The sequence below is a fragment of the Streptomyces sp. NPDC054834 genome, from assembly GCF_053611185.1.
In genome coordinates this window covers 1-56577 of sequence record NZ_JBSGZV010000029.1, presented here as the reverse complement: position 1 = coordinate 56577, position 56577 = coordinate 1, and the positions used below count along the sequence as shown (strand labels likewise).

51 protein-coding genes and 2 pseudogenes (1 of these 53 only partly in view) are annotated in these 56577 nt (G+C 71.3%); 32 read left to right on the top strand and 21 right to left on the bottom strand.

All coding sequences use genetic code 11. The features are described 5' to 3' along the window. Positions 1 to 363, top strand: partial view of a hypothetical protein gene (locus ACWGJM_RS31685; protein ID WP_453415169.1) — the 3' portion only. Its footprint begins 39 nt before the window's first position; 363 of the gene's 402 nt are visible here — the last part of the coding sequence; its start codon lies off the left edge, out of view; the stop codon is at positions 361 to 363. A gap of 42 nt (positions 364 to 405) precedes the next feature. Here the strand turns inward: ACWGJM_RS31685 and ACWGJM_RS31680 are convergent, their stop codons facing one another. The 4 genes from ACWGJM_RS31680 to ctaC form a co-directional block, all read right to left on the bottom strand. Further along, positions 406 to 1665: an Ig-like domain-containing protein gene (locus ACWGJM_RS31680; RefSeq protein ID WP_453415168.1), complete on the bottom strand. Its 1260-nt coding sequence runs from the start codon at positions 1663 to 1665 to the stop codon at positions 406 to 408. Positions 1666 to 1811: 146 nt separating this feature from the next. After that, on the bottom strand, positions 1812 to 2210 hold the full coding sequence (locus ACWGJM_RS31675) for a cytochrome c oxidase subunit 4 (protein ID WP_361816501.1): 399 nt from the start codon (positions 2208 to 2210) through the stop codon (positions 1812 to 1814). Then, positions 2207 to 3943 carry an aa3-type cytochrome oxidase subunit I gene (gene ctaD, locus ACWGJM_RS31670; protein WP_453415167.1) on the bottom strand — a complete coding sequence of 579 codons (1737 nt, stop codon included), beginning with the start codon at positions 3941 to 3943 and terminating at the stop codon, positions 2207 to 2209. Before ctaD ends, ACWGJM_RS31675 begins: the two co-directional genes overlap by 4 nt. Beyond that, on the bottom strand, positions 3940 to 4899 hold the full coding sequence (gene ctaC, locus ACWGJM_RS31665; RefSeq protein ID WP_453415166.1) for an aa3-type cytochrome oxidase subunit II: 960 nt from the start codon (positions 4897 to 4899) through the stop codon (positions 3940 to 3942). Before ctaC ends, ctaD begins: the two co-directional genes overlap by 4 nt. A 336-nt stretch (positions 4900 to 5235) precedes the next feature. Between ctaC and ACWGJM_RS31660 the strand changes: the two genes are divergently transcribed. Further along, entirely contained in the window at positions 5236 to 6615 is a 1380-nt protein-coding gene (locus ACWGJM_RS31660) for an aminotransferase class V-fold PLP-dependent enzyme (protein WP_453415165.1), read from the top strand. On the opposite strand, the gene ACWGJM_RS31655 is transcribed toward ACWGJM_RS31660, so the two are convergent. After that, on the bottom strand, positions 6616 to 7590 hold the full coding sequence (locus ACWGJM_RS31655) for a carbohydrate kinase family protein (RefSeq protein ID WP_453415164.1): 975 nt from the start codon (positions 7588 to 7590) through the stop codon (positions 6616 to 6618). A 149-nt stretch (positions 7591 to 7739) separates the two neighbouring features. Between ACWGJM_RS31655 and ACWGJM_RS31650 the strand changes: the two genes are divergently transcribed. Together ACWGJM_RS31650 and ACWGJM_RS31645 are read left to right on the top strand one after the other, a co-directional pair. After that, positions 7740 to 7949, top strand: coding sequence for a hypothetical protein (locus ACWGJM_RS31650; RefSeq protein ID WP_390735093.1), 210 nt, complete (start codon positions 7740 to 7742; stop codon positions 7947 to 7949). A 101-nt stretch (positions 7950 to 8050) separates the two neighbouring features. Next, a complete protein-coding gene (locus tag ACWGJM_RS31645; protein WP_453415163.1) occupies positions 8051 to 9883 on the top strand; it encodes a hypothetical protein in 1833 nt (610 codons plus the stop codon). A gap of 79 nt (positions 9884 to 9962) precedes the next feature. Here the strand turns inward: ACWGJM_RS31645 and ACWGJM_RS31640 are convergent, their stop codons facing one another. Continuing rightward, on the bottom strand, positions 9963 to 10319 hold the full coding sequence (locus tag ACWGJM_RS31640; protein WP_076089244.1) for an iron-sulfur cluster assembly accessory protein: 357 nt from the start codon (positions 10317 to 10319) through the stop codon (positions 9963 to 9965). 264 nt (positions 10320 to 10583) lie between these two features. Here ACWGJM_RS31640 and nadA point away from each other — a divergent pair, with 264 nt between their 5' ends. The 4 genes and pseudogenes from nadA to ACWGJM_RS31620 form a co-directional block, all read left to right on the top strand. Next, positions 10584 to 11768, top strand: a complete 1185-nt coding sequence (gene nadA, locus ACWGJM_RS31635) for a quinolinate synthase NadA (protein WP_453415162.1) — start codon at positions 10584 to 10586, stop codon at positions 11766 to 11768. A 262-nt stretch (positions 11769 to 12030) separates the two neighbouring features. Beyond that, positions 12031 to 12348: a hypothetical protein gene (locus ACWGJM_RS31630; protein ID WP_453415161.1), complete on the top strand. Its 318-nt coding sequence runs from the start codon at positions 12031 to 12033 to the stop codon at positions 12346 to 12348. Beyond that, positions 12326 to 12400, top strand: a pseudogene (locus tag ACWGJM_RS31625) (hypothetical protein); the annotation flags it as partial. The gene ACWGJM_RS31630 and the pseudogene ACWGJM_RS31625, both read left to right, overlap by 23 nt. Positions 12401 to 12482: 82 nt before the next feature. After that, positions 12483 to 12608: pseudogene (locus tag ACWGJM_RS31620) on the top strand (DUF397 domain-containing protein); the annotation flags it as partial. 3 nt (positions 12609 to 12611) lie between these two features. Here the strand turns inward: ACWGJM_RS31620 and ACWGJM_RS31615 are convergent. Genes ACWGJM_RS31615 through ACWGJM_RS31600 form a run of 4 tightly spaced genes read right to left on the bottom strand, consistent with a single transcriptional unit; the run spans position 12612 to position 15654 of the window. After that, the gene (locus tag ACWGJM_RS31615; protein WP_453415160.1) at positions 12612 to 13295 is read right to left on the bottom strand and encodes a response regulator; all 684 of its coding nucleotides are present in this window, start codon (positions 13293 to 13295) and stop codon (positions 12612 to 12614) included. Further along, positions 13292 to 14515, bottom strand: coding sequence for a sensor histidine kinase (locus ACWGJM_RS31610; protein WP_453415159.1), 1224 nt, complete (start codon positions 14513 to 14515; stop codon positions 13292 to 13294). Before ACWGJM_RS31610 ends, ACWGJM_RS31615 begins: the two co-directional genes overlap by 4 nt. A gap of 25 nt (positions 14516 to 14540) precedes the next feature. Beyond that, positions 14541 to 14819 carry a PspA-associated protein PspAA gene (gene pspAA / locus ACWGJM_RS31605; protein ID WP_453415225.1) on the bottom strand — a complete coding sequence of 93 codons (279 nt, stop codon included), beginning with the start codon at positions 14817 to 14819 and terminating at the stop codon, positions 14541 to 14543. Positions 14820 to 14862: 43 nt separating this feature from the next. Then, a complete protein-coding gene (locus tag ACWGJM_RS31600; protein WP_453415158.1) occupies positions 14863 to 15654 on the bottom strand; it encodes a PspA/IM30 family protein in 792 nt (263 codons plus the stop codon). A gap of 257 nt (positions 15655 to 15911) precedes the next feature. Here ACWGJM_RS31600 and ACWGJM_RS31595 point away from each other — a divergent pair, with 257 nt between their 5' ends. Together ACWGJM_RS31595 and ACWGJM_RS31590 are read left to right on the top strand one after the other, a co-directional pair. Further along, entirely contained in the window at positions 15912 to 16538 is a 627-nt protein-coding gene (locus ACWGJM_RS31595; protein WP_453415157.1) for a DUF3043 domain-containing protein, read from the top strand. Between the two features lie 83 nt (positions 16539 to 16621). Then, positions 16622 to 17323 (top strand): class I SAM-dependent methyltransferase, encoded by a 702-nt coding sequence (locus tag ACWGJM_RS31590; protein WP_453415224.1) that lies wholly within the window; start codon positions 16622 to 16624, stop codon positions 17321 to 17323. Between the two features lie 198 nt (positions 17324 to 17521). On the opposite strand, the gene ACWGJM_RS31585 is transcribed toward ACWGJM_RS31590, so the two are convergent. Beyond that, a complete protein-coding gene (locus ACWGJM_RS31585; RefSeq protein ID WP_390735102.1) occupies positions 17522 to 17734 on the bottom strand; it encodes a hypothetical protein in 213 nt (70 codons plus the stop codon). A gap of 296 nt (positions 17735 to 18030) precedes the next feature. Here ACWGJM_RS31585 and ACWGJM_RS31580 point away from each other — a divergent pair, with 296 nt between their 5' ends. Further along, on the top strand, positions 18031 to 19239 hold the full coding sequence (locus ACWGJM_RS31580; RefSeq protein WP_453415156.1) for a bifunctional adenosylcobinamide kinase/adenosylcobinamide-phosphate guanylyltransferase: 1209 nt from the start codon (positions 18031 to 18033) through the stop codon (positions 19237 to 19239). 21 nt (positions 19240 to 19260) lie between these two features. Here ACWGJM_RS31580 and ACWGJM_RS31575 read toward each other — a convergent pair whose 3' ends face one another. Continuing rightward, the gene (locus ACWGJM_RS31575; protein WP_453415155.1) at positions 19261 to 20343 is read right to left on the bottom strand and encodes a class I SAM-dependent methyltransferase; all 1083 of its coding nucleotides are present in this window, start codon (positions 20341 to 20343) and stop codon (positions 19261 to 19263) included. Positions 20344 to 20476: 133 nt separating this feature from the next. Here ACWGJM_RS31575 and cobT point away from each other — a divergent pair, with 133 nt between their 5' ends. From cobT to ACWGJM_RS31560, 3 genes are all read left to right on the top strand, one after another. After that, on the top strand, positions 20477 to 21598 hold the full coding sequence (gene cobT, locus ACWGJM_RS31570; protein ID WP_453415154.1) for a nicotinate-nucleotide--dimethylbenzimidazole phosphoribosyltransferase: 1122 nt from the start codon (positions 20477 to 20479) through the stop codon (positions 21596 to 21598). A gap of 258 nt (positions 21599 to 21856) precedes the next feature. Continuing rightward, entirely contained in the window at positions 21857 to 23866 is a 2010-nt protein-coding gene (locus ACWGJM_RS31565; RefSeq protein WP_453415153.1) for a phosphatidylglycerol lysyltransferase domain-containing protein, read from the top strand. Positions 23867 to 24154: 288 nt separating this feature from the next. Then, positions 24155 to 24859 carry a hypothetical protein gene (locus ACWGJM_RS31560; RefSeq protein ID WP_453415152.1) on the top strand — a complete coding sequence of 235 codons (705 nt, stop codon included), beginning with the start codon at positions 24155 to 24157 and terminating at the stop codon, positions 24857 to 24859. On the opposite strand, the gene ACWGJM_RS31555 is transcribed toward ACWGJM_RS31560, so the two are convergent. After that, on the bottom strand, positions 24799 to 25566 hold the full coding sequence (locus ACWGJM_RS31555; protein ID WP_453415151.1) for a hypothetical protein: 768 nt from the start codon (positions 25564 to 25566) through the stop codon (positions 24799 to 24801). The genes ACWGJM_RS31560 and ACWGJM_RS31555 overlap by 61 nt on opposite strands. Positions 25567 to 25626: 60 nt before the next feature. On the opposite strand from ACWGJM_RS31555, the gene ACWGJM_RS31550 reads away from it, so the two are divergent. The 10 genes from ACWGJM_RS31550 (at position 25627) to ACWGJM_RS31505 (ending at position 39464) form a co-directional block, all read left to right on the top strand. Further along, complete coding sequence (locus ACWGJM_RS31550; RefSeq protein WP_453415150.1) at positions 25627 to 26433, top strand: adenosylcobinamide-GDP ribazoletransferase; 807 nt, start codon at positions 25627 to 25629, stop codon at positions 26431 to 26433. Between the two features lie 349 nt (positions 26434 to 26782). Continuing rightward, the gene (locus ACWGJM_RS31545) at positions 26783 to 28318 is read left to right on the top strand and encodes a leucyl aminopeptidase (protein ID WP_453415149.1); all 1536 of its coding nucleotides are present in this window, start codon (positions 26783 to 26785) and stop codon (positions 28316 to 28318) included. 269 nt (positions 28319 to 28587) lie between these two features. After that, positions 28588 to 29976, top strand: a complete 1389-nt coding sequence (lpdA, locus tag ACWGJM_RS31540; protein WP_453415148.1) for a dihydrolipoyl dehydrogenase — start codon at positions 28588 to 28590, stop codon at positions 29974 to 29976. Positions 29977 to 30036: 60 nt separating this feature from the next. Then, positions 30037 to 31878 carry a 2-oxoglutarate dehydrogenase, E2 component, dihydrolipoamide succinyltransferase gene (gene sucB, locus ACWGJM_RS31535; protein WP_453415147.1) on the top strand — a complete coding sequence of 614 codons (1842 nt, stop codon included), beginning with the start codon at positions 30037 to 30039 and terminating at the stop codon, positions 31876 to 31878. Between the two features lie 202 nt (positions 31879 to 32080). Then, on the top strand, positions 32081 to 32704 hold the full coding sequence (locus ACWGJM_RS31530; RefSeq protein WP_361810200.1) for a GntR family transcriptional regulator: 624 nt from the start codon (positions 32081 to 32083) through the stop codon (positions 32702 to 32704). A 497-nt stretch (positions 32705 to 33201) separates the two neighbouring features. Continuing rightward, on the top strand, positions 33202 to 35904 hold the full coding sequence (gene aceE, locus ACWGJM_RS31525; RefSeq protein WP_453415146.1) for a pyruvate dehydrogenase (acetyl-transferring), homodimeric type: 2703 nt from the start codon (positions 33202 to 33204) through the stop codon (positions 35902 to 35904). Positions 35905 to 35992: 88 nt separating this feature from the next. Further along, a complete protein-coding gene (locus ACWGJM_RS31520) occupies positions 35993 to 37039 on the top strand; it encodes a helix-turn-helix transcriptional regulator (protein WP_453415145.1) in 1047 nt (348 codons plus the stop codon). A gap of 64 nt (positions 37040 to 37103) precedes the next feature. Then, complete coding sequence (locus ACWGJM_RS31515; RefSeq protein ID WP_453415223.1) at positions 37104 to 37622, top strand: DUF4240 domain-containing protein; 519 nt, start codon at positions 37104 to 37106, stop codon at positions 37620 to 37622. Positions 37623 to 37865: 243 nt separating this feature from the next. Further along, complete coding sequence (locus tag ACWGJM_RS31510; RefSeq protein ID WP_453415144.1) at positions 37866 to 38717, top strand: helix-turn-helix domain-containing protein; 852 nt, start codon at positions 37866 to 37868, stop codon at positions 38715 to 38717. 156 nt (positions 38718 to 38873) lie between these two features. Beyond that, positions 38874 to 39464 (top strand): hypothetical protein, encoded by a 591-nt coding sequence (locus tag ACWGJM_RS31505; protein WP_453415143.1) that lies wholly within the window; start codon positions 38874 to 38876, stop codon positions 39462 to 39464. Between the two features lie 362 nt (positions 39465 to 39826). Here ACWGJM_RS31505 and ACWGJM_RS31500 read toward each other — a convergent pair whose 3' ends face one another. The 5 genes from ACWGJM_RS31500 to ACWGJM_RS31480 form a co-directional block, all read right to left on the bottom strand. Continuing rightward, positions 39827 to 40033, bottom strand: coding sequence for a DUF397 domain-containing protein (locus ACWGJM_RS31500; RefSeq protein ID WP_453415142.1), 207 nt, complete (start codon positions 40031 to 40033; stop codon positions 39827 to 39829). Between the two features lie 271 nt (positions 40034 to 40304). After that, the gene (locus tag ACWGJM_RS31495; RefSeq protein WP_453415141.1) at positions 40305 to 40499 is read right to left on the bottom strand and encodes a hypothetical protein; all 195 of its coding nucleotides are present in this window, start codon (positions 40497 to 40499) and stop codon (positions 40305 to 40307) included. 205 nt (positions 40500 to 40704) lie between these two features. Further along, a complete protein-coding gene (locus ACWGJM_RS31490; RefSeq protein ID WP_453415140.1) occupies positions 40705 to 41724 on the bottom strand; it encodes an aldo/keto reductase in 1020 nt (339 codons plus the stop codon). Positions 41725 to 41819: 95 nt separating this feature from the next. Continuing rightward, positions 41820 to 43919 carry a hypothetical protein gene (locus ACWGJM_RS31485; protein WP_453415139.1) on the bottom strand — a complete coding sequence of 700 codons (2100 nt, stop codon included), beginning with the start codon at positions 43917 to 43919 and terminating at the stop codon, positions 41820 to 41822. Between the two features lie 133 nt (positions 43920 to 44052). After that, complete coding sequence (locus ACWGJM_RS31480) at positions 44053 to 44847, bottom strand: peptidoglycan recognition protein family protein (protein WP_453415138.1); 795 nt, start codon at positions 44845 to 44847, stop codon at positions 44053 to 44055. 188 nt (positions 44848 to 45035) lie between these two features. On the opposite strand from ACWGJM_RS31480, the gene ACWGJM_RS31475 reads away from it, so the two are divergent. Next, positions 45036 to 46220 (top strand): MarP family serine protease, encoded by a 1185-nt coding sequence (locus ACWGJM_RS31475; protein ID WP_453415137.1) that lies wholly within the window; start codon positions 45036 to 45038, stop codon positions 46218 to 46220. Positions 46221 to 46232: 12 nt separating this feature from the next. On the opposite strand, the gene ACWGJM_RS31470 is transcribed toward ACWGJM_RS31475, so the two are convergent. Continuing rightward, the gene (locus tag ACWGJM_RS31470) at positions 46233 to 46721 is read right to left on the bottom strand and encodes an N-acetyltransferase family protein (protein WP_453415136.1); all 489 of its coding nucleotides are present in this window, start codon (positions 46719 to 46721) and stop codon (positions 46233 to 46235) included. A 141-nt stretch (positions 46722 to 46862) separates the two neighbouring features. Here ACWGJM_RS31470 and ACWGJM_RS31465 point away from each other — a divergent pair, with 141 nt between their 5' ends. Both ACWGJM_RS31465 and ACWGJM_RS31460 read left to right on the top strand, forming a co-directional pair. Beyond that, the gene (locus ACWGJM_RS31465) at positions 46863 to 47756 is read left to right on the top strand and encodes a TIGR01777 family oxidoreductase (RefSeq protein ID WP_453415135.1); all 894 of its coding nucleotides are present in this window, start codon (positions 46863 to 46865) and stop codon (positions 47754 to 47756) included. 163 nt (positions 47757 to 47919) lie between these two features. Further along, a complete protein-coding gene (locus ACWGJM_RS31460) occupies positions 47920 to 49401 on the top strand; it encodes an NAD(P)/FAD-dependent oxidoreductase (RefSeq protein ID WP_453415134.1) in 1482 nt (493 codons plus the stop codon). Between the two features lie 29 nt (positions 49402 to 49430). Here the strand turns inward: ACWGJM_RS31460 and ACWGJM_RS31455 are convergent, their stop codons facing one another. Continuing rightward, positions 49431 to 50867, bottom strand: coding sequence for a regulator (locus ACWGJM_RS31455; RefSeq protein WP_453415133.1), 1437 nt, complete (start codon positions 50865 to 50867; stop codon positions 49431 to 49433). Positions 50868 to 51068: 201 nt separating this feature from the next. On the opposite strand from ACWGJM_RS31455, the gene lipB reads away from it, so the two are divergent. The 4 genes from lipB to ACWGJM_RS31435 all read left to right on the top strand — a co-directional run bounded on the left by lipB (position 51069) and on the right by ACWGJM_RS31435 (position 54312). Continuing rightward, the gene (gene lipB / locus ACWGJM_RS31450) at positions 51069 to 51914 is read left to right on the top strand and encodes a lipoyl(octanoyl) transferase LipB (protein WP_453415132.1); all 846 of its coding nucleotides are present in this window, start codon (positions 51069 to 51071) and stop codon (positions 51912 to 51914) included. Between the two features lie 183 nt (positions 51915 to 52097). Next, positions 52098 to 53063 carry a lipoyl synthase gene (lipA, locus tag ACWGJM_RS31445; RefSeq protein ID WP_453415131.1) on the top strand — a complete coding sequence of 322 codons (966 nt, stop codon included), beginning with the start codon at positions 52098 to 52100 and terminating at the stop codon, positions 53061 to 53063. 274 nt (positions 53064 to 53337) lie between these two features. Continuing rightward, a complete protein-coding gene (locus tag ACWGJM_RS31440; protein WP_453415130.1) occupies positions 53338 to 53538 on the top strand; it encodes an SCO2195 family GlnR-regulated protein in 201 nt (66 codons plus the stop codon). A gap of 72 nt (positions 53539 to 53610) precedes the next feature. Next, positions 53611 to 54312 carry a DUF4191 domain-containing protein gene (locus ACWGJM_RS31435; protein ID WP_453415129.1) on the top strand — a complete coding sequence of 234 codons (702 nt, stop codon included), beginning with the start codon at positions 53611 to 53613 and terminating at the stop codon, positions 54310 to 54312. Positions 54313 to 54407: 95 nt separating this feature from the next. Here the strand turns inward: ACWGJM_RS31435 and ACWGJM_RS31430 are convergent, their stop codons facing one another. Then, positions 54408 to 54875, bottom strand: a complete 468-nt coding sequence (locus tag ACWGJM_RS31430; protein ID WP_361437652.1) for an RDD family protein — start codon at positions 54873 to 54875, stop codon at positions 54408 to 54410. Positions 54876 to 55098: 223 nt separating this feature from the next. Between ACWGJM_RS31430 and glnA the strand changes: the two genes are divergently transcribed. Next, positions 55099 to 56508: a type I glutamate--ammonia ligase gene (gene glnA, locus ACWGJM_RS31425; protein ID WP_390735133.1), complete on the top strand. Its 1410-nt coding sequence runs from the start codon at positions 55099 to 55101 to the stop codon at positions 56506 to 56508. Positions 56509 to 56577 lie beyond the last annotated feature (69 nt).

The window sequence follows — 56577 nt, the reverse complement described above, 5'->3', positions numbered from 1 at the left end:
TCCAACACCCGAGAGCAGGTCCGGCTCGCCACCGGACGCCGGCCGGCTCCGGACGCACCCGTGGTGGAGTTCGTGGAATGCGCGACGCCTGCGGCGGTGATCGCGGAGCTGGACAAGGGCGGCATCGACGTCTGCGTCCTGGACGGTGAGGCCGTGCCCATGGGGGGCATGGGGGTATGCCGGCAGATCAAGGACGAGATCTTCAACTGCCCGCCGGTGCTGCTGTTGATGGGGCGGCCGCAGGACGCCTGGCTGGCGACATGGAGCCGGGCCGACGCGGCGGTGACCCTGCCTGTCGACCCGGTGGAGTTCGCCGCGGCGCTGGCCTCCCTGCTGCGGAAGAGGAAGCTGCTGAGCGCCTGACGGCTCGGGGCGCGGCCGAGCCGCGCCCCTGCGCTGTGACCCTCACACCGCCGTCGGCCGGAGTCTCAGCGCGTCCTGCGGGGCCGGGCCGTCGGGCTTGCCGTTGGTCAGGGCGCTGCCGGTGCGCCACTTGTTCCAGCCGACGTTCCAGTCGCCGAAGCCGTTGTCGAAGGGCTCCATCGTGTGGCCGGCCGAGTTGACGACCTTGACGATGTCGCCCGGGTGGATGGTGTCGAAGAACCACTCCGCGTTGGGCGTGCTCATGCCCGTGCAGCCGTGGCTGACGTTCGCGTAGCCCTGCGAGCCGACGGACCAGGGGGCGGCGTGCACGTACTCGCCGGACCAGGTGACACGGGTGGCGTAGTAGACCGGCAGGTCGTAGGAGTCGGAGGTGCCCTCGGCGATGCCGACGGTGCTGCCGCGCATGCGTACGAACTGCTGCTTCTCCAGTACGACCTTGACGCCGTTGCGGGTCTCGAAGCCGGGCTTTCCGGTGGTGACGGGGATCTCGTTGATCACCGCGCCGTTCTTGTAGACCGTCATCTCGTGGGACGACGCGTCCGTGACGGCCTCGATCCGGTCGCCGATGGTCAACGTCAGGGGCTTGGCGGTGCCGCCCCAGAGGCGGTCGCTGATCCTCACGCCTTCCAGGTTGCTGTGCACCTGGACGGTGGCGTGCGCGGGCCAGTACTCCTTGGGACGGTAGTGGAGTTCCTTGGCGTTCACCCAGTACCAGGAGCCGGCCACGGCCGGGATGGAGTCGACCCTGAGGGCGCGCTCCACGATGGCCCGCTGCGCCTTGTCCTTGACCTCTTGGTTCAGCTTCGCCGTGACGGGCTGGCCGACGCCGTACGCGCCCGCGCCGGGCCCGAAGGTGACGTCCAGGCGCTTGGTGGTCCTGGGCAGGCTGGTGTCGAAGGTGAAGGTCCGGCGGCCGGGCGCCCCGTCCTCGTCCTCCGTGCTGATCCGCACCGTGTAGTGGGCGTTCGCGGCCAGTGGGGCGGTGCTGTGCCAGCGGCTGCCGTCGGCGGCGAGTTCGCCCGCCACATAGCGTCCCGTGGCGTCCACGGCGGTGACGTCGGTGATGCGCCCGTCGTCCTCTGCGGTGACCTCGATGGGCTTGTCCGGGTCGGCCTTCTTCCCGTCGCCGGTGAGGCCGCTGAAGGAGATCTGGTCCGCCGCGTCGTACGGCTTGTCCGCCAGGGGGCTGCCGTCCGATCCGCAGGCGGTGACGCCCGCGCCGAGGGCGGCCATCAGCAGGGCGCAGCTGACGACGGTGCGGGTGCGCGGAGAGATGCTCATGAGCTCACGCTAAGGAGCCTCGCCGACCCGGGCGCGCTGGGTGTAGCGGACGGGGGAAGGGCCCTGCGGGAACGACGGAAGCCCGGACCTCCTGGCGGAGTGTCCGGGCTTCCGGTGCGCTCGGCGGGCGCTACGGCGTGTGCGTACTACTGGGTGCGGTTCTCACCGTGGTAGTACTCGAAGACCCAGCCGAACAGGCCGATCATGATGATCGGTGCCGCGAAGTAGATCAGCCACCAGCCGACCGCGATGCTGAGGAAGGCGATCGCACCGCCGGTGCCGAGCATGAGCGGCTGCCAGCTGTGCGGGCTGAAGAAGCCCAGCTCGCCCGCGTCGTCCGCGACATCGGCCTCCTTGTTGTCCTGGGCACCCGCGTCGACCCGCCGGGCGGTGAAGCCCAGGTAGAAGCCGATCATGATGCACAGGCCGAAGGCCAGGAAGAGCGCCGTGGTACCGGCCGGCTCCTTCGACCACACGCCGTACACGACGGCCATGATCAGGACGAAGAAGCTCAGCCAGATGAACATCCGGCCCTGGATCTTCACTTGCCGGCCTCCTTGCTGCCCGCGATGGCGCTGCTGCTGCCGTGGCCGGCGTGCTCGAGCTGCTCAAGAGCGGCGATCTCGGGGTGGTGCAGGTCGAACGCCGGGGATTCGCTGCGGATCCGCGGCAGGGTGAGGAAGTTGTGGCGCGGCGGCGGGCAGGAGGTCGCCCACTCGAGCGAACGGCCGTAGCCCCACGGGTCGTCGACGCCGACCGGCTTGCCGTACTTGGCCGTCTTCCACACGTTGTAGAGGAACGGCAGGATCGACAGGCCGAGCACGAACGAGCTGATGGTCGAGACCGTGTTCAGGGCGGTGAAGCCGTCGGCAGCCAGGTAGTCCGCGTACCGGCGCGGCATGCCCTCGGCGCCCAGCCAGTGCTGGACCAGGAAGGTGCCGTGGAAGCCGATGAACAGCGTCCAGAAGGTGATCTTGCCGAGGCGCTCGTCCAGCATCTTGCCGGTGAACTTCGGCCACCAGAAGTGGAATCCGGAGAACATCGCGAAGACGACGGTGCCGAAGACGACGTAGTGGAAGTGCGCCACCACGAAGTACGAGTCCGAGACGTGGAAGTCCATCGGCGGCGAGGCCAGGATGACACCGGTCAGACCACCGAACGTGAAGGTGATCAGGAAGCCGGTCGCCCACAGCATCGGGGTCTCGAAGCTCAGCGAGCCCTTCCACATGGTGCCGATCCAGTTGAAGAACTTCACACCGGTCGGGACCGCGATCAGGAAGGTCATGAAGGAGAAGAACGGCAGGAGCACGCCACCGGTGACGTACATGTGGTGCGCCCACACCGTCACGGACAGACCGGCGATCGAGATGGTCGCGGCGATCAGGCCCATGTAGCCGAACATCGGCTTGCGGCTGAAGACCGGGATGACCTCGGAAATGATGCCGAAGAACGGTAGCGCGATGATGTACACCTCTGGATGGCCGAAGAACCAGAAGAGGTGTTGCCACAGTAGTGATCCGCCGTTGGCGGCGTCGAAGACGTGGGCACCGAACTTGCGGTCCGCCTCCAGGGCGAACAGCGCGGCGGCCAGGACCGGGAAGGCCAGCAGGACCAGGACACCGGTCAGCAGCACGTTCCAGGTGAAGATCGGCATGCGGAACATGGTCATGCCGGGCGCGCGCATGCAGATGATCGTGGTGATGAAGTTGACCGAGCCGAGGATCGTGCCGAAGCCGGAGAAGGCCAGACCCATGATCCACATGTCGGCGCCGACACCGGGGCTGCGGATGGCGTCCGACAGCGGGGCGTAGGCGAACCAGCCGAAGTCGGCCGCACCCTGCGGGGTGAGGAAGCCGGCCACCGCGATCAGCGAGCCGAACAGGTACAGCCAGTAGGCGAACATGTTCAGCCGCGGGAACGCCACGTCGGGCGCGCCGATCTGGAGCGGCATGATCCAGTTCGTGAAACCGGCGAACAGCGGCGTCGCGAACATCAGCAGCATGATCGTGCCGTGCATCGTGAACGCCTGGTTGAACTGCTCGTTCGACATGAACTGAAGGCCCGGCCGGGCCAGCTCGGCGCGCATGAGCAGCGCCATGACGCCGCCGATGAGGAAGAACGCGAACGAGGTGACGAGGTAGAGCGTGCCGATCGTCTTGTGGTCGGTGGTCGTCAGCCACTTCACCATGACGTTGCCGGGTTGCTTGCGCCTTACCGGCAGCTCGTTCTCGTAAGAGTCAGCCGCCGCGGCACCCTGGGGTTCGTTGAGGATGCTCACAGGTTGTTCGTCTCCCGGTTCTTCTCGTGGCTCGTCTGCGCGATGCCGGCGGGAATGTAACCGGTCTGCCCCTTCTTGACGAGGTCCTTGAGGTGCTTCTCGTAGGCCGCCGGGGAGACGACCTTCACGTTGAACAGCATCCGGGAGTGGTCGACGCCGCAGAGCTCGGCGCACTTGCCCCTGAAGGTGCCGTACGCGTTGGGAGTCACCTGGAAGGCGTTGGTGTGGCCCGGGATGACGTCCTGCTTCATCAGGAACGGCAGCACCCAGAAGGAGTGGATGACGTCACGCGAGGTGAGGACGAAGCGGACCGTCTTGCCCTTGGGCAGCCACAGCGTCGGCCCCGGGTTGCCGGTCTCCGGGTTCCGCGTGCCGGGCGTGCCGACGTCGTAGACACCGCCGGCGTTCGCCGGGAAGTCGGTCTTGAACCGGTCCGGGATCGCGTTCAGCTGCGGGTCGGTCTTGGCGTTGCCGGTGGAACCGGGCACGTTCTCGACGTAGTTGAAGCCCCAGCTCCACTGGAAGCCGACGACGTTGATGGTGACGTCGGGCTTCTTGGAGAGGTCGAGGAGCTTCGACTCGTCCCGGGCCGTGAAGTAGAAGAGCACCGAGATGATGATGATCGGTACCACCGTGTACAGCGCCTCGATCGGCATGTTGTACCGGGTCTGCGGAGGTACCTCGACCTTGGTGCGGCTGCGCCGGTGGAACATGGCGCTCCACAGGATCAGGCCCCACACCAGCACGCCGACGGCGAGCGCGGCAGCCCAGGAGCCCTGCCACAGGGAGAGGATCCGCGGAGCCTCTTCCGTGGTCGGGGTGGGCATGCCAAGGCGGGGGAAGTCCTTGTATGTGCAACCGGTTGCGGTCGCCAGGACCAGGCCCGCGGTCATTGCCTGCAGCAGCTTCCGCCGCATCGGGCGCCGCGGCGAGCGGTCGGAGCCGTTGGGACTCACGTAGCGCCTTCCCGAGAGTCTCGCCCGCGCTGGTTGGCTGCGGCCTTCTCGCTGGTCGGTCGCCGCCCTGCGTCGGGCAGGGGTTTGATGTTTATGCGGACCAAACCCTACTGGACGCCTTCCGGCGGGTCGCGGGGAGGGGGGCATACGCGCCGCGGGTCGGCCCGAAGGGGTGGATCAGCTGGGCTTCGGGCGCCGAACAGCTCGGGTTTCCTGGGGTTTCGTTCGCGAGTGCGGGTGCCTTGTGGTTGCTCGCGCCCACGCGGCGGAGCCGCATGTCGACACAGCCCCGCGCCCCTTGGGCGCGCTGCTCTGCACGGCGTTTAACGTTGGCGTGTGGCCTACTTCGATGCTGCTTCTGGTGCTCCTCTTCATTCCGTTGCCCGGCAGGCCCTGGTGGCTTCGCTCGATGAAGGGTGGGCCGATCCCGCGCGGTTGTACCGGGAGGGGCGGCGGGCGCGGATGTTGCTCGACGTGGCTCGGGAGGCGGCTGCCGAGGCTGTCGGGTGCCGGGTGGACGAACTGACGTTCACCTCTTCCGGGACCCGGGCCGTGCACAGCGGGATCGCGGGGGCGCTGGCGGGGCGACGGCGGGTCGGACGTCACCTGATCGTGTCATCCGTCGAGCACTCCTCGGTTCTCCATTCGGCGGACACGCACGAAGCGGACGGCGGCACGGTCACGCAGGTCGCCGTGAGCCGTAATGGCGCGGTGACCGCCGACTCGTACGGGGCCGCCCTCCGGCCCGACACCGCGCTCGCCTGTCTCCAGTCGGCGAACCACGAGGTGGGGACCGTGCAGCCGGTGGCGGAGGTGGCCGAGGTGTGCCGGGCGGCCGGGGTGCCGCTGCTGGTGGACGCGGCGCAGTCGCTGGGGTGGGGGCGGGTCGAGGGGGACTGGTCGCTGCTGACGGCGAGTGCGCACAAGTGGGGCGGGCCGTCGGGGGTCGGGCTGCTGGTGGTCCGCAAGGGGGTGCGGTTCGCGCCGCAAGGGCCGGTGGACGAGCGGGAGTCGGGGCGGGCGTCCGGCTTCGAGAACCTCCCGGCGATCGTGGCCGCGGTGGCCTCGCTGCGGGCGGTGCGGGCGGAGGCCGCCGAGGAGGCGGCACGGCTGCGGGAGCTGACGCGGCGGATCCGCGCGGGGGTGCGGGAGTCGGTGCCGGACGTGGAGGTGGTGGGCGATCCGGAGCGGCGGCTGCCCGGGATCGTCACCTTCTCCTGTCTCTACGTCGACGGGGAGACCCTGCTGCACGAGTTGGACCGGGCCGGCTTCTCCGTCTCGTCCGGTTCGTCCTGTACGAGCAGCACGCTGACGCCCAGCCATGTGCTCAAGGCGATGGGGGTGCTGAGCGAGGGCAACGTCCGGGTGTCGCTGCCGCCGGGCACCGCGCAGGACGACGTCGAGCGGTTCCTGTCGGTGCTGCCGGGCGTGGTGGCGGGGGTGCGGGAGAAGCTCGGCGCGCCGGTGCCCGCCGCGGCGGCCGTACGGCCGGACGAGGTGGTCGTCGACTCGCTCGGCAAGCGCTGCCCGATCCCGGTCATCGAGCTGGCGAAGGTCATCGGGGACGTGCCGGTGGGCGGCACGGTCCGGGTCCTGTCCGACGACGAGGCGGCCCGGCTGGACATCCCGGCGTGGTGCGAGATGCGCGGGCAGGAGTACGCCGGCGAGGAGCCGGCGGACCACGGTTCGGCGTACGTGGTCCGCCGCATCGCCTGACTACGCGAGGTGCTGCTGGACCTCGGCGGCGGCCTCGTGGCCGTAGGCCTTGGTGAAGCGGTCCATGAAGTGGGCGCGGCGCAGCTGGTACTCCTGGGTGCCGACCGTCTCGATGACGAGGGTCGCCAGCATGCAGCCGACCTGGGCGGCGCGCTCGTGGGAGACGCCCCAGGCGAGGCCGGAGAGGAAGCCGGCGCGGAAGGCGTCGCCGACGCCGGTGGGGTCGGCCTTGCGCTCCTCCTCCGGGCAGCCGACCTCGACCGGGTCCTCACCGGCCCGTTCGATGCGGACGCCCTGCGAGCCGAGCGTGGTGACCCGGTGGCCGACCTTGGCGAGGATCTCCTCGTCGGTCCAGCCCGTCTTGGACTCGATGAGGCCCTTCTCGTACTCGTTGGAGAACAGGTACGTCGCCCCGTCCAGCAGTATCCGGATCTCCTCGCCGTCCATGCGGGCGATCTGCTGGGAGAAGTCGGCGGCGAACGGGATGTTCCGCGAGCGGCACTCCTCGGTGTGGCGGAGCATCGCCTCGGGGTCGTCTGCGCCGATCAGGACCAGGTCCAGGCCGTCGACGCGGTCGGCGACGGTCTTGAGCTCGATCAGCCGGGCCTCGCTCATGGCGCCGGTGTAGAAGGAACCGATCTGGTTGTGGTCGGTGTCGGTGGTGCACACGAAGCGGGCGGTGTGCAGGGTCTCGGAGATGCGCACCGACTCGGTGTCCACGCCGTGCCGCTCCAGCCAGGCGCGGTACTCGTCGAAGTCGAAGCCGGCGGCGCCGACCAGGACGGGCCGGGTGCCGAGCTGTCCCATGCCGAAGGCGATGTTCGCGCCGACGCCGCCACGGCGGACGTCGAGGTTGTCGACCAGGAAGGAGAGGGAGACCGTGTGCAGCTGGTCCGCGACCAGCTGGTCGGCGAAGCGGCCGGGGAAGGTCATGAGGTGGTCGGTGGCGATGGAGCCGGTGACTGCGATGCGCACGGCGAGGATTCTCCTGAGGGAGGCGGTTTGACAGTTCACGCTACCCGGTCCGGTCGTTCACGCCACCTGTTCCGGCCGAGGTGCGGGAGCGGGAAAACTACCGGATAGTAGATCTTTATCCGCTGACCTCACATGCTTACGGTGCCGCTATGACGAACCTCAAGGTCCACGCCCCCGTTCCGGCCGACCTCGACGGCGACCTGGCGTCGCTGCGCGGTGACTGCGCCAGGATGGCTCCGCACTGGGCGGTGGCGGACCGGGACTCCTCCGTTCCCGTGCCCCCGTCGCTGATCCACGGCGTGACCGTCCCCGTTGCCTCCGCGCGGCTGCTCGACGCCATGTCGGACTACGGCGACTGATTCATCCGGTCCGTTCGAGGGAACCGCTCGCTCACCCGCCGCGTCCCATCGCCGTCCCCCGTGGAGGGGATGCGGGATACGACCCAGCAAGGAGCGATGCGGTGAACACCGAGCGACCCGACAACGACGACGCGGCCGCGGGCACCGGCGGGGGAGCCTCGGCGGAGAACCGGATTCCGGAGCCTGGGGGCCCGGCCGGGCATGAGGCCGAGGAGGAGGCCGCGCCCGAGGCGGCAGCCGCAGCGGAGCCGGAAGCCTCGCCCGAGCCGGAGGCCGCACCCGAGCAGGCGGAAGCCGTGTCCGAGCAGCCGGAGGCCGTGTCCGAAGCGGTGGCGGAGCCGGAGCCCGATTCCGTGCCCGAGCCGGAAGCCGCGCCCCAGCTGGAGTCCTCCCCCGAGCCGGAAGCCGCGGCCGAGCCTGCGGTCGAGCCCGCGGTCGTGGCCGAGCTGTCCGACGACGAGGTTCCCCGGGACCACGGCGAGGCCGATGACGAACGGCCCGCCCGCCGCCGCTCCCCCGCTGTCATCGCCTCCGTCGCCGCGGCCGTGCTGCTGGTCGGTGGCGGTGGGGCGTACCTCGCCGCGACCGCGAACGGCGCCTCGGGCGGCGGTACGGGGTCCGCGGCCTCCGGCGGCACTCCCCCGCCCCTCACCCTGGACGGCTCCTCGGAGGGCATCGCGCCAGGTGAGCCCAACCCGTACGGCGTCACGTACAAGGCCGCCGGCACCCTGCCCGACGGCCCCGCCTCGGCGCCGGTGTACCGGGCCGGCGGCGAGGTCACCAAGGACGAGGTGGCCCGGCTGGCGAAGGCGCTGGACGTCGACGGCACTCCGGTGGCCGAGGGGCAGACCTGGCGGGTCGGCGCCGGGAAGGACGGGTCCGGGCCGAGTCTTCAGGTCAACAAGGAGGCGCCGGGCACCTGGACGTTCAGCCGGTACGCGCCCGGCACCGACAACTGCAAGAAGATCACCGTCTGCACGCAGGACCCCGCCAATCCGGCCACCGACGGGGTGAGCGAGTCGGCCGCGAAGAAGGCGGCGGCGCCGGTGCTGAAGGCGGTCGGCCAGGACGACGCCAAGGTGGACGCGAGCCAGGTCATGGGCGCCCAGCGGGTGGTGAACGCCGACCCTGTGGTGGGCGGGCTGCCCACCTACGGCTGGACGACCGGCCTGACCGTCGACAAGCAGGGCCAGGTGATCGGCGGCCACGGTGAGCTGAAGGCTCCGGTGAAGGGGGACACGTATCCCGTCCTGGGCGCCGAGAAGGCGCTGAGCTTGCTGAACGCGGCGCCCGGGACCGACCACCGGATGGGCATCGGCGGTTGCGCCGCTCCCGTACCGCAGAAGGACCGGCTGGAGCAGCCGTGCGGGTCGGTGTCGGGGTCGGCCGTGCCGACGCCGACGCGGGAGACGGTCACCGTGCGGAAGGCGGTGTTCGGGCTGGCCGCGCACTCCGTCGACGGCCGGCAGGCACTGGTTCCGTCCTGGCTCTTCCAGACGCGGGGGACGGGGAACGCCCTCACGGTGACGTACCCGGCCGTCGACCCGAAGTACCTGGCGTCGCCGGATACCACGCAGTCGGGCACGCAGTCGGGCGCGCCGTCGGGCACGTCGTCGGCGTCACCGGCCGAGAAGCCCGTGACGGTGACCGGCTACAGCGTCGCGGGCGACGACCTGACCGTGGCGTTCGAGGGCGGGGTGTGCGCCGACTACAAGGCGTCGGCCGCCGAGGACTCCGGCAAGGTGACCGTCACGGTGACCGAGAAGCCCTGGCCGAACAAGATCTGCGTGCTGATCGCGAAGGTCTACCACCGGACCGTGCACCTGGACCAGCCGCTCGGCGACCGGAAGGTGGTCGGCTCGGACGGCCAGGAGATCCCGAAGGAGCGGCCGGGCGCACGCCTGCCGAAGTCGTCGTCCTCATTGACTCGCTGAGTCCCCGGACGCGCGAAGGCGGCGGCCCCGTCGGAGGGGGCCGCCGCCTTCGTGTTGTGCGCTGTGTGCGTCGCGCGGCTCAGCTGAAGGAGTCGCCGCAGGCGCAGGAGCCCGTCGCGTTCGGGTTGTCGATCGTGAAGCCCTGCTTCTCGATCGTGTCCACGAAGTCGACGGTGGCGCCGCCCAGGTACGGGGCGCTCATCCGGTCGGTGACCACCTTGACGCCGCCGAAGTCCTTCTCGACGTCGCCGTCGAGCGAGCGCTCGTCGAAGAAGAGCTGGTAGCGCAGGCCGGAGCAGCCACCGGGCTGGACGGCGACGCGCAGGGCGAGGTCGTCACGGCCTTCCTGGTCGAGCAGGGCCTTGACCTTCGCCGCGGCGGCGTCGGTCAGGATGATGCCGTCGGTGACGGTGCTGGTCTCGTCCGATACGGACATCTACATCTCTCCCGGGTTGTACGGAGACTGCTTGCCGACGGTTGCAACCGGCGGGGCCGCGGATTCATTCCGGGCCGAGCGTTCGTCTTGTCGTTCCCTTCTCATGCTCGCACATGCGGTTGGAAGCGGAAAACGCCTCACCGGCGCCTCATCGGGATTCACGTCACATCGACGCAATGACCATCGTCAAAGTGACGTGAAGCAGGTTATGATAGATAGCGTCAGTTCGACGAAAAGTAGAGAAGACCAGAAAGGGTGCGTGCCGTGACCACCGCCCAGACCCCGGAGCTCGACGTACAGCCGTCTCCGCTCGCCCTGCTGCTGCTCGGCCGTGAGGCCGACCCGAAGAGCGAGCGGGGCGTCGAGTGTCCCGGTGACCTGCCCTCGCCGTCCGACCCCGACCTGGTCGAGCGCGCCCGCGCGGCCAAGGCGAAGCTCGGCGACAAGGTCTTCGTGCTCGGCCACCACTACCAGCGCGACGAGGTCATCCAGTTCGCCGATGTCACGGGCGACTCCTTCAAGCTGGCCCGGGACGCGGCCGCGCGCCCGGAGGCCGAGTACATCGTCTTCTGCGGTGTGCACTTCATGGCAGAGTCGGCCGACATCCTCACCTCCGACGACCAGAAGGTCGTCCTGCCCGACCTCGCCGCCGGCTGCTCCATGGCCGACATGGCGACGGCCGAGCAGGTCGCGGAGTGCTGGGACGTCCTGACGGAGGCCGGCATCGCCGAGCAGGTGGTGCCCGTCTCGTACATGAACTCCTCCGCGGACATCAAGGCGTTCACCGGCAAGCACGGCGGCACCATCTGCACGTCGTCGAACGCGAAGCGGGCCCTGGACTGGGCCTTCGAGCAGGGCGAAAAGGTCCTGTTCCTGCCGGACCAGCACCTCGGCCGCAACACCGCCGTCCGCGACATGGGCATGTCCCTGGACGACTGCGTGGTCTACAACCCGCACAAGCCGAACGGCGGACTGACCGCCGACGAGCTGCGCGCCGCCAAGATGATCCTGTGGCGCGGCCACTGCTCGGTCCACGGCCGCTTCAGCCTCGACTCGGTGAACGACGTGCGCACCCGCATCCCCGGCGTCAACGTCCTGGTCCACCCCGAGTGCAAGCACGAGGTCGTGGCCGCGGCCGACTACGTCGGCTCGACGGAGTACATCATCAAGGCCCTGGAGGCCGCCCCGGCCGGCTCCAAGTGGGCCATCGGCACGGAGCTGAACCTGGTCCGCCGCCTGGCGAACCGTTTCGCGCCCGAGGGCAAGGAGATCGTCTTCCTCGACAAGACGGTCTGCTTCTGCTCGACCATGAACCGCATCGACCTCCCCCACCTGGTCTGGGCCCTGGAGTCCCTCGCCGAGGGCAACCTCGTCAACCGCATCGAGGTCGACGAGGAGACGGAGGCCTTCGCGAAGCTGGCACTGGAGCGGATGCTGGCGCTGCCGTAAACCCCGGCTGCTTCCCCATGTTGGGAGATGCCCCTTCCTGGGCGGAAGGGGCATCTTTTCGTACCTGGGTCACTACGCTGGTCTCCTTACGGCACGTGCACGCACGGGGGCGGGACGGCAACGCAGCGTGGCCCGGTCGGCGATCTGGTGGTCGTGGTTCCGGGGATCATGGGAAGCCGCTTGGCGGACGCCGACGGGAACGAGGTGTGGGGGGGCGTCGGGCTCGGCACTCGTCCGGGGGATCCGGACGCTGGGCGCCTCCGTGAAGGACCTGGCTCTGCCGCCGGGCCTGCTGGACGACCACCCGGATGACGGCATACGCCCGAATTGCCTGATGCGCGTCGTGCACGGCCTGCCGGGGCTGTCCCCACTGGTGGAGGGCTACACCGACCTGCTCGGCTGGCTGGAGCAGCACTTCACCCTGCGTCGCCGGTCGCCGGACGAGGACCCGGAGGTGCCGGCGAATCTGGTCGCCCTCCCCTACGACTGGCGCCTGTCCTGCCGCTACAACGCCGAGCGGCTGGGCGACCCTGCTGACACTGGCCGGCGGCTCAACGGTGACTTACGAAGAGGGCGTTGACGCCGGTCACCTCTACGAGGACTCGGAAGCGGCCATGAAGTGGCGGCGGCAGTATGAAGTACTGCGTGCCAACGCTCTCTCGCTACCCGAGTCAGTGCAGCTGATCCGTAAGGCGATGGAGGACTACAGAACATGCGACAGAGATCACCGAGGACTTCCCCGGCCTCGTCCCCGTCCGCGACAGCAAGACCCCCCAAGGCCCCGTACTCGTCGTCCCAGCCCTCGCCTGGGACGCGTTCGTCGCCTCGCTCAAGCGGTAACCGTCAGTCCGCCCGCGGCCGGACCAACCCCGACTCGTAAGCGATCACCACAAGCTGCGCCCGATCCCGGGCCCCCAGCTTGGCCATGGCCCGGTTCACGTGGGTCTTCACGGTCAGCGGACTGACCTCCAGCCGTTCCGCGATCTCGTCGTTGGAGTGGCCGCCGGCGACCTGCACCAGCACCTCCCGCTCCCGCCCGGTCAGCGCCGCGAGACGCTCCGCGCGGGCCGGGTCGCGGTCGCCGTCGCCCGCGTCGCCCTGGGCGAGGAAGCGGGCGATGAGGCCTTTGGTGGCCGTCGGGGAGAGCAGGGCCTCTCCCCCAGCGGCGATCCGGATCGCGCTGAGCAGTTCCTCCGGCTCGCTGCCCTTGCCCAGGAAGCCGGAGGCACCGGCCCGCAGCGCCTGCACCACGTAGTCGTCGACCTCGAACGTGGTCAGGATGACGACCCGGACATGTACCAGCCCGGGATCCGCGCTGATCAACCGAGTGGCCGCCAGCCCGTCCGTGCCCGGCATGCGGATGTCCATCAGCACGACGTCGGCCCGGTGCTGAGACGCCAGCCGCACGGCTTCCGCGCCGTCCGACGCCTCCCCCACCACCTCCATGTCCGGCTCGGAGTCGACGAGCACTCTGAAGGCGCTGCGCAGCAGTGCCTGGTCGTCGGCGAGCAGGACGCGGATGGTCATGCGGAGTCTCCCGGGGCGGCGGTGCCGGTCTTGATCGGCAGGATGGCATGGACGCGGAATCCACCGCCGTAGCGGGGGCCGGTGGTGAGGGTGCCGCGCAGGGCGGTGACCCGCTCGCGCATGCCGAGCAGGCCGTGGCCGCCGCCGGAGGGAGCGGGCACGTCCTCGCCGGGGCGGCCGTCGTCGAGGACGGTGACCTCGATGTTCGGGCCCACACGGACCACGCTGACCTCGGCCTTGGCGTCGGTGCCCGCGTGCTTCTGCACATTGGTGAGGGCTTCCTGGATGATGCGGTACGCGGCCAGGTCGACGGCGGCGGGCAGTTCGGTGCCCTGGTCGGCGCGGGCGACCTCGACCCGGAGACCGGCGTTGCGGAAGGTGTCGGCGAGGTCCTCGAGGCCGCTGAGGCCGGGGGCGGGTTCGGTGGGGGCCTTCGGGTCGCCGGACTGGCGGAGCAGGCCGACGGTGGCGCGGAGTTCGTTGAGGGCGGAGCGGCTGGCCTCGCGTACGTGGGCCAGGGCCTCCTTCGCCTGGTCGGGGCGCTTGTCCATGACGTGGGCGGCGACTCCGGCCTGGACGTTGACCAGGGCGATGTGGTGGGCGACGACGTCGTGCAGGTCGCGGGCGATGCGCAGGCGTTCCTCGGCGACCCGGCGGCGGGCCTCCTCCTCGCGGGTGCGTTCGGCGCGCTCGGCGCGCTCGCGGATGGCCTGGACGACCGCGCGGCGGCTGCGGACGGCGTCTCCGGCGGTGGCGCCGATGCCGGTCCAGGCGAAGATGGCGAGGTTCTCCTGGGCGTACCAGGGCAGGGGGCCGGCGAGCATGGCGGCGCCGGTCAGCACGGTCATGGTGAGCAGGCCCGCGCGCCAGGTGGTGGCGCGGTCGGTGGTCGAGGCGACGGTGTAGAGGGCGACCACGGCGGACATCGCGACCGGGGCGCGGGGGTCGCCGGTGACGCATTCGATCACGGAGACGGTGCCGGTGACGGCGAGGACCGTCTTGGGGGCGCTGCGGCGGAAGACGAGGGCCGCGGCGCCGATCGTGATGAGCAGCAGGCTGAACGCGGCGGGGCTGCGGACGCCCCAGGCGATGTCCTTCTCGTCCTGCGGGGTCACGAAGGACCCCACGACCATGCAGATCAGCACGCCCGCCGCCAGTGCCGCGTCCAGCGCTAGGGGGTGTGCCTGGAGGCGGCATCTGGCGCGGTCGAGGGTGCTCACACCGTGAACAGTACGGACAGTCCGGTCAGCCCGGAATCAGGCCGTCGTCGCTCAGCAGTTCCCGGACCTCCTCCAGCGTCGCGTCCGGTGACGGGAGGATGAGGTCGGAGGGGTCCAGGGAGTCGTCGGGGACGGGCTCGCCGAGGTCGCGGACCTTGGTGAGGAGGGCCTGGAGGGTGCGGCGGAAGCCGGGGCCGTCGCCGTTCTCCATCTCGGCCAGCAGCTCGTCGTCGAGCTTGTTCAGTTCGGTGAGGTGGCTGTCCGCCAGCCTCACCTGCCCCTCCCCCATGATCCGTACGATCATGTCGGCCATGTCGCCCTCCAGGCTGTGGCTCTGAGCGCTCGGGCTACTGCTTGTCGAAGCGCGGGGTGTCCTGCGGCTGCTGCTGGGACTGCGCCTGGGCGGTGCCGCCCTCGATCGCCTGCTGGGGCGCGCCTCCGGCCAGCTCGGCCTTCATGCGCTGGAGTTCCAGCTCTACATCCGTACCACCGGAGAGCCGGTCCAGCTCGGCCGCGATGTCGTCCTTGGCCATGCCGGTGGGGTCGTCCAGGGCGCCCGAGGCGAGGAGTTCGTCGATCGCGCCGGCCCGGGCCTGGAGCTGCTGCGTCTTGTCCTCGGCGCGCTGGATGGCCAGGCCGACGTCGCCCATCTCCTCGGAGATGCCGGAGAAGGCCTCGCCGATGCGGGTCTGCGCCTGGGCCGCGGTGTAGGTGGCCTTGATGGTCTCCTTCTTCGTACGGAAGGCATCGACCTTGGCCTGGAGCCGCTGGGCCGCGAGGGTGAGCTTCTCCTCCTCGCCCTGGAGGGTGGTGTGCTGCGTCTCCAGGTCCGTCACCTGCTGCTGGAGCGCGGCGCGGCGGGAGAGCGCCTCGCGGGCCAGGTCCTCGCGGCCGAGCGCGAGCGCCTTGCGGCCCTGGTCCTCCAGCTTGGTCGACTGCGACTGGAGCTGGTTGAGCTGGAGCTCGAGGCGCTTGCGGGAGGTGGCCACGTCGGCGACGCCGCGGCGGACCTTCTGGAGCAGCTCCAGCTGCTTCTGGTACGAGTAATCGAGGGTCTCGCGCGGGTCCTCGGCCCGGTCAAGGGCCTTGTTCGCCTTCGCGCGGAAGATCATCCCCATACGCTTCATGACACCGCTCATGGGCTTCGCGCGCCCCCTTCTGACGGACTCCAGCTCACAGATCCTGCGACAGAACCCACAGTACGGGCCCTGCATCCATTACCGCACTGTTCGGGGACGGATGCGCTCATCCCCAAGGACGACTGCCTACGGCTCCGCTCCGGCGTAGGGAGTAGGTGGCTCCCGGGGTGCCCCTGAGTGAACCGTCCGCGACGTCCCCTGTTGTCCCCCTAGAGACGAATGGTGTTGCCGGATCGTTCCCCACGGGGCTGGGGTCCATGCCCCGGCACCCCGTACCCTTGGGTTTTGTGTTCCGTAGCCGTGCCAAGGAAGAGAAGGCCCCCACCGACAAGGTGCCGGTGACCGACTCCAAGCAGACCCGTGACCCGCAGGCCCCCAAGGGCAGGCCCACGCCCAAGCGCAATGAGGCCCAGAGCCAGCGCCGCAGCGTCGCCAGCACTCCGACGAACCGCAAGGACGCCGCCAAGCGGCAGCGCGAGGAGCGCCGCGTCCAGATGGAGCGGCAGCGCCAGGCGCTGGCCAGCGGCGACGAGCGGTATCTGCCGACCCGTGACAAGGGCCCGGTTCGCCGGTTCGCGCGCGACTGGGTCGACTCTCGGTTCAACGTGGCGGAGTTCTTCCTGCCGCTGGCCGTGGTCATCCTGGTGCTGAGCGTGGTGCGGGTGCCGGCGCTCCAGACCATCGCGCTGCTGCTGTGGCTGATCGTGATCGTCCTGATCGTGCTGGACTCGATCCTCAGCGGCTTCCGGCTCAAGAAGCGGCTGGGCGAGCGCTTCCCGGACCAGAACCGCAAGGGCGCGGTGGCGTACGCTCTCATGCGCTCTCTTCAGATGCGTCGGCTCCGGCTGCCCAAGCCGCAGGTCAAGCGCGGAGAGCGGCCCTGAGCACGGACGCCTTCCAGAAGGGTGCGGCGGATGCCTGGCTGAGCAAGCTGGGCGGCTTGCGGGACGTCGTACGGCAGGAGCTGGTGGCCCGGCAACTCGACGAGCAGATAGCCGGGCGGTTCCCGGTCGGGCAGCGGCTGCGGGTGCTCGACGTGGGAATGGGCCAGGGCACGCAGGCGCTGCGGCTGGCCCGGGCCGGGCACCAGGTGACCGGCGTCGAGCAGGACACGACGATGATCTCGGCGGCGCGCGAGGCGCTCTCCGGTGAGCCCGAGGGAATCCGCGAGCGGATGCGGATCGTCCAGGGCGACGGGCGGGACACGGGGGTGCACTTCCTGCCGGGCGGTTTCGACGTGGTGCTGTGCCACGGGGTGCTGATGTACGTCGAGGAGCCCGATGCGCTGCTGGCCGGGCTGGCCCGGATGCTCGCTCCGGGCGGGCTGCTGTCGCTGCTGGTGCGCAACGGCGACGCGCTGGCCTTGCGGCCGGGGCTGTCCGGGGACTGGGCGGGCGCGCTGGCCGCGTTCGACACGACCTCCTATCGCAATCGGCTCGGCCTCGATGTCCGGGCGGACCGGCTCGGCACGCTGACGTCCACGCTCGCCGGGATCGGGGCGCCGCTGCACGCCTGGTACGGGGTGCGGGTCTTCACGGACACTGCGGCGGACGGCGCGGAGACCCCGGCCGACCTGGACACGTTGCTGGCCGCCGAGGAGCGGGCCGGGCGAACGGACCCGTACCGGGGGGTCGCGGCGCTGCTGCACCTGTGCGGGGTACGGGGCTGAGCGGGGACTGAGGAAGGCCGGCGGCACCCGGCGAGGCGGGCAGCGGACCCGGCGACGTCATCACCGGGCTGGGTGACACCGGCGTCGACGGTGAGCTTCACCCCCGACGGCGTCACACGGACCGTGCGCGGGACGTCGGGTGAGCAGTGAGGGGGCGGGCGAGGACCGTCCCGGCGCTCGCCACACCCCCCGGGGTGTTCAGGACTCGTCGGCGTGCAGGCTCATCGGGCCGTAGATCTCCGTGGTGTCCTCGAACAGCCGGACCTGGTCCGCGCCGCCCTCCAGCAGGGCCTTGTAGTGCTCTCCGACCCAGGACTCGGCATCCCCCTGCGTGGTGAACTCCTCGGGCTGGACCGCGGGCTGGACCTCCGTCCCGTCGGCCTTCTCGAACCGCCACGTCCAAGCCACCATGTACGCCTCCCTGGTGCGACCACGTGCAGAGCGAAAGCCGGATCTTGGTCCGGCTCCTGCACCGAGCCTAGAGCCTGTCCGGCGGATCATGCCCCAGTCGCGGGGCCTGGCACTCCCATCTGCCGCGTTGTCGTCGGTCGCCGACTCCCCCACGCTCGGCTCCGCTCGCGCGGAGGCATCCCCATGGCCCCGCTCACCAGCGCCGATGCGGCACCGCCCCTTTCCTGGGACCTGATCCGCCGGACAGGCCCCGGCCGGACGCGCAAGACCTGCGGCGACAAGCGAAAATCAAGTCCGTGGAACTGACTCTGCTCGGCACCGGTGCCCCCGCGGGACTGCCCCGCCCCGACTGTCCCTGTGCGGCCTGCGCCACCGCGCTCGGCCCGGACGCGCGGGCGGCCACCGCGGTGCTCGTCGACGGCACGCTGCTGCTCGATCTGACACCCGGCGCGGCGTTCGCGGCGGCCCGGGCCGGTCATTCGCTGGGCGGGGTACGGCAGGTGGTGCTGTCGCATCCGCACGACGGGCCGGCGGTCGAGGTGCCGGCCGGGCTGCCGCAGCCCGTTCGGGTGCCGGACGGACGGGAGTTGACGCTTCTGACGGGGCATCGGGTGCGGGCGCTGGCGATGGACGCGGGCGGCACCGGGTACGCGGTGACCGGGCCCGACGGTCAGCGGCTGCTGTATCTGCCGCCGGGCGGCGCGCCCGCCGGGCTGGAGAGCGGGGCGGCGCAGGGCGCGGCGTACGACATGGTGCTCACGGATGTCGTGGGGCGGCCGGACGCGCTGGCCAGGCTGCGGGCGGTGGGCGCGGTGGGGCCGACGACGGACGTCGTCGCCGTCCACCTCGACCACGACGTGTCGCCGGGGCCGGAATTGCGGCGACGGCTGGCGGCCGCGGGGGCGCGGGCGGTGCCGGACGGGACGACGCTGGTGGTGGGGGTGTACGAGCACGTGCCCGACGTGCCGCGGCGGACGCTGGTGCTGGGGGGTGCGCGGTCGGGCAAGTCGGTGGAGGCCGAGCGGCGGCTCGAAGCCTTCCCCGACGTGCTGTACGTGGCGACGGGCGGGGCGCGGAACGGGGACACGGAGTGGGCGGCGCGGGTGGCCGCGCACCGGGAGCGGCGGCCGGGTTCGTGGCGTACGACGGAGACGTGCGACCTCGTGCCGTTGCTCGCCGAGGACGGGCCGCCGCTGCTGATCGACTGTCTGTCGTTGTGGCTGACGGACGCGATGGACTCGGTCGGGGCGTGGGACGACGCGGAGTGGGCGTCCGGTGGGGAGCGGGCGTTGCGGGAGCGGGTGCGGGAGTTGGCTTCGGCGGTGCGGGCGGCTCGGCGGACCGTGGTCGCGGTGTCGAACGAGGTGGGGTCGGGGATCGTGCCGGCGACCTCCTCCGGGCGGCGGTACCGCGACGAGCTGGGGCGGCTGAACTCGGCGTTCGCGGCCGAGTGTGAACAGGTGCTGCTGGTGGTGGCGGGGCAGGCTGTGGTGTTGCGGGGGTAGGGCACCGGCCCTCGTCGGGGCCTACGGTCTGTCCTTGCGGGCGATGAGGCGGTAGGCGTTCGAGAAGCGGGTGCGGCGGAGGAGGGGGGCCAGGGCGCGGTCCAGGAGGGCTGCCGCGTCGGCCAGGGGGCTGGTGGCTCCCAGGAGCACCGCGCGGAGCACCTGTTGGAGTTCGCTCGGCGGGGTCGTTCGCCACGGGGCGTCCGGGGCCGGGAAGGCCTGGCTCAGGGCGAGGGCGACGGCGGCCGAGAGGTCGTACGGGATGTGCGGGGCCCTGCGGTCCGTCAGGAGGACCGTGCAGCCGCGGGACTCCAGTTCCGTACGGAGGTTGGCCAGGGGCATCAGATGGAGGCGGCGGGGCTGGCCCTGGGGCAGCCACCACTTGCCCAGGAGGACGCCGAAGACGCTGCGCGGGTCGACGGTCTCCAGCAGCAGGTGCCCGCCGGGGCGCAGCGCGGCGAGCGCGGCGTGGAGTTCGGCCCGGGGGTCGGGGGTGTGCTCCAGGTGGTGGAACATGCTGACGACGTCGTAGCGGGCGCGCAGGCGGGCGAGGACGCCGGGCGTGGTGAGGTGGCCCCGGTGGGCCTCCTCGACCCATCCGGCCCGGCGGGCCTCCTCGACGCGGAGGGTGGTGTCGACTCCGTCGAAGGAGGTGTACGGGAAGAGCTCCCGCGCCGTCCGCGGGAAGTGGGCGCGGCCGGTGCCGACGTCCAGCCAGCTCTCCGGTTCGGGTTGCAGCGCCAGGATCGCGCTCGCCGCGTGCCGGTGGCGCCGGTGGCCGGAGTGGGCGGCGAGGAGGCGTTCCGCGAAGTCCTCCAGGTGCCCGTCGTGGATGTCCCCGTGGTGGAAGGCGAGCCCCTCGGCCGTGAGCCGGGGGTTCTGGAAGGCGTGCCCGCAGTCCCGGCACTGGTCGAGGACGAACGTGCCCGGCTTGCGCTGGAGGAGGTCGGGGCTGCGCAGGCGGGTGCGCAGGCGTTTCGAGCGGCACCACGGGCAGTCGTCGCGGCGCGGCTCGGTGAACCGGTCGGTGCCCAGGGCCAGTTCGGCGGCGTACATGGCCCGGTGCCGTTCGATGGCGGCCAGGGTGGGTGGCGAGGGCTGCATGGACGGCTCCCTGTGCGACATTCCGCTGCAAAGCGGAACGTATGGGATGCCGATCTTGGGTGCAAAGACATCGTGGCTGTGTGGTGGTGATGTGGCGCGGAACTGTTCGATCGCTGCCGGTACTGTTCGGCGAATGAGCTCGCTTAATCTCGACGATTTCACCGATCTGATCGAGCGTCCGGACGGGGGCGTGCGCCGTGACGCCGAGGCCCACCGGGAGCGCCGGATCGTGCCGCCCGGTTCCCTGGGCCGCCTCGACGACCTGGGTGAGTGGCTGGCCGCCGCGCAGGGAGCCGTGCCGGTACGGCCGGTCGAACGGCCGCGGGTCGTGCTCTTCGCCGGTGACCACGGCATCGCGGAACTGGGCGTCTCGGCCCGCCCCGCGGGCACGGCCGATGAGCTGGTCCGGGCGGTCCTGGAGGGCGCCAGCCCGGCGGCGGTGCTCGCGCGCAGGCTGGGGGTGCCGGTGCGGGTGGTGGACATGGCGCTGGACTGCGAGCCGGAGTCACTGCCGGCGGAGGTCGTACGGCACCGGGTGCGGCGCGGCAGCGGACGCATCGACGTCGAGGACGCGCTGACCCTCGAAGAGGCCGAGGCGGCGTTCCGGGCGGGCGTCGCCGTGGCCGACGGGGAGGCCGACTCCGGTACGGATCTGGTGGCGCTCGGCGATGTGAGCGTCGGCGGGACCACGGCGGCCTCCGTGCTGGTGGCCGCGCTGTGCGGGACGGACGCGTCGGTGGTGACCGGGCGGGGCGGCCGGGCGATCGACGACCTGGCGTGGATGCGCAAGTGCGCCGCGATCCGGGACGCGCTGCGGCGGGCGCGGCCGGTGCTCGGCGATCAGTTGCAGCTGCTGGCGACCGTGGGCGGGGCCGACCTCGCGGCGATGACCGGGTTCCTGTTGCAGGCCGCGGTGCGCAAGCTGCCGGTGATCCTGGACGGGGTCGTGGCGTCCGCCTGTGCGCTGGTCGGGCAGCGGGTCGCGTTCCGGGCGCCGGACTGGTGGCTGGCCGGGCACGACAGCGGGGAGCCGGGTCAGGCCAAGGCACTGGACCGGATGGCCCTGGAGCCGCTGCTCGAGCAGGGGGTGACCGTCGGCGAGGGGGCCGGGGCGCTGCTCGCCCTGCCGCTGGTCCAGGCGGCGGCCGCGCTGGCGGCGGAGCTGCCCGAGCGGGAGCCGGAGGAGCCCGAGAAGCCCGAGGAGTCCGAGAAGCCCGAGGAGTCCGAGGGGCAGGAGCCCGCGGAGGCGGAGTAGCCGCAGAGAGGGCGGCGGCCGGCCGGGCACGACAGCGGGAGGCCGGGGCGCTGCTCGCCCTGCCGCTGGTCCAGGCGGCGGCCGCGCTGGCGGCGGAGCTGCCCGAGCGGGAGCCGGAGGAGCTCGAGGAGTCCGAGGAGTCCGAGCAGTCCGAGCAGTCCGAGGGGCAGGAAGCCCGCGGAGGCGGAGTAGCCGCAGAGAGGGCGGTCTGGCCGGAAAAGCGCGGTTCGCCGGAGCAGCGCCATATGATCCTCCCTTATGGGAGATGCCCGAATTGCCGCGGATCAGGAAGCCGCCGGGGACCGGACGGGTGGGGGCGGGCGGCGGTCGACCGGGGCGTCCCGGCGGGCCGCCGCCCTCGCCGTCTGGTACCTGCGCGCCGTCGCCTTCATCAACTTCCTGAGCGCCGTGTGGGTCTCCCTGGGCCAGGACGTGCGGCGCCACAACCAGGAGAACTTCTTCACGCCGTACCTGCTGACGGCCGGTTTCGCCTCGGGCGTGTTCACGACGTTCCTGGCCATCACCATGCGGCGCCGCAAGCGGGCCTCGTGGATCCTGAACCTGGTGCTCAGCGGCCTGTTCCTGGCCCTGCTCGCGTTCGCCATGACGTTCCCCGAGATCCAGCGGTACGCGCAGAACTGGATCTCCCTGGTCCTCACGGCCGCCTTCGTCGGCGCCCTGCTGCTGGGACGCCGGGAGTTCTACGCCAAGGGCGACCGCTCCAACCCCAGGCTCGCCGTCATGGTCGCCGTCGGGGGCGGGCTCGTCGCCTCGCTGCTGGCCGCGCTGCTGGTCACGGCCGCCAACCAGGCCCCGGACGCCGTGAGGTCGACGTTCCCGGAGCGCTGGCACTACGGGACGCTGCGGCTGATCTCGGTCGCCGCCGACGAGACGCGGTTCCCGGGGATCTCCTCCCCGAACTGGGCCAACGTCGCCATCAACGTGATGAGCACGGTGCTGGTCCTGGCCGTGTTCTACGCCGCGTTCCGCTCCCGGCGCGCCGTCGACCCGATCACCGAGGACGACGAGAAGCGGCTGCGGGCGCTGCTGGACAGACACGGCGAGCGGGACTCGCTCGGCTATTTCGCGCTGCGCCGGGAGAAGAGCGTCGTGTGGTCGCCGACCGGGAAGGCGGCGGTGGCCTACCGGGTGGTGGGCGGGGTGTCGCTGGCCTCCGGGGACCCCATCGGCGACTCGGAGGCGTGGCCGGGCGCGATCGCGCCGTGGCTGGCCCAGGCCCGGGAGCACGGCTGGATCCCGGCCGTGATGGGCACGAGCGAGGAGGCCGGCACCGTGTACGCGCGGCACGGGCTGGACGCGCTGGAGCTCGGTGACGAGGCGATCGTGGAGGTCGCCGAGTTCACGCTGGAGGGACGGGCCATGCGGACCGTCCGGCAGGCCTACAACCGGGTGAAGCGGGCCGGGTACGCGGTGCGCATCCGGCGGCACGCGGACATCCCGGCCGAGGAGATGGCGTACCTCGTGCAGCGGGCGGACGACTGGCGCGACGGGGCCACCGAGCGCGGGTTCAGCATGGCGCTGGGCCGGCTGGGGGACCCTCGGGACGGGCAGTGCGTGATGCTCGAGTGCACGGACGCGCGGGGCGACCTGCGGGCGCTGCTGTCCTTCGTGCCCTGGGGACCGCACGGGCTGTCCCTGGACCTCATGCGCCGCGACCGGGACTCCGACAACGGGCTGATGGAGTTCACGGTCATCGAGCTGCTGCGCCGGGCCGCCGAGATCGGGATCACGCAGGTTTCACTCAACTTCGCCATGTTCCGTTCCGTCTTCGAACGTGGCGCACGCCTCGGCGCCGGGCCGGTGCTGAGGCTGTGGCGGTCGCTGCTCAGCTTCTTCTCGCGCTGGTGGCAGATCGAGTCGCTGTACCGCGCCAACGCCAAGTACCGGCCCATCTGGGAGCCCAGGTTCCTGCTCTTCGAGAAGAGCGCGGACCTGCCGCGCATCGGCCTCGCGTCGGCGCGGGCGGAGGGGTTCCTGGGGGGCCTGTCGTCGGATTCCCGTCGTCCGCCCGAAGGGCGGGCCCCGCGGCGTCTGGTGCGTGCGATCGCAAGGCGCCGGAGCGCCCTCGATGGGGGTGCCCCCGCTCGAGCGAAGCCGAGAGTGGGGGAGGAGCCACGTGGGTGGTTCGGCAACGCGGCGAGCGCGCGTGCCAGGCGTCGCGGGGCAGGCGGGAATCCGACGACAGGCCCCGCGGCGTCGGGGCTGCCGAAGTGGCTGCACCGGCGGCACCTGGAGACGCACGGTTGACCTCCTCCTCGCCGTGAACGACGGGGATTCCTTCCCTTGCGGGTCGGGCTCTCTGCTTCGCAGCCCGCTGCCGCCTGGGGTTGCCGGCGAAGGGAGGGTGTGCCGCCCACGGTCTTGCACGAGCTCCACAGACCTGACTTCCCGCCGGCCCGGCGGTAGACCCGGCGGCTCGGTTGTCGCCGCCGGGCACGACACGCGTAGCGCAGCCCGGACGCAGAGCGACAAGCGATCCCCGGATCCGCTTCCTCCTCGGCCTGAAGACCCGGGGTTTCCACGCAAGGAGTTTCGATGAACACGCTCGTCCGCTGGGCCCGCACCGAATGGGGGCTGCTGTACGCCACTGTGCGGGAGCCGCTGCTGGAGCGGCGCCTGCGGGCGATCCCGATGACGGTCGGGGTGGTGTGTCTGACGGCGGTGGTGCAGGTCGTGCAGAACCAGTCCTGGGGCTATCGGCCGGTGCAGGCCCTGGGGGCCGTACGGGCCGCGGACCCCCTGTGGCTGGCGTTGCTGCGGACTCCGCTGTCCCTGTTCGTGCCGGCGCTGGACCTGCCGGTGTGGGGGGCGCTCGTACAGATCCTGTTCGTGTTCGGCATCGCCGAGATCTGCCTGGGCCGCCGGCAGACGCTGACCATCGCGTACGTGGCCACGCTCGCCGGCACCTGGTACGCGCGCGTCGGCATCGCCCTGGGCCCGCACCACCCGCTGGGCCTGCCGGGAACGGACGCCCAGGTCGTCGACACCGGCCCGTCGGCGGCCGTGGTGGGTCTCGCCGTGTATCTGGGCCGGCGGTACGGCGCCCACGTCACCGCGAGCGGCGTGGGCACCGCGATGCTGGCCGAGGTCCTGGTCAAGGAGAACCTCGCGGGAAAGGAACACCTGGCGGCGTTGGCGGGCGTGGCACTGCTGTGCGCGGCGGAGACCCTGCGGGAGCGTCAGCGCGGGCCGGTCACGCTCGACGGCGTCGGATCCGGTTTGCCGCCTATCCAGTCCTGAACCGCCAGGCGGGGCCGCAGCCACCGGCGATCATGGTGATAGGCCCGCAGCCAGGAGCGAGCGCGGGCGCGGTCGCGGTGGCGGTAGAAGCGGCGGGCCCAGTACGAGCCGGGCCGGGCCAGGCGCACCGCGCCGACCAGGGCGACGAGCGGGACGATCACGCCGAAGATCGCGGTGCGGAGCTTGCCCTTGGTCAGGGCGACCAGGGAGAGGACGAAGTCGCCGGCGACGGTGGAGATGACGGTGCCGCGGTCCTGGAGTTCGTCCCGGGAGAGGTCGTTCACGCCGAACGGGGAGAAACCGACGAGGACCAGGCCGACGAGGGCGGCGGTGAGGACGACGGCCTCGACGCTCTGGCGGCCCTCCTCGGTCCAGTAGACGTCGTGGAGGTGCAGGATCAGCGCGAACTCGTCCAGGACCAGCCCCGCGCCGATGCCGAAGACGACCGCGAAGAGGCCCCCGCCGAAGCCGTGCCGGTCGCTGGCGACGGCCCCGAAACCGCCGACGACCGTGAGGACGACGCCGGGCACCACGTGGTGGATGTGCAGCCCGCCCGCCCCCGTGACATTGCCGAACGGCCCCTTGCCCGCCCGGATCATACGGGTGATGACGCGGGTGATCACGAAGGTGAGGACGAAGGCGCCGAGGGCGAGGAGCAGCGGGAGTTTGCCCGGCTCGACGATGTTCCGCCACCACCAATGTCCCATATGCGTACTTTAATCTCGGTGTCCGTACGGGGCCGCCCGGCCGCCCGGTAACCTGCGCCGGTGCCCGAGCCCTCTGCGACCTCCTCCCCCGCCCCCTGGCCGGACGGCCTGCGCTTCGCCTTCGGCACCCTCACCGTCCTCCCGGTCCGGGTCACCCGCTGGGACCGGGAGGCGGCCCGTGGCGGCATGCTGTGCGCCCCGCTGGCCGGCCTGGTGGTCGGCGTGTGCGCGGCCACGCTCGGTGTGCTGCTGCTCCTCCTCGGCGCCGGCCCGCTGCTCGCCGCCGTCGCCACCGCCGCCGTGCCCGCCGCGCTGACCCGGGGCCTGCACCTCGACGGGCTGGCCGACACCGCGGACGGGCTGGGCAGCGGCAAGCCCGCCGAGGACGCGCTGCGGATCATGAAGCAGTCGGACATCGGGCCGTTCGGCGTGCTCACGCTGGTGCTCGTGCTCCTGGCCCAAGTGGCCGCGCTGGCCCAGGCGTACGGCGGCTCCTGGACCCGGGGCGCGCTCGCCGCCGTCGTCTCGGCGACGGCCGCCCGGCTGGCGCTCACCCTCGCCGCCCGCGACGGAGTACCGGCCGCCCGGCCGGAGGGGCTGGGGGCGGCGGTCGCCGGAGTGGTGCCCACGGGCGGCGCGCTGGCCGTCGCGGCCGGGGTGGTGGCGGCGGCCGGGGCAGGGGGCGCCTGCCTCGGCGCGTACGACACCGTCCGCGCCGCCCTCGCCGTGGTGGCCGCCGTGGCGGTCGCCGAATGCCTGCTGCGCCACTGCACGCGCCGCTTCGGCGGGGTCACCGGCGATGTGTTCGGGGGGCTCGCGGAGACCGCGGCTACGACGGCCCTCGTGGTCCTCAGCCTGGGCCGCTAGGGCCTGTCCGGCGGATCATGCCGCAGGTGCGGGGCTCGGCATGCCCTCCCATTCGCCCCGCTCACCAGCGCCGATGAGGCACCGCCCCTGTCCCGCGGCCTGATCCGCCGGACAGGCCGCGGCCCGCGGAGTGCGAGCCGATCGCCCGCCGGAAGGCGATGAGGGGACGGCCACAGGAATGAGCGGACGCGATGACGCGCGTAGGCTCGTCCCGGGTGTTCGCCGACGGGGTGAAGGCCCCGGTAGCAGCGCGCCACCAGGCCGGATCTAGGGTGGTCGCTTCCCGGGCCCGGTCGACCCACCCGCATCGGCCAGAGAAACCTCACATCGGAAGCGAGAATTCACCACCGTGACTGCTCTCACTCTCAGCACCGCCGCGGCGCCCGGCCTCCGGGCCGACGCGATCGTGATCGGTGTCGCCAAGGGCGCCAAAGGCCCCGTCGTCGCGCCGGGCGCCGAGGCCGTGGACAAGGCGTACGACGGCAGGCTCGCCGGCGTCCTGGAGACCCTCGGCGCCTCGGGTGCCGAGGGCGAGCTGACGAAGCTGCCCGCCCCGGCCGGCTTCAAGACGCCGCTCGTCGTGGCGGTGGGCCTGGGGGCGGAGCCGGTCAAGGACGCCTGGTACGACGCCGAGGCGCTGCGCCGGGCCGCCGGCGTGGCCGCCCGCGCCCTCGGCGGAGCCAAGAAGGCCGCCTTCGCACTGCCCGTCGGCGACAGCGGCGACGTCGGCGCGATCGCGGAGGGCGTGCTGCTCGGCGCGTACTCCTTCGACTCGTACAAGGAGAACGGCAAGGACGACCGCTCCGCGAAGGCGAAGAACGGCAAGGGCCCGCTCGCCGAGGCCGCGCTGCTCGGCGCCAAGCCGCGGGACGCGGCCCACAAGGGTGCCGTGGCGCGTGCCGCCGCCGTCGCCGAGGAGCTCAACCGGGCCCGTGACCTGATCAACATGCCGCCGAACGACCTGACCCCCCAGGCGTTCGCCCAGGTCGCGCAGACCGCGGCCAAGGAGCACGGCCTCAAGGTGCAGGTGCTCGACGAGAAGGCCCTGGCCAGGGGCGGCTACGGCGGCATCCTGGGCGTCGGCGGCGGCTCGGCGGCGACGCCCCGCCTGGTGAAGCTGTCGTACACGAACTCGAAGGCGAAGAAGCACCTGGCCCTCGTCGGCAAGGGCATCACCTACGACTCGGGCGGCATCTCGCTCAAGCCCGCCGGTCACAACGAGACGATGAAGTGCGACATGAGCGGTGCCGCCGCCGTGTTCGCCGCCGTCGTCGCCGCCGCCCGGCTAGGCCTGGAGGTCAACGTCACCGGCTGGCTGGCGCTCGCCGAGAACATGCCGTCGGGCACCGCGGTCCGCCCCGGAGACGTGCTGCGCATGTACAGCGGCAAGACCGTCGAGGTCCTCAACACCGACGCCGAGGGCCGCCTGGTCCTCGCCGACGCGCTGTGGGCGGCCTCGCTGGAGAAGCCGGACGCGATCGTCGACGTGGCGACGCTGACCGGTGCGATGGTGCTGGCGCTGGGCAGCCGCACCTTCGGTGTCATGGCCAACGACGACGCGTTCCGCACGGCGATCGTCGAGGCCTCCGAGGAGGTCGGCGAGGCGTCCTGGCCGATGCCGCTGCCGGAGCACCTGCGCAAGGGCATGGACTCCCCCACCGCCGACATCGCCAACATGGGCGAGCGGATGGGCGGCGGCCTGGTCGCCGGTCTCTTCCTGCGCGAGTTCGTCGGCGACGGCATCACCTGGGCCCACCTCGACATCGCCGGCCCGGCCTTCAACGAGCAGGGCCCCTTCGGCTACACGCCCAAGGGCGGCACGGGCTCGGGTGTGCGGACGCTGGTGCGGCTTGCCGAGCTGACGGCTGCCGGCGATCTGGGCTGAGTTCGCCTCGGAGTTCGGTTCCGTCCGTCCGTTCGACGGCGGCTGCCGGGGCGTGGGGACTGATCACGCGGTCCCCACGCCCCCGTGCACATCTGAACGTGGGACGTCTCACACACCGGCCCCGCGTCTCGAACTCAAGCGACAAGTGCGAAGATGGGGCACGGCAGGACAGGGCCCCCACCACAGGGCCGAAGAAAGAGCGGCCGGACACCAGCCGCCGCCCGGTCGACGCAGACCGGCGTACGGCGCACATGCATGGAGGACGTGACGTGGCGAACGACGCCAGCACCGTTTTCGACCTAGTGATCCTCGGCGGTGGTAGTGGCGGTTACGCCGCGGCCCTGCGCGGGGCGCAGCTGGGCCTGGACGTCGCCCTGATCGAGAAGGACAAGGTCGGCGGCACCTGCCTGCACCGGGGTTGCATCCCCACCAAGGCCCTGCTGCACGCGGGCGAGATCGCCGACCAGGCCCGCGAGAGCGAGCAGTTCGGCGTCAAGGCCACCTTCGAGGGCATCGACGTCCCCGCCGTCCACAAGTACAAGGACGGTGTCATCTCCGGCCTGTACAAGGGACTCCAGGGTCTGATCGCCTCCCGCAAGGTGACCTACATCGAGGGTGAGGGCCGCCTGTCCTCCCCGACCTCCGTCGACGTGGGCGGCCAGCGCGTCCAGGGCCGTCACGTCCTGCTGGCGACCGGCTCCGTGCCGAAGTCGCTGCCGGGCCTGGAGATCGACGGCGACCGGATCATCTCCTCCGACCACGCCCTCGTCCTGGACCGCGTGCCCAAGTCCGCGATCATCCTGGGCGGCGGTGTCATCGGCGTCGAGTTCGCCTCGGCGTGGAAGTCCTTCGGCTCGGACGTCACGGTCATCGAGGGCCTGAAGCACCTCGTCCCGGTCGAGGACGAGAACTCCTCCAAGCTTCTTGAGCGCGCCTTCCGCAAGCGCGGCATCAAGTTCAACCTCGGCACCTTCTTCCAGAAGGCCGAGTACACCCAGGACGGCGTCAAGGTCACCCTCGCCGACGGCAAGGAGTTCGAGGCGGAGGTCCTCCTCGTCGCCGTCGGCCGCGGCCCGGTCTCGCAGGGCCTGGGTTACGAGGAGCAGGGCGTCGCGATGGACCGCGGTTACGTCCTGGTCGACGAGTACATGCGGACGAACGTCCCGACCATCTCCGCCGTCGGTGACCTGGTCCCCACGCTCCAGCTCGCGCACGTCGGCTTCGCCGAGGGCATCCTGGTGGCGGAGCGTCTGGCCGGTCTGAAGGCCGTCCCGATCGACTACGACGGTGTCCCGCGGGTGACGTACTGCCACCCGGAGGTCGCCTCCGTCGGTATCACCGAGGCCAAGGCCAAGGAGATCTACGGTGCGGACAAGGTCGTCGCTCTGAAGTACAACCTGGCGGGCAACGGCAAGAGCAAGATCCTGAACACCTCGGGCGAGATCAAGCTCGTCCAGGTGAAGGACGGCGCGGTGGTCGGCGTCCACATGGTCGGCGACCGCATGGGCGAGCAGGTCGGCGAGGCCCAGCTGATCTACAACTGGGAGGCGCTGCCGGCCGAGGTCGCCCAGCTCATCCACGCCCACCCGACGCAGAACGAGGCGCTCGGCGAGGCCCACCTGGCCCTCGCGGGCAAGCCCCTGCACTCGCACGACTGACCCCTCGGTCGACGAAGCGACGACACAGACTTCCGCAACTCGTAAGGAGCAACCGAAACCATGGCGGTTTCCGTAACCCTTCCGGCGCTCGGCGAGAGCGTCACCGAGGGCACTGTCACCCGCTGGCTGAAGGCCGAGGGTGAACGCGTCGAGGCCGACGAGCCGCTGCTCGAGGTCTCGACCGACAAGGTCGACACCGAGATCCCCTCGCCCGCCGCCGGTGTGCTGGCCTCCATCAAGGTCGCCGAGGACGAGACCGTCGAGGTGGGCGCCGAGCTGGCCGTCATCGACGACGGCACCGGTGCCCCCGCGGCCGCCCCGGCCCCCGCCGCCGAGGCCGCCCCGGCCGCCGCCCCGGCGCCGACCCCCACGGCCGCCCCGGCCGCCCAGACCCCGGCCGCCCCCTCCACGGAGCAGGCCGCCCCCGCCCCGGCCCCGACCGCCGAGGCCGCCGCCGGTGCCTCGGGCGCGCAGGGCACGGACGTGGTCCTGCCCGCGCTCGGTGAGTCCGTCACCGAGGGCACCGTCACCCGCTGGCTGAAGGAGGTCGGCGAGTCCGTCGAGGCCGACGAGCCGCTGCTCGAGGTCTCCACGGACAAGGTCGACACCGAGATCCCGGCGCCCACCTCCGGTGTGCTGCTGGAGATCGTGGTCGGCGAGGACGAGACCGCCGAGGTCGGCGCCAAGCTCGCCGTCATCGGCGCCCCGGGTGCCGCCCCGGCCGCCGCTCCGGCCCCGGCCGCCCCGGCTCCGGCGCCCGCCGCCGAGGCCCCGGCCCCGGCTCCCGCCCCGGCAGCCCCCGCTGCTCCGGCGCCCGCGCCCGCTCCGGCCCCGCAGGCGCCCACGGTTCCGGCCCCGCAGCAGGTGACCACCCCGGCCCCCGAGCCGGTACCGTCCGCTCCGGCTCCCGCCCCGGCCCCGGTCACGCCGGCCACCGCGCCGACCTCCCCGACCGCCACCCAGGCGACCGACGAGGGCGCGTACGTCACCCCGCTGGTGCGCAAGCTCGCCGCCGAGAACGGCGTCGACCTGTCCACCGTCAAGGGCACCGGCGTCGGCGGCCGCATCCGCAAGCAGGACGTCATCGCCGCCGCCGAGGCCGCGAAGGCCGCCGCCGCTGCCCCGGCTCCGGCCGCGGCCGCCGCTCCGGCCAAGAAGGCCCCGGCGCTCGAGGTCTCCCCGCTGCGCGGCCAGACCGTCAAGATGCCCCGCATCCGCAAGGTCATCGGCGACAACATGGTCAAGGCGCTGCACGAGCAGGCCCAGCTGTCGTCGGTCGTCGAGGTCGACGTCACCCGCCTGATGCGTCTGCGCGCCCAGGCCAAGGACTCCTTCGCCGCGCGCGAGGGCGTCAAGCTCTCCCCGATGCCGTTCTTCGTGAAGGCGGCGGCCCAGGCGCTGAAGGCCCACCCGGTCATCAACGCCAAGATCAACGAGGCCGAGGGCACGATCACCTACTTCGACTCCGAGAACGTCGGGATCGCGGTGGACTCCGAGAAGGGCCTGATGACCCCGGTCATCAAGCACGCGGGCGACCTCAACATCGCCGGTATCGCCAAGGCCACGGCCGAGCTCGCGGGCAAGGTCCGGGCCAACAAGATCACCCCGGACGAGCTGTCCGGCGCGACCTTCACCATCTCCAACACCGGTTCGCGCGGCGCCCTGTTCGACACGATCATCGTGCCGCCGGGCCAGGTCGCGATCCTCGGCATCGGTGCCACGGTCAAGCGTCCGGCCGTCATCGAGACCGAGGAGGGCACGGTCATCGGCGTCCGCGACATGACCTACCTGACCCTCTCCTACGACCACCGCCTGGTGGACGGCGCCGACGCGGCCCGTTACCTGACGGCGGTCAAGGCGATCCTGGAGGCGGGCGAGTTCGAGGTCGAGCTGGGCCTCTGAGTCTCCTGATCAGGCAGCACGGCACCCCGTCCGGACTTTCCGGGCGGGGTGTTCGTGTTTGTCGGGGTGCTCACCGTGTAAGGCTCGTCTCACCTGCGCATAAGCACCCCCATGCGCCCTGCTCACGTAGCGAACCGGCCGTATTGTCTAATCGTCGAAGCCCCCGGGGGCCGCAGGGCGGCCCCTTCCTAAGGAGCCCCCCATGACCGCGCCCGTCGTCCACTCGCTGCGCGAGCAGATCCGCGAGCACATCGTGGAGGGAATCGTCAGCGGGCGCTGGCAGCCGGGCGAGCGCATCGTGGAGCGGCGGATCGCCACCGAGCTGGAGGTGAGCCAGACCCCGGTCCGGGAGGCCCTCCGCGAGCTGGAGTCCCTGCGCCTGATCGAGTCCGCGCCGAACAAGGGCGTACGGGTGCGGAACCTGACGGCGGCCGACCTGGAGGAGAGCTACCCGGTGCGGGCCGGCCTGGAGGCCATCGCGGCGGAACTGGCGGCCGACCGCCTCGCGGAGGACTGCTCGGCCCTGGAGCCGCACGTGCTGGCCCTGTACGAGGCCGACCGCGACGCCGACGGCACGGGCCAGGTACGGCACACGGTGGCCTTCCACCGCGAGCTGGTCCGCGCGGCCGGCAACTCGGTGCTGCTCCACACCTGGGAGGGCCTGGGCATCGAGGTCTTCACGGCCCTGTCCATCCGCTGGCTGGGCACGGTCCAGCAGTCGTACGCGGAGGAGCACGAGGAGCTGGTGCAGGCCTTCAAGCGCCGGGATCCGCGTATCGCGGAGCTGGTGAAGGCCCACGTCCTGGGCTGCGCGCCGCGCGCCTGACCTTCCTCCGCACCACGAAGCACTCCCCTCTCAAACGCCCCGCCGCCCCGTCCCATCGCGGAACCGGCAAAGGCCCACGCCTCGCACTGCGCGCCGCGCGCCTGACCTCCCCCCGCACCACGAAGCACTCCCTCTCAAACGCCCCGCCGCCCCGCGCCACAACCCCCGCATCGCGGAACCGGCAAAGGCCCAGGCCTCGGACTGCGCGCCGCGCGCCTGACCGCTGCCGAACAGCAGAGCGCTCCCCCGCTCAAACGCCGCCCGACCTGCGAAAACTCCGCCCGGCCACGACACTCGGTGCCCCTGCCGGAGGCACCCCGTGCCGACTTTCTCGTAATCAAGAGGTTTTGCCCCTCAACCCTTTGATCGATCATCGATCAGGGAGTTAAAGTCACCGACGGACCTCTACCGGGGTCCCCCCGCCCTGTCCTGCCAAAGACCTAGGGCACCCCGACAACTCTCATAGGGAACCCCCTTCGACTGAGGAAGGCGGCGACATGACCGACCCCAACGCCATCCAGCCGAGCGCGCTCGACCAGCTCCCGGACCGCGACCCGGAGGAGACCGCCGAATGGCAGGCCTCTCTGGACGCCGTCGCCAGGGAGGCCGGGCCGCACCGCGCCGCGTACCTGATGCGGCGCACGCTGGAGCGCGCCGAGGCGGGCGGCATCGCGCTGCCGAAGCTCCTCGAGACCGACTACGTCAACACCATCCCCACCTCCGCCGAGCCGGGCCTGCCCGGCGACCCGGAGATGGAGGCCCGGATCACCGCCTGGAACCGCTGGAACGCGGCCGCGATGGTCACCCGGGGCAGCAAGCACGGCGTCGGCGGCCACATCGCCACCTTCGCCTCCGCGGCCTGGCTGTACGAGACCGGCTTCAACCACTTCTTCAAGGGCAAGGAGGCCGACGGCTCGGGCGACCAGCTCTACATCCAGGGCCACGCCTCCCCCGGCATCTACGCCCGCGCCTTCCTCGACGGCCGGCTGAACGAGCACCACCTCGACAACTTCCGCCAGGAGGCCGGCGGCAACGGCCTGCCCTCCTACCCGCACCCGCGCCGCCTGCCCTGGCTGTGGGAGTTCCCGACGGTGTCGATGGGCCTCGGCCCGCTCTCCGCGATCTACCAGGCCCGCTTCAACCGCTACCTCACCAGCCGCGGCGTCAAGGACGTCTCCGCCTCGCACGTGTGGGCCTTCCTCGGCGACGGCGAGATGGACGAGCCGGAGTCGACGGCGGCCCTCGCGCTCGCCGCGCGTGAGGAGCTGGACAACCTCACCTTCGTCATCAACTGCAACCTCCAGCGTCTCGACGGCCCGGTCCGCGCCAACTTCAAGATCGTGCAGGAGCTGGAGGCCCAGTTCCGCGGCGCCGGCTGGAACGTCGTCAAGACGCTGTGGGGCTCCGCCTGGGACGAGCTGTTCCAGCTGGACACCACGGGTGCGCTCGTACGCCGCCTGCGCCAGGTACCGGACGCGCAGGTCCAGACGTACCAGACCCGCGACGCCGCCTACATCCGCCAGGACTTCTTCGGCGCCGACCCGGCGCTCGTGGAGATGGCGAAGCTGCTGAGCGACGACAAGATCCTCGAGTGTTTCCACCTCTCGCGCGGTGGTCACGAGGCCCGCAAGGTCTACGCCGCGTACAAGGCCGCCGTCGAGCACAAGGGCGCGCCGACCGTGATCCTGGCCCAGACGGTCAAGGGCCACACCCTCGGCCAGGGCTTCGCGTCGAAGAACGCCAACCACCAGATGAAGAAGCTGTCGGTGGACGAGTTCAAGGCGATGCGCGACCTGCTCGAACTGCCGATCAAGGACAGCGACTTCACCGACGGCGTGGTCCCCTACGGCCACCCGGGCGCCGACTCCCCCGAGGTCCGCTACCTCCAGGAGCGCCGCGCGGCCCTCGGCGGCCCGGCCCCGGCCCGCCGCGTCCACCCCCTCGCCCCGCTGCCCGCCCCCGCCGAGAAGGCCTTCGCCTCCTTCGACAAGGGCTCCGGCTCCCAGAACGTGGCGACCACCATGGCATTCGTCCGCCTCGTCAAGGACCTGGTCCGCGACAAGGAGACGGGCAAGCGCTGGGTACCGATCGTGCCGGACGAGGCCCGGACCTTCGGCATGGAGTCGCTCTTCCCCTCCCTCGGCATCTACTCGCCGAAGGGCCAGACGTACGAGCCGGTCGACCGCGACCAGCTGATGTACTACAAGGAGGCCAAGAACGGCCAGATCCTCAACGAGGGGATCACCGAGGCCGGCTCGATGGCCGACTTCATCGCCGCGTCGACCGCGTACGCGACGCACGGCGAGGCGATGATCCCGTTCTACATCTTCTACTCGATGTTCGGCTGGCAGCGCACCGCCGACCAGATGTGGCAGCTCGGCGACCAGCTCGGCCGCGGCTTCCTCGTCGGCGCCACGGCCGGCCGTACGACGCTGACGGGCGAGGGTCTCCAGCACGCCGACGGCCACTCCCCGGTGATCGCCGCGACGAACCCGGCGGCGCTGACGTACGACCCGGCGTTCGCGTACGAGGTCGCGGCGATCGTCAAGGCCGGTCTGCGCCGGATGTACGGCGAGGCGGCCCCGGGTGAGGACCAGAACGTCTTCTACTACCTGACCGTCTACAACGAGCCCCTGCCGCAGCCCGCCAAGCCGTCGGGCCTCGGCATCGACGAGGGCATCGTCAAGGGCCTGTACCGCTTCAACACGGCGGAGTCCGCGGGTATCACCCCGCCCGCCGACGCCCCGCGCATCCAGCTGCTGGGCTCCGGCACGGCGATCCACTGGGCGCTCAAGGCCCAGCGGCTGCTCGCCGACGAGTGGGGCGTGGCCGCCGACGTCTGGTCGGCCACCTCCTGGACGGAGCTGCGCCGCGACGCCCTGGAGGCCGACGCGGCCCTGCTGCGCGGCGAGGAGCGGGTGCCGTACGTCCGCCAGGCGCTGCACGGCGCCGAGGGCCCGGTGCTCGCGGTCTCCGACTACATGCGCCAGGTCCCCGACCAGATCGCGCAGTGGGTCGAGCAGGACTGGTCCTCGCTGGGCGCCGACGGCTTCGGCCTCTCGGACACCCGTGAGGCGGCCCGCCGTCACTTCGGCGTCGACGCGGAGTCGATCGTCGTCGCGGCCCTGGCCCAGCTCGCCAAGCGCGGCGAGGTCAAGGCGACCGCGGTGAAGGAAGCGCGGGAGAAGTACGGCCTGTAGGCCGTCGCTGGACGAGAGGGGCACGGCGTGATCGCCGTGCCCCTTCGTCGTCGGTGTCGTTGTCAGTGGCCCCCGGCATCATGAACGTATGCGCGCCGCCCGCCTGATCAAGATGGTGCTCCTGCTCCAGTCCCGTCCCTCCATGACCGCCGCGGAACTCGCGCGCGAGCTGGAGGTCTCGGAGCGCACGGTCACCCGGGACGCGCAGGCGCTCTCGGAGGCGGGGGTGCCGGTGTACGCGGACCGGGGCCGGGCCGGGGGCTACCGGCTGATCGGCGGCTACCGTACCCGGCTGACCGGCCTGGCCCGCACCGAGGCGGAGGCGCTGTTCCTGTCCGGCGTGCCCGGGGCGCTGCGCGACATGGGCCTGGAGGACGTGGCCTCGGCGGCCCACCTGAAGGTGTCCGCCGCCCTGCTCCCCTCCTTCCGTGACGTCCCGCGCACGGCGGCCCAGCGCTTCCACCTGGACGCGCCGGCCTGGTTCCGCGAGCCGGAGACGCCCGCGCTGCTGCCCGCGGTCGCCGAGGCGGTGTGGGACGACCGGTGCGTGACGGCCCGCTACCGTCGGGACGGTGCGGAGGTGGAGCGGGAGCTGGAGCCGTACGGGCTGGTGCTGAAGGCGGGGGTCTGGTACCTGTGCGCGCGGCTGCTCCCGGAGGCGGGCGGCCTCTTCCGGACGTACCGCATGGACCGCTTCACCGCCGTCACGGTCTCGTCGACCCGCTTCCACCGGGACGAGGACTTCGACCTGCCGGGCCACTGGGCGGAGCAGGCGGAGGGCTTCGCCCGTTCGATCCTGCGGGCCGAGGTGGTGGTCCGGCTGTCGGCGGAGGGGATACGGAAGCTTCCGTGGGCGGTCGATCCGGTGTCCGCGCGGGACGCGATGGATGCGGCGGGTGCGGCGGACGTGGTGGACGTGGCGGACGCGCCGGGCAGGGACGGATGGGTGACCCTGGCCCTGCGGGTGGAGTCCGAGGAGGTCGCGCACACGCAGCTCACCGCGCTCGGCCCGGAGGTGCAGGTGCTGGCGCCGGAGTCGCTGCGGGCACGCTTCGCGCGGGACGCGAACCGGCTGGCGGCGCTGTACCGATCCGCGTCCCCCTCGGCGTCCCCCTCCGCACACGGATCCGGATAACGATCCGACGATCCGCCGCACTCCACGTGCGCCGCTGTGCCTGAGGGCCGATGCTGGACCCGTGATGGACGAGATGGAGTTCTGGGAGCTGGTGGATGCCACCCGCGAGGCCGCCGAGGGCGATCCCGAGGAGCAGGCCGACGTGCTCGTGGAGCGGCTTCTCCAGCTTGACCCGGACATGATCCTGGACTTCGCCCGTCACTTCGAGGCCCGCTACAACCGCGCGTACACCTGGGACCTGTGGGGCGCCGCCTGGGTGCTCCTGGACGGGGCGAGCGACGACGCGTTCGACTTCTTCCGCTGCTGGCTGATCGGCCAGGGCCGCGAGATCTACGAGGGCGCGGTGCACGTCGCGGACTCCCTGGCCGAGCTCCTGGACGACTTCGACGAGGAGATCGACGGCGACGGCGAGGAACTGGGCTACGCGGCGGACGAGGCGTACGAGCAGCTCACCGGCACGGTGGCCCCCGACCTGGGCATCGCCCCGGCACCGGCGGAGCCGGAGGGGACACCGGTCGACTTCGAGAACGAGTCGGCCCTCGCCGAGCGTTACCCCCGCCTCTGGGCCCGCTTCAAGGAGTGACCCACTCCGCCTCTCGCCCCGGTTCCTGTGCGCCGGGCCCAGAGGCCGGACACACCGTCAGAAACCGTGGGCAAGGGGCGTGTTCCCCTTTTCGGGTGCGCTGGGGGTACGCTGGGGCCAATTCCCCGGACCGCCAGGTGGCGAGTCGTGCCGGAGCAGGCTGCCACCTGGCAGGTTGCTCGTGGCAGACTGCCAGGTGGCAGTTCCTAGTCATCCTCGAAAAGAATCGGGACCGGCGAGGAGATGACATCGAAAGATCCCGCACTGGAACGGCGCAGGGTGCGACTTGCTCTGCGCACTTTTCGCAATGACGCGCAGCTCAGTCAGCCCGATGTGGCCGAGCGGCTGTCCTGGTCGCCGTCCAAGGTGATCCGTATCGAGGGCGGCTCGGTCGGTGTGTCGGTGACGGACCTGCGTGCCCTCCTCGATCTCTACAGTGTGCGGGACGAGGAGACGCGGCGCCGGCTGGAGGACGCGACCCGCGCGAGCCGACGGCCTCCGTGGTGGAGCGGACACCGGGATGTCGTGGGCCCGCAGTTCGCCGTGTACCTCGGTTTCGAAAGCGCGGCGAGCGTACTGTCCGCCTACGACCCGACGTTCGTCCCCGGTCTGCTCCAGACCGAGCAGTACAGCCGCGCCCTGCTGGAGGGCCGTCAGCCGGAGGCAAGGGTCGACGCGATCGTGCGGCTGCGCGCAGAGCGGCAGCGGCGGTTGCTCCGCGAGTCCACCGAACCACGGCTGAGGTTCCTGGTCGACGAGGCGGCGCTGCGGCGCTGGATCGGCGGACCGGAGACCATGCGCGCACAACTGGAACAGCTGAAGTCCGCCGCTCGTCTCCCTCATGTGGATCTGAGCGTCGTGCCCTTCACCCTGGGCGACCACCCCGTGCTGCGCAACGGCGCGATCGCGCTCACTTTCAACGACGACGATGACGTCCTCTTCGTGGAGGGTCCGAACGGCGCGCTGACGACACGCGACGACCAGGAGGCCGTCGTCGACTACCTGGAGAAGTTCGAGAGGTCCCGCACCGACGCCGAGTCCGGCGATGCTGCGATCGCCTTCATCGACGAGGTGCTGGAGCAGTACCCGTCATAGCAGGAGCTTTCCCCCGTTCTGGCGACAGTCGGGAAGAGATCGGAGAGGCCCGTGGCGGGTGTCTTCAGGCGGATACGGCAGAGGCGGGCACAGGACGGTGCCCGCCCGGGCACTCCTGTGCCCGGACCCGCCTCGCCGACGGCTGAACGGACGGACGTGACCGCAGCGGCGGGTTCGACCGCTTCGGCAGGTACGGACGCTTCAGCAGACCCAGGCGAACAGGCGGGCCCACCCGCGCCCACGGTCTCGTCCGAGCCCGGTGACGCGCTGGAGCCGTTCCAGCCGACCGTGATCATCTCCCCGCCCCCGGCCGAGGTGGCCTCGCCCAGGGATGTCCTGCTGGACCGGCCCATCACGTTCTTCGACTGGGTGGCCTACGTCTCGCACACGATCCTGAGCTCGGACTCGGCCCTGAAGAGGTTCCGCAAGGCCGTCACATGCCTCGCACTCATATCCGTGGGGCTGTTCGCGGCCATATGGCTGATGGCCATCGTCCTGTACGCCATAGTCCACGCGATCGCCCCCGGGAACACCCCTTCCCTGCGCGCGCTGATGCTGAGCATCTTCGGCACCGGCGGCTTCGGCACACTCGTCCTGGTCTACCGGCGAATACGCAGGTGGATCAGTAACCGTCAGACGGGTTCCACCACTCCGGCCGCTCCGGCTACTCCGGCTACTCCGGGGACCGGAACCCGCTCCCAAGAGCCCGAGCCGCCAACTGCGGGAACCGGCGGGCAGCGGCCGTAGTCCCCCGGTCGAGCAGCAGGCCCGCGAGACCCGCCACCGTCGCACCGACCGCCGCCCACACCCAGGGGCGCAGCGTCGGCGTCACCGCGAGGGAGAGCAGTACACCCACCAGCGTGGCCGTACCCCCGGAGAGCACGAAGCAGACGACGACCACGACGACCAGCGGCAGCAACGGCCGCGGGCCGGCCCTGTCCACGTTCCCGGTGGGAAGCGACGTCCCCGTGGAATCCCCCATCTCGCCCCCAGGCAGCTGTTTTGGACTCCGGTAATGGTCCGGAACTCGTCTCACTGCTCGGCCCAATCGAACCACAGGAACCCCCCGTCCCGGATTTCACCCTGAGCCCATGGCCGGAAGTCGCCCATCACACCGGCCCTCCCAGGGTTGTACCGCATAACGCGCGCAGAAACTCCCGCCAGGCCGGGGCTTCGAAGGCGACGATGTGTCCCTTCGGACGATGCGACTCACGCACCCGAACTCCCCCGTCCGTCAGGGCGACTTCCACGCACTCGACCGGATCGCAAGCACTGCTTTTGCGCCAGTCGAGCCCGAGCAGGTCACCATCGCCCACCCTGACTCCCTCGCACCACAAGATCGACGACCGTGCGGACCGAGGCTGCGCCTCGCCTGGAAACCCCCCGTATTCCCTGCGGCTGTCGGCCCGCGCACCGTAGCGCAGGCGCGGAAGCCCTCGCAGGACGACAGCGGGAGTGGCCAGTGCGCGGCACGAACCCGACCGCAGGTCACTCACTTCTGTCCTACTTTTGTCCCGAAAGGTTAGGCTCTCCAGAGCCGTGGGCCAAGTTGCAAACAAGCCCGATTGCCGTACTGGGCAAGGGATTTCACGCCGCCGTGGTGCGCCGGCGGCTGCTGTCCGACGGAAGGTACGCGTGCGCCTGGTCGGCCCGCACCATGTGGTGCATCGGCGCCTTGTTGGCCTGGTCGAGCGCGGACGCGGTGACGGCGGCCGGGCCGAGGACGACCGTGGCGACGGCGCAGACGACGGTCCAGGCACTCTTCTTCATCTCGGTGCTCATCTTGATCCCCACCTTCGGTCAGTGCGTGCTCCTGACGCTATGGCGCCCCGCTCAGCGGGATCAGTGAGCCGCCTACGAGGAACCTGTGAGCGCGGCGCGGACGAGGGCGATGCCGTGGAGTGCGCCGGAGGGCGGGGGTGTGGTCGCCGAGGCGGCCAGGAAAGCGGGGGCGGCCGGTGGGCGCCGCGCTCGGGCAGGTCGGTGGTCAGCGGCGGCGCAGGGACGGGTCCAGCAGGGCGGGCGGGGTGTCGAACTTCTCGTGGGGGGCCAGGTCGGTGCCGGGGGTGACGATCGTGTCGATCGCGTCGAGTACGTCGGTGGAGAGCGCGGTGTCGGCGGCGGCCAGTTGCGCGTGCAGGTGGTCCGGTGTGCGGGGGCCGATGAGGGCGCTGGTCACGGCGGGGTGGGCGGTCACGAAGCCGAGGGCGAGCTGGATCATGGTCAGGCCGGCCTCGTCGGCGACCTTGGCCAGTTGCTCGACGGCGTCCAGCCTGGCCCGGTTGGCGGGGATGGTGGTGTCGAAGCGCTGAGGCATGAACGTCGAGCGGCTGGTGGTGATGTCCCGGCCCTCGCGGATCGCGCCCGACAGCCAGCCCGAGGCCAGTGGGCTCCACACCAGCACACCGAGTCCGTACTGCTCGGTCACCGGCAGGACGTGGGTCTCGATCCCGCGCTGGAGGATCGAATAGCTGGGCTGTTCGGTGACGTAACGGCTCAGGTGATGCTCGCGGGCGGCCCACTGCGCCTGCACGATGCGGTAGGCGGGGAAGGTCGAGGAGCCGAAGTAGCGGATCTTGCCCGTGCGTTGCAGGTCGGTCAGGGCCGACAGCGTCTCCTCGTCGCTGGTCTTCGGGTCCCACCGGTGGATCTGGTAGAGATCGACGTGGTCCACTCCGAGACGGCGCAGGCTGTTGTCCAGCTCGGTGACCAGCCAGCGGCGCGAGGCGCCCTGGTGGTTGCGCTCCTCGCCCATCGGCATGCCCGCCTTCGTGGCCAGCACGATGTCGTCACGGCGGCCGGCGATGGCCTTGCCGACCATCACTTCCGACTCACCCTCGCTGTACATGTCCGCGGTGTCGATGAGGTTGATCCCCGCCTCCAGGGCGGCGTCGACGAGGGCGGTGGCTTCGTCCTGGGTGGTGCGTCCGATCCTGCCGAAGTTCATCGCGCCGAGCGCGAGGGCGCTGACCTGCACACCGGTCCGGCCCAAGGTGCGGTACTGCATGACCGTGTCTCCTTGCATCGCAAAAAAAAGCGGAACCTCGTTCCGGAACCATACGGAACCGGGTTCCGCTTATGCAAGCGCGCCGGCCGCCGCGCTCAGGCGCTGCTCGCCCGGCCCAGGTCCAGCAGTCCCGCAGGGGCAGGGTCGCTCGAAGCGGTCCGCTGCTGCGGGAACATTCGGTTCGGGTCCGGATCCGGGTCCGCGTGGTGCTCCGTCAGATCGCGTACGGCCCTTTCGGTGAGGGCGTTGACGGCCGAATTGAACCGCTCCATCGAGGTCGGGTGATCCGGGCCCAGAACGTATTCCTTCAGGGTGCGGCGATCGGCGGCCATCGGGTCGTGGTGCGGCTCCCGTACCGAGTCGAGAATTTCCGGCAGGCGGGTGCAGTCGCGGTCCAGGAGATACGCGCCGCCCGCCGTGGTGTACGCGGCACGGAATTCCTCGTCGGGAAGATCGTGGGCATTGGTCAGGACGTACGGCTTGAGGCTCGCGACGAAATCGGCGACCACGGAGGAGACGTCGCTGATGAGGATGTCCGCCTGGTCGAAGCACTCGTAGAGCGTGGGGAGTTGCTTGAGTATGACGTTGTGGCGGACGGGGCCGCGGGACTCCCGGAAGACGCGGTGCCACTCGGCGCGCAGGGCCTGCCACTCGGCGGCGCCGCTGCGGTCGGGGACGCGGGCGTCGCGGGTCTGCTGGGTGTAGTCGCCCTCGCTCCGGCCGGCCAGTTCGTCGAGGCGGGCCTGGATCTCGTGGAGCCGGGGCGCGGCGGCGGCCACCGCGGCCTCCGTCCGCTCGGCGTCCCGCTGCTCGTTGCCGGCCCGCAGCAGGGCGCGGATGGCCTGGTCCGCGGCGGCTGCCTCCGCCGAGCGCTTGCCGGTGAGGGGGTGGGGCTTGTAGATGACGCGGACGTTCTCGGCGAGGAGCTTCTCGATCAGGGGCACGCCCATCGGGATCAGGGACGTGTGGCAGTCGTCGTCGCTCCAGCCCTCCCACGTGGGGGCGTACAGGACGACGGGCAGCGGGCCGGGTGTGTGGTCGGCGTGCAGGCGGATCGAGGACAACTGGGGGCGGCCCACCTCGACGATCGCCTCGTCGCTGATGGCGTGGCGTACGCGCTGGTAGCGGTCGCGGCCCGCCCGGCCGGCCACCCAGATCTCGTCATAGACCTTGCTGACCCGGTTGCTGCTGGCGAGCTTGTCGCTGTCGCCGTGACCGATGAAGACGTGCTTGGCCTCGGCGACGCGCAGCATGTGCACGTTCTTGCCGGCGTTGCCGGGGTAGAGCACGACGCGGACGCCGGACAGGTCCAGCTCGGCCAGGTCGTCGGCCTTGGGCACACAGACGACCGGGATCCAGGTGCGGCTGAGGTGACGGAACGAGGCCTTCTCGCGAAGGATGATCACCGGGCGGCGGTCGAGCTGCTCCAGCGTCTCGATCCACATGTTGACCTGGTACATGAAGTCCCGGGAGACGGCGGCGAAGCTGAAGTACAGGGCCACCTCGGGGCGGTATTCGGCCAGTTGCCGGTTGACCTCGGCGATCACCTCCTCCCGGCCGGGGGTCCGGCGGGCCGCGCGGAAGTGCCGGAGCAGGGCCAGTACCGCAGCGACCGACAGGCCGGTCGTCAACGCGTAGCCGATGCCCGCCGGGTATCGCTCCCCCGTCGCCAGCGCGGCCAGCAGCCCCGCGTGGGCCGGCAGGTCGAGGTGGAGGAGCTTGCGCAGGACGCGTCGGTAGAGGAGGGCGGGCGGGCTCTGCGGGATGCCCGCCCCGCTCATGTCGAGGTTGCGCACGACGACCGGCAGGCCGCGCCGGATGCTGATGGCGCGGTGCAGCGCCGAGTACAGCATCACGAGCGCGAAGTGGACGCTGAAGACGGCCAGTCCGGCGATCAGCACCGCGTCCGGCGCGTCCGTCCGGTCGGCCAGGGCGAGCAGCATCACCGTCCTGATGGCGAACCGCATGGTGCGGCTGAGCTGGAGCGTCGCCAGCCGGCGCACGAAGCCGGGGGCGCGGGCGTGCAGCACCTCGTCCGCGAGGTACGTCACTGCCGACGCCGCGGCGAATCCCCACAGGGACGGCAGCAGAGCGAAGACGGGCAGCGCCGCGAAACCGGCGCCGAACAGCAGCACCAGGAAAAGCTCGGTCTTCCCGCGCACCCGCAGGGCAGCGCAAAGCCAACGGATCGGCATGGACAAGGATTCCCCCCGGAATTCTGTCTTCTCGCTTGTTTGGCCAGTTCGACAGGGACGGGTGGCGAAAGGTTGTACACCTGGGTGACAGAAATAATTCATCTTCCGTTGTTCAAATACGGAAGGGGAAGTTCTACTTTCGCCGGCCCTGAAGTCGTGCCGCCGTCTCCCGGATGGCCGGGAGCTTCGCGGTGAGGGCCGCGCCCGGGCAGGTCGTCATGTAGCCGTCGTTGTGGCCGGCTACGGCGGGGAGGGTGACGGTGGTGCCGCTTTTGAAGCGGCTGTGGCTGCTGCTGGAGACCAGGGCCACCCGTGACCGCGGGTCGACGTCGGCCAGGCCGAGCTTCCAGGCGGTCAGTGCGGCGATCGCGTCCGTCATGGCCCGCGGGACGGGGACCCCGGCGGTGAAGGTGCCGAGGGCGGCGATGCCGGCGGTGCGGTGGTTGAAGCCCAGGCTGTGGGCGCCGGTGACGGCGCGGTCGGCGCCGCCCGCACGGCCCTCGTAGATGGTGCCGCAGCGGTCGACGAGGAAGTTGTAGCCGAGGTCGTCCCAGCTGCGGGCGCCGGTCTGGCCGGCGTAGAGGTCGCGGATGATGCGGGGCGTGTCGGCGCAGGCGTAGCTGTTGGGCGAGTCGGTGTGGTGGACGAAGACGGCGACGACCTTGTCGTCGTAGCGCGGTGGCGGCTGGGTGTGCCGGGCGATGGTGATGTCCAGCCAGGCGGTGCGCGGCATGATGCGCGGTCGGGCGGCGCGGTGGCGGGCCACGGGATCCGCCTGGCCCGCCCCGGAGCGGGCCGCCGCGGTCCGGGTGTGCCGGGCCTCGGCGACCGCGTCCTCGACCACCCGGGCGCACAGCGCGGGCGCGAGGACGGCGGCGAGGCCGGGCAGGCAGCCCAGCACGGTGCGGGCGGCGGCGCGTGCGTCCATGGTCCCAATGTCGACGGGGCCCGCTCCGCCCGCGATGTGCGATGTGCCACCTGGCGGAACCATCGTCCTGGTCCAGGACGTTTCTGGGGGTACACGCACACGTGGCCGGATCCCGAGGTACCGGTGCGTGTAACTGATCACTGGGCCCGTCCCACCCGTACTAGGGGGTCCGAGAGAAAGGCGGCTCCGTGGACTTGCTCGACCTGGTGCTTGTGCTGGTGATCCTGGCCTACGCGGCTTCCGGATACCGGCGTGGGCTGGTTGCCGGTTGCGTCTCGCTGGCCGGGTTCGTGGGCGGGGCGGTCGTGGGTGTGTGGGTGCTGCCGTGGGTGATGGACCTCGTCACACGCGGGACGGCGGCGGCGACCGTCGCCGCGGTGCTGACGGTGCTGGTCCCGGGCGTGGTGGGGCACGAGCTGGCGGGGCGGCTGGCGCTGCGGCTGCGGCGCGAACTGGACGAGGGGCCGCTGCGGGTGGCCGACGGGATCGGCGGGGCGGCGGCGAACTCGGTCGCCGTGCTGATCGTGGCGTGGGTGGCCGCGAGTGTGCTGGGCGCGTCCTCGTCCCTGACGGTGACGACGGCCATACGTGACTCGGCGCTGCTGGGCGCGGTGCAGAACACGATGCCGGACACCACGCCGACGTGGTTCTCGCGGGCGACGTCCGCCCTCACGGAGGCGGGCTTCCCGCAGGTCTTCAACCCCTTCGAGAACGAGTCGACGGCCCGGGTCGCCAAGCCCTCCGGCGACAGCGTCACGCCCAGGGCCACGAACGCCGCCAAGACGAGCACGGTGAAGATCGAGGGTGTCTCCGGCACCCAGGGACGCGAGGGCAGCGGGTTCGTGTACTCGCCGGAGCATGTGATGACGAACGCACACGTGGTGGCGGGCATCGACGACCCGACCGTACGCATCGGGGGCGTCGGGCAGTCGTACGAGGCGCGCGTGGTGCTCTTCGACCCGGACCGGGACGTGGCGGTGCTGTACGTGCCCGGTCTGAGCGCCCCCGTGCTCCGCTTCGACGACAACGCCTCGCGCGGTGACTCGGCGGTCGTCGCGGGCTATCCGCAGGACGGCGACCTCAACCTCCAGGCGGCCACGGTGGCGAACCGGGTGCGGGCGACCGGGCAGAACATCTACAGCGACGCCACCGTCACCCGCGAGATCTATTCCATACGGTCGACGGTCCGGCCCGGCAACTCCGGCGGCCCGCTGCTGACCACCGGGGGCCGGGTGTACGGCGTGGTCTTCGCCCGCTCCACCTCGAACGACGAGACGGGATATGTGCTGACGGCGGACGAGGTGTCCTCCGACGCCGCGCGCGCGAAGGACGCGACGACGCCGGTGGACACCGGGGAACTGGTCACCTCGTGACCCCGGTGGGGGTCAGAGGGGACGGCCCATGAACACGTCGTCCACGTACTCCCCGCCCAGCAGGAACTCCTCCGGCAGCACGCCCTCGACGACGAATCCCTCGGACTCGTACAGCTTGCGGGCGGGGGTGTTGTGCCCGAGGACGCGCAGGGTGATACGGCGGGCGCCGCGCCGGCGGGCCTCCGCGACGGCGGCACGGATCAGCGCGCGGCCGACGCCCCGGCCGCGGGCCTCGTCGGCGACGGCGAGGCCCTGGATCTGCCGTACGTGCGCGTTGCAGTCGAGCGGGGTGGGGAAGCCGAGGCGCACGTACCCCACGACGCGGCCGTCCGACTCGGCGACCAGGGTGTCCTCCACGGCGTGCCGCTCGGAGAAGAACGGCCGGTACGGCGGCTGAGGCTCGGGCACCACCGCGTGCAGGTGCGACCAGGTGGCCACGTCGATGAGGGTCAGCGCCTCGCCGTCCTCGGGCCGGGCCGTGCGTATGGAGGGGTCAGGCATGCCGGTCACCCTACGGCGGGGGCCGGGGGCCTGCCTGATAATTCCCGTCGTCCGCCCGAAGGGCGGGCGGCAGGCGGGAATGTCAGGCAGGCACCATGGCTTCACGGGGTTTTCATGTGCGCAAGGGGCAGGATGGGCCGCATGCAACGATCACGCATCGCGGTGACCGGCGCCTCCGGTCTCATCGGCAGCGCTCTGGTGCGGTCCCTGACCGCCGACGGACACGAGGTGGTGCGCCTGGTCCGCCGCTCGGCCCGGAGCGAGGACGAGGTCTGCTGGGATCCGGAGGGGCAGTACGTGGACGCGGCCGGACTCATCGGCTGCGACGCGGTGGTCAACCTGGCCGGGGCGGGGATCGGCGACCGCCGCTGGACGGAGGACTACAAGCGGCGGATCCGGGGGAGCCGGGTGCTGGGCACGGCGGCACTGGCGGAGGCCCTCGCCTCGCTCGACGAGCCGCCGCGCGTCCTGGTCAACGGCAGCGCGATCGGCATCTACGGCGACACCGGGGACCGTGTGGTCGACGAGGACACCCCGCCCGGGGACGGTTTCCTGCCGTCGCTGTGCGCGGAGTGGGAGGAGGCCACCGTGCCCGCTCAGGAGGCGGGCGTGCGGACGGTGTTCGCGCGGACCGGGCTGGTGGTGGCCCGCGGCGGCGGCGCGTGGGGGCGGCTGTTCCCGCTGTTCAAGGCCGGACTCGGCGGGAGGATGGGCGACGGGCGGCAGTACTGGTCGTACATCGCGCTGCACGACGAGGTGGCCGCGCTGCGTCATCTCATCGCCGGGGACGGGCTGTCGGGGCCGTTCAACCTGACCGCCCCGCAGCCGCTGACCAACCGGGAGATCACCGAGGCCATGGGGCGCGTGCTGCACCGGCCGACGGCGTTCGCGGTCCCGGCGCCGGTGCTCAGGGCCGCGCTGGGCGAGATGGCGGGGGATGTGCTGGGCAGCCAACGGGTGGTGCCCAAGCGACTGCTGGAATCGGGGTTCACCTTCGCGTTTCCGGGGATCGAAGACGCGATCCGGGCGGCCTGATGAACTCCTGTGACCATATGCGACCGCTGTGCGCCCGTGCCCTGTCCATGCGCGACTGTCTCTGACCGATCACGGCCCTAACCTCGATCCGAACTCGGGTATCCCTGGAGCCTGTTGGGGGCATGACGTCTCCACCGGCCGCACAACCTCGAGGAGGGGCCTCGTGCTTGAGCCCGTGTACCAGGTGGACGTCGTCATCGTGGGAGCCGGGACCGCCGGTCTCTCCGCGGCACATCGGCTGACCAGCGCAGGAGTGACGACCGCGGTCCTGGAGGCCGCCCCCTACGTGGGCGGACGCATGTCGACGGAGAAGGTCGACGGTTTCCGGCTCGACCGGATCGGCCAGTTCCTGTCCACGTCGTATCCGGAACTACGCCTGACACCAGGGCTCGACGCCCTCGTCCTGCGCCCCTTCGCGCCCGGCGTCCTGCTGCACAGCGACGGCCGCCGGCAGCGCGCGGGAGCATCGGTGGTCGGAGGGAGCGCAAGGGGCGCACTCCATGCTGTACGCGCCCTGGCAAGCGCCCCCCGGAGCACGGCGGTGTCGCCCGCGCGGAAGACCGGCGCACCGGTCGGCGGCGCCGGCGACCAGGCCCGCCTCGGTCTGCTCTCCCTGGGTGCTCCGCCTCCGGGGCGCCTCAGCCGACGTCGAGGGGGCGACCGTGCTCAGCCCTTCGGGCCTCCGCGCGCTCGCCCCCTCGACGTCGGCGCGCCCCTCCGGCTCCGCGCGGCTCTCGCCCGGATCGCCGGTACACCCGTCGAACGCATCCTGGCCCGCCCCGAACTCCCCGCCGCCCAGGCCCTCGCCGCCCGCGGGGTGCCCGCCCGCACCATCGACGGCTTCCTGCGCCCGCTGCTCGCCGCCCTGCTGTGCGACCCGGAGCTGACCACCTCCAGCCGGTGCGCCGACCTCGCACTGCGCTCCTTCGCGAGCGGCCGGCTGTGCGTGCCGGAGGGCGGTGCCGAGGTACTGCCGGAACTGCTGGCGCGGTCCCTGCCCCCCGGCACCGTGCACACCGGGGTCCGGGCCACCTCGGTCGCCACCACGGCCGTGACGACGGCCGAACACGGCGTGTTCCGCTGCCGCGCGGTCCTGCTGGCGACCGACGCGCGTGCCGCGGCCGAACTGCTGCCCGGTCTGCGCGTGCCGGACTTCCACCCCGTCACGGTGGTCCACCACACGACGGACGAGCCGCCGACGACGGGCGCCTCGCTCCTGCTGGAGGCCGACCGCGGCGGCCCCGTCGCGCACACCGCGGTGGTCAGCAACGTCGACCCGAGCCGCGCGCCCGCGGGCCGGGCACTGGTCTCCTCGACCGTCCTCGGCACTCCTCCCGAGGGCGTCGACACCGCCGTCCGCATGCACCTGTCCCGGCTGTACGGCACCTCGACGCGCCGCTGGGAGACCCTGGCCGTGCACCACACGGCCGAGGCCGTCCCCGCGATGCGCCCGCCGCACGACCTGCGGCGGCCGGTGCGGCTGATGGCGGGCCTGTACGTGTGCGGCGACCACCGCGACACCAGCACCGTCCAGGGCGCGCTGCACTCGGCCCACCGGGCCGCCGCCGCGGTCCTGGCGGACCTGGGGGCGGCGGGCTCGATGCACCGGGCGGACCCGCCGGCCACCCTGCGGAAGGCGGCCTGATCCCGGGGGAACCGGAAGGGGCCAGGGGCTCATCCGAGCGCCGCGATCTTGTCGCGGTAGCCCCTGACCGGTGCCGCGTCCTTGTAGGGCTCCAGCCGGCGTTCGAAGTCCCTGACGTACTCGATCGCCCGGACCGAGCGCATCTCCGCCGCCTGCCCGGCCGCCTCCGCGCCCAGCGCGCAGGCCTGGTCGAGTTCGCCGAGGCCGAGGCGGGCGGTGGCGAGGACGACCCGGCAGAACAGCCGGCTGCGGGCGTACGAGGGGGCGCGCAGTTGCAGGGAGCGCTCGGCGTGCTGGACGGCGGCGCGGAACTGCTGGAGGTCCCGGTGGCAGTGCCCGAACTCGTCGGCGAGCTGCGCCTCGTCGAAGAAGCGCGCCCAGTACGGCACCTCGTCCCCGGGCCTGGCCGCCTCCAGGGCGCGCTCGGCCCGCACCAGCGCGCCTGTGCACGCCCGTACCTCCCCCAGCACGCCGTGCGCCCGCGCTTCGGACGCGTGCAGCAGCGCCTGTACGACCGGCGGGGCGCCGCCCCCGACGCCCTGCTGCGCCACGCGGGCCAGCTGGACGGCTTCCCGGCCGTGCCCGAGGTAGACGGCCTGGCGGCTCATGGTGACCAGGACGTAGGAGCCGTAGGTCCGGTCCCCGGCCGCCTGGGCGAGCCGCAGCGCCTGTACGAAGTAGCGCTGGGCGAGTCCGTGCGCGGCGATGTCGTACGAGGTCCAGCCCGCGAGGCGGGTGAGGTCGGCGGCGGCGGCGAACAGGCGGCGGCCGGTCTGCTCGCCGTAGGTGCCGCGCAGCATCGGCTCGCACTCGTGCTCGAGGTAGCGGACCAGGGCCTGGCGGGCGTGGCCGCCGCCGTAGGCGTCGTCGAGGGTGCGGAAGAGCTCGCCGACGGAACGGAGCGCGGCGATGTCGCCGGCCGTGACCCTCTGGCCGGCGCCGCGCTCGGCCTGCCCGCGCTGGCGGGGCACCACCGGCCGGCCCTGTGCGGGCACCCGGGCGGGCGGCTCGCCACGGGCCACCTTGTCGTCGGGCCTGCCGATCAGCCAGTCCCGGCTGGGCACGACGAGGCCTGCCGGGGTGAAGGCGATCTTGCGCAGCTCGACGTGGCTGCCGGAGTCCTTGCGCCACAGCCCGCTGACGATGTCGACGGCCTCCTCGGGGCTCGACGCGAACTCCAGGCCCGCGTAGACCGGCGCGCAGGCGTCCAGGCCCAGGTCCTGGGCGGTCAGCCGGCGGCCGAGACGCCGGGTGAAGACCTCGGCGATGAGCGCGGGAGTGGTCCCCCGCGGTTGCTGGCCGCGCAGCCACCGGGTCACCGATGTCTTGTCGTATCTGAGATCCAGCCCGTGTTCGAGACCGAGCTGGTCCACGCGACGGGCCAGACCCGCGTTGGAGAACCCCGCTTCTGCGATGAGCGCGGCGAGCTGTCGGTTAGGGGTGCGCTGCGCGGGTCGGTCCGTCATCTGCGGTGCGGTCTCCTGCCTTTCGAACCCAAGCAGCGTGGCCGCCTGCGCCCGGGTTGCCTGTGAGCAGCCCTTATGGCCTCATGAACGGCGCGAATGTAGCGGAGAGTGAGCATGTGATCACATACTTCAGCGTGCATTCATCCGATCGTGTGAGGATTGCCCCCCGGGCTGACGCGCTGCGGCCGGACGTACAGTGGCGTGGGCGCGTTACGTGCCTTACGAGCTTCTAGGGAGGCGCTTGCCGTGAGTGAGTTGCGGTTCGTCCGCATGGGATTCGGTGCCGAGGCCGTGGACTACCAGGTGGCCTGGGACGAGCAGCGCCGGGTACACGCGGCACGGTTCGCCGACGAGGTCCCCGACACCGTCCTGCTCCTCGAACACCCCCCCGTCTACACGGCGGGCCGCCGCACCGAGGCCAGTGAGCGCCCCCTCGACGGCACTCCCGTCATCGACGTGGACCGCGGCGGCAAGATCACCTGGCACGGCCCGGGCCAGCTGGTGGGCTACCCGATCCAGAAGCTCCCCCGCCCGGTGGACGTGGTCGCGCACGTTCGGCGCCTGGAGGAGGCGCTGATCCGCACCTGCGCGGAGTTCGGCCTGGAGACCACCCGGGTCGAGGGCCGCAGCGGGGTGTGGGTGCTCGGCGACCCGGTCGAGAAGCGGCCGGCGCTCGGCGGGCTCGCGCTGGACTTCGACCCCCGGCTGACCGACGACCAGTTCGACCCGCGGCTGAACGGGCCCGAGTACGCGCCCTCCAACGCCGGCCAGCGGCGCGAGGACCGGAAGATCGCGCAGATCGGCATCCGGGTGGCCAAGGGCGTCACCATGCACGGCTTCTCGTTCAACGTGAACCCCGACAACCGCTGGTTCGACAAGATCATCCCGTGCGGTATCCGGGACGCCGGGGTGGCCTCCCTCGCCGGCGAGCTGGACCGCGACGTGACGATCGAGGAAGTACTGCCGGTGGTCGAGCGGCACCTCAGGGACGTACTCGAGAATGCCGAACTGAAGCCGCGCGTGATCGAGAAGACACCGGCGGCGTGACCTCTCAGCACCGGGGGGCATGAACCAGCCCGTCCGGCGCTCGAGGACGAGGCCCGTTCAGGACCGAAACCGGGGGCCTGGGGGCGGCAGCCCCCAGCAAGGCCCGCACCAGCGCCGGGCAACCATCAAAAGCACGGGCGTACCCTTGAGCACGCCGAAGAATCAATCGCTAGGGAGCCGGTCGTGTCCGCAGTCGCACCCGACGGACGCAAGATGCTGCGCCTGGAGGTCCGCAACAGCCAGACCCCCATCGAGCGCAAGCCCGAGTGGATCAAGACCCGGGCGAAAATGGGCCCCGAGTACACGAAGATGCAGAACCTCGTCAAAAGCGAGGGCCTGCACACGGTCTGCCAGGAAGCCGGCTGCCCGAACATCTACGAGTGCTGGGAGGACCGGGAGGCGACCTTCCTCATCGGCGGCGACCAGTGCACCCGGCGCTGTGACTTCTGCCAGATCGACACCGGCAAGCCCGAGGCGCTGGACCGCGACGAGCCGCGCCGTGTCGGCGAGTCCGTGGTCACCATGGACCTGAACTACGCCACCATCACCGGCGTCGCCCGCGACGACCTGGAGGACGGCGGAGCCTGGCTGTACGCCGAGACCGTGCGCCAGATCCACCAGCAGACGGCGGACCGCGAGGGCGGCCGGACGAAGGTGGAGCTGCTGGCCCCCGACTTCAACGCGGTCCCCGAGCAGCTGGCCGAGGTCTTCTCCTCCCGCCCCGAGGTCTTCGCGCACAACGTCGAGACGGTCCCCCGGATCTTCAAGCGGATCCGCCCCGGCTTCCGCTACGAGCGCTCGCTGAAGGTCATCACCGAGGCCCGCGACTACGGCCTGGTCACCAAGTCCAACCTGATCCTCGGCATGGGCGAGACCCGTGAGGAGGTCAGCGACGCGCTGAAGCAGCTGCACGAGGCCGGCTGCGAGCTGGTCACCATCACGCAGTACCTGCGCCCGAGCGTGCGGCACCACCCGGTGGAGCGCTGGGTCAAGCCGCACGAGTTCGTGGAGCTGAAGGAGGAGGCCGAGCAGATCGGCTTCTCCGGCGTGATGTCCGGCCCGCTGGTCCGCTCCTCGTACCGGGCCGGGCGGCTGTACCAGATGGCGATCGAGAAGCGCGGCGCCTACATCGCCTCGCAGGCCGTCTGACCCGCGGTCACCCCCGTTGCGCCGTCCGGGCGCCGGACAAGCGTGTGAATTCACGCACAAGAAACTACTGGCAAGTAGTGACCGATACGACGCGGTCCTGACAGTCCTCGCAGATGAGGACACCCGTCAGGACCGCGTCGTCGTTTCTGCCTGGTCCAACGAGGCTTCATTGCCGTTTGACCGGTCGGTCACACCCTGGTAACACCAATCAGTGACGCTGGACTCACGCCGCGTACACCCCGTATCCGCAGCCGTACCGAGGGGGGACCTCCACATGCAGGCCGCGCCCGTTCGCGCCACCGCCATCCCGTCGTTCACCGACGCACTCCGTGCCGTCGAGTCCCTGCTCATGAGCGGCGGCCAGCGCACCGCCCGCCGCAACGCCTGGACCTCGGTCCTGGAGGACCGCCGCCGCGCCAAGGACCGGGTCGAGGCCCTGCGCGTCCTCGAACAGACGCTCACCCCCCGCCCCTGAGCACCCCCCTGGATCGCTCCCTCCCGGACACTGCCGTCGTGGGCGCTCCTGGGGCCACGTAGACTTCGGGGCATGGCGAGGAAGGAAACCGCAGCGGACGCTGCGAATGCGGGGCGACTGAAGCAGATCGCCCTTACCTACAAGATGACCCGCAAGGCCGACAAGAAGATCGGTCTTGTACTCGCAGCCGTCGGCATCGGCATCCTCGGTGTCTTCCTCGCGATCGGCTTCTTGATCGGGCACCCCATCTATCTCGGCATCCTGGGCCTGCTGCTCGCCTTCCTCGGGACGGCGATCGTGTTCGGCCGCCGGGCCGAGCGGGCCGCCTTCGGCCAGATGGAGGGCCAGCCGGGCGCCGCCGCGGCCGTGCTCGACAACGTCGGCCGGGGCTGGACGACCACCCCCGCGGTGGCGATGAACCGCAGCCAGGACGTGGTGCACCGCGCGGTCGGCAAGGCCGGCATCGTGCTGGTCGCCGAGGGCAACCCGAACCGGGTGAAGAGCCTGCTGGCCGCCGAGAAGAAGAAGATGAACCGCGTCGTCGCGGACGTGCCGGTGCACGACGTGATCGTCGGCACGGGCGAGGGCCAGGTCGAGCTGAAGAAGCTGCGCACCACGATGCTCAAGCTCCCGCGGGTCCTGACCGGCCCACAGGTCACCGCCACCAACGACCGGCTGCGCGCGATGGGCGACCTGATGAGCAACATGCCGCTGCCGAAGGGCCCGATGCCGAAGGGCATGCGGATGCCGCGCGGCGGACCGAAGGGCCGCTGAGCCACCCCGTACGAGAGAAGACCGTACGAGAGAAGACCGTACGAGAAAGGGGGCGGACCGGAGTGATCCGGGCCGCCCCCTTCGTCGTACCCGCGCTAGATGCGGACCTCGACCGTCCTGGCCAGCCGGTCGTGCAGCCCGCGGCCGTCGCGGTCCCAGATCAGGGCCGGGATCGCCAGGCACAGCAGGATCGTGCGGACCAGGGAGCGCAGCGGCTGGACGCGGCCGCTGTCCGCGGCGACCACGCGGATGCCGAAGAGGCGCTTACCGGGCGTGAAGCCGACCGTGCCGACGGTCAGGACGCTCAGGACGAGGAAGACGAGCAGCGCCCAGTTGCTGGTGGCGGGGCTGTAGCCGTGCGTGATCAGGCCGTATGCGATCAAGACGCACAGGGCCCAGTCCACGGCCAGCGCTCCCAGCCGCCGTCCCGGGCGGGCGATCGAGCCCGGCCCGTCCTCCGGGAGACCGAGCTGCTCGCCCCGGTATCCGAAGTCGGCACCGGCGTCTTCCATGGCCGCACGTGGCCCGGAAAGCCACGATCCGATTGCTTGCCTGTTGTCCACCCGTCCACGGTACTGCGCCCGTATATGCCCGCCGGTCGGCGGGGTGTCTCAAGGGGTGGTCGGGGCTACGGTGGAACCAGGACCGGTTAACTTCTGCGAAACAAATGGGTCACGCCCGAGAAACCACCCGTCCCTAGGGTCGAGGTCAGCGTGTGCCACCGCACTGGCCGCACTTACGAACTACCACCCCGGCACGGGAACGGCCGGGAGTAGGAGGAGCTGGATGTTCCAGAACGCCGACGAGGCCAAGAAGTTCATCGCGGACGAGGACGTCAAGTTCGTCGACGTCCGGTTCTGCGACCTGCCGGGCGTCATGCAGCACTTCACGGTGCCCGTCGAGGCGTTCGACCCGGACGAGGAGCTCGCCTTCGACGGATCCTCGATTCGTGGCTTCCAGGCCATCCACGAGTCCGACATGGCGCTGCGCGCGGACCTGTCGACCGCCCGGGTCGACCCGTTCCGCCGTGACAAGACCCTCAACATCAACTTCTTCATCCACGACCCGATCACGGGCGAGCAGTACTCCCGTGACCCGCGCAACGTGGCGAAGAAGGCCGAGGCGTACCTGGCCTCCACCGGGATCGCGGACACCGCGTACTTCGGTCCCGAGGCCGAGTTCTACGTCTTCGACTCCGTCCGCTTCGCGACCACCGCGAACGAGTCCTTCTACCACATCGACTCCGAGGCGGGTGCCTGGAACACCGGTGCGCTCGAGGACAACCGTGGTTACAAGGTCCGCTACAAGGGCGGCTACTTCCCGGTCCCGCCGGTCGACCACTTCGCCGACCTGCGCGCCGAGATCTCCCTGGAGCTGGAGAAGAACGGCCTGAAGGTCGAGCGCCAGCACCACGAGGTCGGCACCGCCGGCCAGGCCGAGATCAACTACAAGTTCAACACGCTGCTCGCCGCCGCCGACGACCTCCAGCTCTTCAAGTACATCGTGAAGAACGTCGCCTGGCGCAACGGCAAGACCGCGACCTTCATGCCGAAGCCGATCTTCGGTGACAACGGCTCGGGCATGCACGTGCACCAGTCGCTGTGGAGCAACGGCGACCCGCTGTTCTACGACGAGCAGGGCTACGCCGGCCTGTCGGACACCGCCCGCTACTACATCGGCGGCATCCTCAAGCACGCCCCGTCGCTGCTGGCCTTCACCAACCCGACGGTGAACTCGTACCACCGTCTGGTGCCGGGCTTCGAGGCGCCGATCAACCTGGTGTACTCGCAGCGCAACCGCTCCGCCGCGATGCGTATCCCGATCACGGGCTCGAACCCGAAGGCCAAGCGCGTCGAGTTCCGCGCGCCCGACTCCTCCGGCAACCCGTACCTGGCCTTCTCGGCCCTGCTGCTCGCCGGCCTGGACGGCATCAAGAACAAGATCGAGCCGGCCGAGCCGATCGACAAGGACCTCTACGAGCTCGCCCCCGAGGAGCACGCGAACGTCGCGCAGGTCCCGACCTCGCTCCCGGCCGTCCTCGACTCCCTCGAGCGCGACCACGAGTTCCTGCTCGCCGGTGACGTCTTCACGTCCGACCTGATCGAGACGTGGATCGACTTCAAGCGCGCGAACGAGATCGCTCCGCTCCAGCTGCGTCCGCACCCGCACGAGTTCGAGCTCTACTTCGACGTGTGATCCTTCGACGTCTGATCCGGGCCTGATCCTGGACGAGCTGAGGGCCGCCACCCCCACGGGTGGCGGCCC

What these genes read in the sequence shown, in the direction of transcription:
- ACWGJM_RS31615 (WP_453415160.1), bottom strand. Translation starts at nt 13,295, where the DNA reads ATGACCATCCGCGTCCTGCTCGCCGACGACCAGGCACTGCTGCGCAGC.
- pspAA (WP_453415225.1), bottom strand. Translation starts at nt 14,819, where the DNA reads ATGATCGTACGGATCATGGGGGAGGGGCAGGTGAGGCTGGCGGACAGC.
- ACWGJM_RS31555 (WP_453415151.1), bottom strand. Translation starts at nt 25,566, where the DNA reads ATGGGACATTGGTGGTGGCGGAACATCGTCGAGCCGGGCAAACTCCCG.
- ACWGJM_RS31470 (WP_453415136.1), bottom strand. Translation starts at nt 46,721, where the DNA reads ATGCCTGACCCCTCCATACGCACGGCCCGGCCCGAGGACGGCGAGGCG.
- ACWGJM_RS31455 (WP_453415133.1), bottom strand. Translation starts at nt 50,867, where the DNA reads ATGACGGACCGACCCGCGCAGCGCACCCCTAACCGACAGCTCGCCGCG.
- ACWGJM_RS31650 (WP_390735093.1), top strand. Translation starts at nt 7,740, where the DNA reads ATGACGAACCTCAAGGTCCACGCCCCCGTTCCGGCCGACCTCGACGGC.
- ACWGJM_RS31560 (WP_453415152.1), top strand. Translation starts at nt 24,155, where the DNA reads ATGAACACGCTCGTCCGCTGGGCCCGCACCGAATGGGGGCTGCTGTAC.
- ACWGJM_RS31485 (WP_453415139.1), bottom strand. Translation starts at nt 43,919, where the DNA reads ATGCCGATCCGTTGGCTTTGCGCTGCCCTGCGGGTGCGCGGGAAGACC.
- ACWGJM_RS31585 (WP_390735102.1), bottom strand. Translation starts at nt 17,734, where the DNA reads ATGGTGGCTTGGACGTGGCGGTTCGAGAAGGCCGACGGGACGGAGGTC.
- ACWGJM_RS31520 (WP_453415145.1), top strand. Translation starts at nt 35,993, where the DNA reads ATGCGCGCCGCCCGCCTGATCAAGATGGTGCTCCTGCTCCAGTCCCGT.
- ACWGJM_RS31510 (WP_453415144.1), top strand. Translation starts at nt 37,866, where the DNA reads ATGACATCGAAAGATCCCGCACTGGAACGGCGCAGGGTGCGACTTGCT.
- ACWGJM_RS31515 (WP_453415223.1), top strand. Translation starts at nt 37,104, where the DNA reads ATGGACGAGATGGAGTTCTGGGAGCTGGTGGATGCCACCCGCGAGGCC.
- ACWGJM_RS31465 (WP_453415135.1), top strand. Translation starts at nt 46,863, where the DNA reads ATGCAACGATCACGCATCGCGGTGACCGGCGCCTCCGGTCTCATCGGC.
- ACWGJM_RS31680 (WP_453415168.1), bottom strand. Translation starts at nt 1,665, where the DNA reads ATGAGCATCTCTCCGCGCACCCGCACCGTCGTCAGCTGCGCCCTGCTG.
- ACWGJM_RS31575 (WP_453415155.1), bottom strand. Translation starts at nt 20,343, where the DNA reads ATGCAGCCCTCGCCACCCACCCTGGCCGCCATCGAACGGCACCGGGCC.
- ACWGJM_RS31600 (WP_453415158.1), bottom strand. Translation starts at nt 15,654, where the DNA reads ATGAGCGGTGTCATGAAGCGTATGGGGATGATCTTCCGCGCGAAGGCG.
- glnA (WP_390735133.1), top strand. Translation starts at nt 55,099, where the DNA reads ATGTTCCAGAACGCCGACGAGGCCAAGAAGTTCATCGCGGACGAGGAC.
- aceE (WP_453415146.1), top strand. Translation starts at nt 33,202, where the DNA reads ATGACCGACCCCAACGCCATCCAGCCGAGCGCGCTCGACCAGCTCCCG.
- ACWGJM_RS31480 (WP_453415138.1), bottom strand. Translation starts at nt 44,847, where the DNA reads ATGGACGCACGCGCCGCCGCCCGCACCGTGCTGGGCTGCCTGCCCGGC.
- ACWGJM_RS31490 (WP_453415140.1), bottom strand. Translation starts at nt 41,724, where the DNA reads ATGCAGTACCGCACCTTGGGCCGGACCGGTGTGCAGGTCAGCGCCCTC.
- ACWGJM_RS31440 (WP_453415130.1), top strand. Translation starts at nt 53,338, where the DNA reads ATGCAGGCCGCGCCCGTTCGCGCCACCGCCATCCCGTCGTTCACCGAC.
- ACWGJM_RS31435 (WP_453415129.1), top strand. Translation starts at nt 53,611, where the DNA reads ATGGCGAGGAAGGAAACCGCAGCGGACGCTGCGAATGCGGGGCGACTG.
- ACWGJM_RS31495 (WP_453415141.1), bottom strand. Translation starts at nt 40,499, where the DNA reads ATGAGCACCGAGATGAAGAAGAGTGCCTGGACCGTCGTCTGCGCCGTC.
- ACWGJM_RS31565 (WP_453415153.1), top strand. Translation starts at nt 21,857, where the DNA reads ATGGGAGATGCCCGAATTGCCGCGGATCAGGAAGCCGCCGGGGACCGG.
- ACWGJM_RS31530 (WP_361810200.1), top strand. Translation starts at nt 32,081, where the DNA reads ATGACCGCGCCCGTCGTCCACTCGCTGCGCGAGCAGATCCGCGAGCAC.
- ACWGJM_RS31595 (WP_453415157.1), top strand. Translation starts at nt 15,912, where the DNA reads ATGCCCCGGCACCCCGTACCCTTGGGTTTTGTGTTCCGTAGCCGTGCC.
- sucB (WP_453415147.1), top strand. Translation starts at nt 30,037, where the DNA reads ATGGCGGTTTCCGTAACCCTTCCGGCGCTCGGCGAGAGCGTCACCGAG.
- cobT (WP_453415154.1), top strand. Translation starts at nt 20,477, where the DNA reads ATGAGCTCGCTTAATCTCGACGATTTCACCGATCTGATCGAGCGTCCG.
- ACWGJM_RS31640 (WP_076089244.1), bottom strand. Translation starts at nt 10,319, where the DNA reads ATGTCCGTATCGGACGAGACCAGCACCGTCACCGACGGCATCATCCTG.